Origin of the sequence: Bacillus sp. FSL R10-2201 (genome assembly GCF_038008665.1) — a bacterium.
Taxonomy (GTDB): Bacteria; Bacillota; Bacilli; order Bacillales; family Bacillaceae_G; genus Bacillus_A; species Bacillus_A mycoides.
The window spans coordinates 5,061,172-5,118,842 of sequence record NZ_JBBOZP010000001.1; the positions used below are offsets into that span (position 1 = coordinate 5,061,172).

General features: G+C 37.3%; 44 protein-coding genes (2 of these 44 only partly in view). 12 read left to right on the forward strand and 32 right to left on the reverse strand.

The annotated features are described in order from the left end of the window. From NSQ69_RS26335 to spo0F, 7 genes are all read right to left on the reverse strand, one after another. Positions 1–185, reverse strand: the 5' portion of a protein-coding gene (locus NSQ69_RS26335; protein WP_002016305.1) for a thymidine kinase. The gene continues 400 nt to the left of window position 1, outside the view; 185 of the gene's 585 nt are visible here — the first part of the coding sequence; the start codon lies at positions 183–185; its stop codon lies off the left edge, out of view. A 110-nt stretch (positions 186–295) separates the two neighbouring features. Continuing rightward, positions 296–541: a type B 50S ribosomal protein L31 gene (locus NSQ69_RS26340; protein WP_000643447.1), complete on the reverse strand. Its 246-nt coding sequence runs from the start codon at positions 539–541 to the stop codon at positions 296–298. A 442-nt stretch (positions 542–983) separates the two neighbouring features. Further along, complete coding sequence (rho, locus tag NSQ69_RS26345; RefSeq protein WP_002016308.1) at positions 984–2,255, reverse strand: transcription termination factor Rho; 1,272 nt, start codon at positions 2,253–2,255, stop codon at positions 984–986. A 503-nt stretch (positions 2,256–2,758) separates the two neighbouring features. Next, complete coding sequence (gene glpX, locus NSQ69_RS26350) at positions 2,759–3,724, reverse strand: class II fructose-bisphosphatase (protein WP_341099838.1); 966 nt, start codon at positions 3,722–3,724, stop codon at positions 2,759–2,761. A 183-nt stretch (positions 3,725–3,907) separates the two neighbouring features. Continuing rightward, entirely contained in the window at positions 3,908–5,197 is a 1,290-nt protein-coding gene (gene murA / locus NSQ69_RS26355; protein ID WP_002034893.1) for a UDP-N-acetylglucosamine 1-carboxyvinyltransferase, read from the reverse strand. A gap of 347 nt (positions 5,198–5,544) precedes the next feature. Beyond that, positions 5,545–6,402 (reverse strand): class II fructose-bisphosphate aldolase, encoded by an 858-nt coding sequence (locus NSQ69_RS26360; protein WP_002016312.1) that lies wholly within the window; start codon positions 6,400–6,402, stop codon positions 5,545–5,547. 211 nt (positions 6,403–6,613) lie between these two features. Beyond that, on the reverse strand, positions 6,614–6,982 hold the full coding sequence (gene spo0F / locus NSQ69_RS26365; RefSeq protein ID WP_000398592.1) for a sporulation initiation phosphotransferase Spo0F: 369 nt from the start codon (positions 6,980–6,982) through the stop codon (positions 6,614–6,616). Between the two features lie 202 nt (positions 6,983–7,184). Here spo0F and NSQ69_RS26370 point away from each other — a divergent pair, with 202 nt between their 5' ends. Further along, a complete protein-coding gene (locus tag NSQ69_RS26370; RefSeq protein ID WP_002034892.1) occupies positions 7,185–7,709 on the forward strand; it encodes a DUF2529 domain-containing protein in 525 nt (174 codons plus the stop codon). 32 nt (positions 7,710–7,741) lie between these two features. Here the strand turns inward: NSQ69_RS26370 and pyrG are convergent, their stop codons facing one another. The 8 genes from pyrG to NSQ69_RS26410 all read right to left on the reverse strand — a co-directional run bounded on the left by pyrG (position 7,742) and on the right by NSQ69_RS26410 (position 17,667). Continuing rightward, the gene (pyrG, locus tag NSQ69_RS26375; RefSeq protein WP_002016314.1) at positions 7,742–9,349 is read right to left on the reverse strand and encodes a CTP synthase; all 1,608 of its coding nucleotides are present in this window, start codon (positions 9,347–9,349) and stop codon (positions 7,742–7,744) included. A 257-nt stretch (positions 9,350–9,606) separates the two neighbouring features. Next, positions 9,607–10,137, reverse strand: a complete 531-nt coding sequence (rpoE, locus tag NSQ69_RS26380; RefSeq protein ID WP_002016316.1) for a DNA-directed RNA polymerase subunit delta — start codon at positions 10,135–10,137, stop codon at positions 9,607–9,609. Positions 10,138–10,302: 165 nt separating this feature from the next. Then, complete coding sequence (locus NSQ69_RS26385) at positions 10,303–10,932, reverse strand: TetR/AcrR family transcriptional regulator (RefSeq protein ID WP_002034889.1); 630 nt, start codon at positions 10,930–10,932, stop codon at positions 10,303–10,305. Positions 10,933–10,996: 64 nt separating this feature from the next. Beyond that, positions 10,997–12,136: an acyl-CoA dehydrogenase AcdA gene (gene acdA, locus NSQ69_RS26390; RefSeq protein WP_002016320.1), complete on the reverse strand. Its 1,140-nt coding sequence runs from the start codon at positions 12,134–12,136 to the stop codon at positions 10,997–10,999. A 22-nt stretch (positions 12,137–12,158) separates the two neighbouring features. Beyond that, positions 12,159–13,289 carry an acyl-CoA dehydrogenase gene (locus NSQ69_RS26395; RefSeq protein WP_341099839.1) on the reverse strand — a complete coding sequence of 377 codons (1,131 nt, stop codon included), beginning with the start codon at positions 13,287–13,289 and terminating at the stop codon, positions 12,159–12,161. A gap of 72 nt (positions 13,290–13,361) precedes the next feature. Next, positions 13,362–14,213 carry a 3-hydroxybutyryl-CoA dehydrogenase gene (locus NSQ69_RS26400; protein WP_002016322.1) on the reverse strand — a complete coding sequence of 284 codons (852 nt, stop codon included), beginning with the start codon at positions 14,211–14,213 and terminating at the stop codon, positions 13,362–13,364. A 49-nt stretch (positions 14,214–14,262) separates the two neighbouring features. Next, complete coding sequence (locus NSQ69_RS26405) at positions 14,263–15,546, reverse strand: acetyl-CoA C-acetyltransferase (RefSeq protein WP_078203580.1); 1,284 nt, start codon at positions 15,544–15,546, stop codon at positions 14,263–14,265. Between the two features lie 9 nt (positions 15,547–15,555). Continuing rightward, the gene (locus NSQ69_RS26410) at positions 15,556–17,667 is read right to left on the reverse strand and encodes a heterodisulfide reductase-related iron-sulfur binding cluster (protein WP_002130078.1); all 2,112 of its coding nucleotides are present in this window, start codon (positions 17,665–17,667) and stop codon (positions 15,556–15,558) included. A gap of 391 nt (positions 17,668–18,058) precedes the next feature. Here NSQ69_RS26410 and cls point away from each other — a divergent pair, with 391 nt between their 5' ends. The 3 genes from cls to NSQ69_RS26425 all read left to right on the forward strand — a co-directional run bounded on the left by cls (position 18,059) and on the right by NSQ69_RS26425 (position 23,044). Then, entirely contained in the window at positions 18,059–19,252 is a 1,194-nt protein-coding gene (cls, locus tag NSQ69_RS26415; protein ID WP_002089773.1) for a cardiolipin synthase, read from the forward strand. A 33-nt stretch (positions 19,253–19,285) separates the two neighbouring features. After that, complete coding sequence (gene uvsE / locus NSQ69_RS26420) at positions 19,286–20,239, forward strand: UV DNA damage repair endonuclease UvsE (protein WP_002130079.1); 954 nt, start codon at positions 19,286–19,288, stop codon at positions 20,237–20,239. 126 nt (positions 20,240–20,365) lie between these two features. Continuing rightward, the gene (locus tag NSQ69_RS26425) at positions 20,366–23,044 is read left to right on the forward strand and encodes a DUF4084 domain-containing protein (protein WP_016121121.1); all 2,679 of its coding nucleotides are present in this window, start codon (positions 20,366–20,368) and stop codon (positions 23,042–23,044) included. 17 nt (positions 23,045–23,061) lie between these two features. On the opposite strand, the gene papR is transcribed toward NSQ69_RS26425, so the two are convergent. Both papR and NSQ69_RS26435 read right to left on the reverse strand, forming a co-directional pair. Then, positions 23,062–23,208, reverse strand: coding sequence for a quorum-sensing peptide PapR (gene papR / locus NSQ69_RS26430; RefSeq protein WP_000734740.1), 147 nt, complete (start codon positions 23,206–23,208; stop codon positions 23,062–23,064). Between the two features lie 147 nt (positions 23,209–23,355). After that, entirely contained in the window at positions 23,356–24,219 is an 864-nt protein-coding gene (locus NSQ69_RS26435) for a helix-turn-helix domain-containing protein (protein WP_002130082.1), read from the reverse strand. Between the two features lie 171 nt (positions 24,220–24,390). Between NSQ69_RS26435 and NSQ69_RS26440 the strand changes: the two genes are divergently transcribed. Next, complete coding sequence (locus NSQ69_RS26440; RefSeq protein ID WP_012262054.1) at positions 24,391–26,151, forward strand: M4 family metallopeptidase; 1,761 nt, start codon at positions 24,391–24,393, stop codon at positions 26,149–26,151. Positions 26,152–26,190: 39 nt separating this feature from the next. Here NSQ69_RS26440 and NSQ69_RS26445 read toward each other — a convergent pair whose 3' ends face one another. From NSQ69_RS26445 to NSQ69_RS26460, 4 genes are read right to left on the reverse strand one after another with little or no spacing between them, the layout of a single operon-like run. Continuing rightward, positions 26,191–26,793: a response regulator transcription factor gene (locus tag NSQ69_RS26445; protein ID WP_002130086.1), complete on the reverse strand. Its 603-nt coding sequence runs from the start codon at positions 26,791–26,793 to the stop codon at positions 26,191–26,193. Next, on the reverse strand, positions 26,790–27,920 hold the full coding sequence (locus tag NSQ69_RS26450; protein ID WP_002130087.1) for a sensor histidine kinase: 1,131 nt from the start codon (positions 27,918–27,920) through the stop codon (positions 26,790–26,792). The genes NSQ69_RS26445 and NSQ69_RS26450 overlap by 4 nt, the downstream gene beginning before the upstream one ends. Continuing rightward, the gene (locus tag NSQ69_RS26455) at positions 27,921–28,655 is read right to left on the reverse strand and encodes an ABC transporter permease (protein WP_002184514.1); all 735 of its coding nucleotides are present in this window, start codon (positions 28,653–28,655) and stop codon (positions 27,921–27,923) included. It abuts the gene before it with no gap. After that, positions 28,652–29,554 carry an ABC transporter ATP-binding protein gene (locus NSQ69_RS26460; protein ID WP_002034877.1) on the reverse strand — a complete coding sequence of 301 codons (903 nt, stop codon included), beginning with the start codon at positions 29,552–29,554 and terminating at the stop codon, positions 28,652–28,654. The genes NSQ69_RS26455 and NSQ69_RS26460 overlap by 4 nt, the downstream gene beginning before the upstream one ends. A 157-nt stretch (positions 29,555–29,711) precedes the next feature. Here NSQ69_RS26460 and map point away from each other — a divergent pair, with 157 nt between their 5' ends. Then, the gene (gene map, locus NSQ69_RS26465; protein ID WP_078178200.1) at positions 29,712–30,506 is read left to right on the forward strand and encodes a type I methionyl aminopeptidase; all 795 of its coding nucleotides are present in this window, start codon (positions 29,712–29,714) and stop codon (positions 30,504–30,506) included. Positions 30,507–31,033: 527 nt separating this feature from the next. Further along, entirely contained in the window at positions 31,034–32,431 is a 1,398-nt protein-coding gene (locus NSQ69_RS26470; RefSeq protein ID WP_215599134.1) for a M28 family metallopeptidase, read from the forward strand. 523 nt (positions 32,432–32,954) lie between these two features. Here NSQ69_RS26470 and NSQ69_RS26475 read toward each other — a convergent pair. The 3 genes from NSQ69_RS26475 to NSQ69_RS26485 all read right to left on the reverse strand — a co-directional run bounded on the left by NSQ69_RS26475 (position 32,955) and on the right by NSQ69_RS26485 (position 45,340). Continuing rightward, positions 32,955–41,609: a Cna B-type domain-containing protein gene (locus tag NSQ69_RS26475; RefSeq protein WP_341099840.1), complete on the reverse strand. Its 8,655-nt coding sequence runs from the start codon at positions 41,607–41,609 to the stop codon at positions 32,955–32,957. Positions 41,610–43,232: 1,623 nt separating this feature from the next. Beyond that, on the reverse strand, positions 43,233–44,903 hold the full coding sequence (gene argS / locus NSQ69_RS26480) for an arginine--tRNA ligase (RefSeq protein WP_002016342.1): 1,671 nt from the start codon (positions 44,901–44,903) through the stop codon (positions 43,233–43,235). After that, positions 44,903–45,340, reverse strand: coding sequence for a DUF1934 domain-containing protein (locus NSQ69_RS26485; RefSeq protein ID WP_002089794.1), 438 nt, complete (start codon positions 45,338–45,340; stop codon positions 44,903–44,905). Before NSQ69_RS26485 ends, argS begins: the two co-directional genes overlap by 1 nt. Positions 45,341–45,488: 148 nt before the next feature. Here NSQ69_RS26485 and NSQ69_RS26490 point away from each other — a divergent pair, with 148 nt between their 5' ends. Further along, entirely contained in the window at positions 45,489–46,529 is a 1,041-nt protein-coding gene (locus NSQ69_RS26490; RefSeq protein ID WP_078203737.1) for a S66 family peptidase, read from the forward strand. 25 nt (positions 46,530–46,554) lie between these two features. Here NSQ69_RS26490 and NSQ69_RS26495 read toward each other — a convergent pair whose 3' ends face one another. After that, positions 46,555–46,917, reverse strand: a complete 363-nt coding sequence (locus NSQ69_RS26495) for a YxeA family protein (RefSeq protein ID WP_002130097.1) — start codon at positions 46,915–46,917, stop codon at positions 46,555–46,557. 234 nt (positions 46,918–47,151) lie between these two features. On the opposite strand from NSQ69_RS26495, the gene NSQ69_RS26500 reads away from it, so the two are divergent. Next, positions 47,152–48,189, forward strand: a complete 1,038-nt coding sequence (locus NSQ69_RS26500; RefSeq protein WP_002130098.1) for a PTS sugar transporter subunit IIC — start codon at positions 47,152–47,154, stop codon at positions 48,187–48,189. 440 nt (positions 48,190–48,629) lie between these two features. On the opposite strand, the gene speB is transcribed toward NSQ69_RS26500, so the two are convergent. From speB to NSQ69_RS26520, 4 genes are all read right to left on the reverse strand, one after another. Beyond that, positions 48,630–49,502 carry an agmatinase gene (speB, locus tag NSQ69_RS26505; protein ID WP_002016350.1) on the reverse strand — a complete coding sequence of 291 codons (873 nt, stop codon included), beginning with the start codon at positions 49,500–49,502 and terminating at the stop codon, positions 48,630–48,632. A gap of 218 nt (positions 49,503–49,720) precedes the next feature. After that, positions 49,721–50,548 carry a polyamine aminopropyltransferase gene (gene speE / locus NSQ69_RS26510; RefSeq protein WP_000424693.1) on the reverse strand — a complete coding sequence of 276 codons (828 nt, stop codon included), beginning with the start codon at positions 50,546–50,548 and terminating at the stop codon, positions 49,721–49,723. Between the two features lie 186 nt (positions 50,549–50,734). Then, positions 50,735–51,898 carry an MFS transporter gene (locus tag NSQ69_RS26515; RefSeq protein ID WP_002016352.1) on the reverse strand — a complete coding sequence of 388 codons (1,164 nt, stop codon included), beginning with the start codon at positions 51,896–51,898 and terminating at the stop codon, positions 50,735–50,737. Positions 51,899–51,903: 5 nt separating this feature from the next. Next, a complete protein-coding gene (locus tag NSQ69_RS26520; protein ID WP_002016353.1) occupies positions 51,904–52,311 on the reverse strand; it encodes a MerR family transcriptional regulator in 408 nt (135 codons plus the stop codon). 150 nt (positions 52,312–52,461) lie between these two features. On the opposite strand from NSQ69_RS26520, the gene NSQ69_RS26525 reads away from it, so the two are divergent. Then, positions 52,462–53,187 carry a glycerophosphodiester phosphodiesterase gene (locus tag NSQ69_RS26525; protein WP_002068526.1) on the forward strand — a complete coding sequence of 242 codons (726 nt, stop codon included), beginning with the start codon at positions 52,462–52,464 and terminating at the stop codon, positions 53,185–53,187. 100 nt (positions 53,188–53,287) lie between these two features. Beyond that, entirely contained in the window at positions 53,288–55,339 is a 2,052-nt protein-coding gene (locus NSQ69_RS26530) for a transglycosylase domain-containing protein (RefSeq protein WP_002131360.1), read from the forward strand. A gap of 32 nt (positions 55,340–55,371) precedes the next feature. Here the strand turns inward: NSQ69_RS26530 and NSQ69_RS26535 are convergent, their stop codons facing one another. Both NSQ69_RS26535 and NSQ69_RS26540 read right to left on the reverse strand, forming a co-directional pair. Then, positions 55,372–55,881, reverse strand: coding sequence for a YwhD family protein (locus tag NSQ69_RS26535; RefSeq protein WP_002016357.1), 510 nt, complete (start codon positions 55,879–55,881; stop codon positions 55,372–55,374). Between the two features lie 25 nt (positions 55,882–55,906). Beyond that, positions 55,907–56,581: a site-2 protease family protein gene (locus NSQ69_RS26540; RefSeq protein ID WP_002016358.1), complete on the reverse strand. Its 675-nt coding sequence runs from the start codon at positions 56,579–56,581 to the stop codon at positions 55,907–55,909. 112 nt (positions 56,582–56,693) lie between these two features. Between NSQ69_RS26540 and NSQ69_RS26545 the strand changes: the two genes are divergently transcribed. Further along, positions 56,694–56,879 carry a 2-hydroxymuconate tautomerase gene (locus NSQ69_RS26545; protein ID WP_001147171.1) on the forward strand — a complete coding sequence of 62 codons (186 nt, stop codon included), beginning with the start codon at positions 56,694–56,696 and terminating at the stop codon, positions 56,877–56,879. Positions 56,880–56,918: 39 nt separating this feature from the next. Here the strand turns inward: NSQ69_RS26545 and NSQ69_RS26550 are convergent, their stop codons facing one another. Then, positions 56,919–57,671 carry the 3' portion of an HD domain-containing protein gene (locus NSQ69_RS26550; protein WP_002130105.1) on the reverse strand. Its footprint extends 552 nt past the window's final position, so only the last 753 of its 1,305 coding nucleotides appear in the window; its start codon lies beyond the right edge, outside the window; the stop codon is at positions 56,919–56,921.

Below are 57,671 nucleotides of genomic sequence, written 5' to 3' on the forward strand. Positions count from 1 at the left end.
TTTAATCCATTATGTGATACAACATCTTCTTCACTATAACGATTATCAATACATGGTTTAAATACAATCGCATGTTGTTTCGCAAATTGTGTACGGCGTATACGGCGGATGAGCTCTTCTGATTTCCCAGAAAACATACTCCCGCAAATCACTTCAATCCAACCATTTTGATTCATTAAGTACATTGAGCTCTCCTTTCATCTACTTTCCTAATCCAAAGTAGGGTAAAGGTTTAATATTTTCGCAAAAAAAACAGACAAGCGAATACATACACTTGCCTGTTTTATGTTCTTTATTACTTGATGCCGTATTTCTTATTGAAGCGGTCAACACGTCCGTCTGCAGTAGCAAACTTCTGACGTCCAGTGTAGAATGGGTGAGAATCAGAACTGATCTCAATTTTTAGTAATGGATAAGTGTTACCATCTTCCCACTCAACAGTTTCGCTAGAGCCTTTTGTAGACCCGCTTAAGAATTTGAAGCCAGTGTTCGTGTCCATAAATACAACTTTATTGTAATTTGGATGGATTCCTGCTTTCATTCTTTTCATCTCCTTCCGCCCTGAATCATTTTCGAAACAGAGTTTTTCATCTTCAGCTGCTTACACAACTATATTGATGAAACACATATGATGAAATTATAACAAGGCTAACTCCATTTTGCAACTACCTGTTTTTGTCTTTTTAAAATTAAAAGTGGAGGCGGCTCGCTCAGCTCTGACTGGCTAAGGTTCTCTCGCACAAAAGGTGCTTTTTACCTTGAGTAGCGGAGGTTCTTAGACACGAAGAGCTAGCCGCCGGAACTGGATATCAATTAAAAGCGCAAGCGGCTCGTTCAGAATCGCAGGACACTTCAAGCTCTCAATACAAATATGATTTCCACCTCAAAAAACAAATTTTTCCATATATTACTCTCTCTAATATTCCCTTAAAAACATAAAAAACTCGCTTACTACGAAATAAGCGAGTCCCCATCTTTTCCCTTTACTTAGTGGTTACATACCTTTTTGAGTCTGCAACAATGTTTTGTAAAAATTCTTCATTTGTCTTTGTTTGACGAAGTTTACGTAAGAAGCCTTCAACAAAGTCTGGTGTATCACGCATTGTTTTACGAATACCCCACAGCTTGTCTAAATGTTCTTTCGGAATTAATAGGTCTTCTTTACGCGTACCAGAGCGACGAATATCAATCGCTGGGAAGATACGGCGCTCAGCTAATGAGCGATCTAAGTGAAGTTCCATATTTCCAGTTCCTTTAAACTCCTCGTAAATTACATCATCCATACGAGACCCTGTATCAACAAGCGCTGTTGCTAAAATCGTTAGGCTACCGCCCTCTTCGATATTACGCGCAGCCCCAAAGAAACGCTTCGGTCTATGAAAAGCAGCAGGATCAATACCACCCGATAAGGTTCTACCACTTGGCGGAATAACAAGGTTGTAAGCACGCGCTAAACGGGTAATACTATCCATTAAAATGACAACGTCCCTTTTATGTTCTACAAGACGCATTGCACGCTCTAATACAAGCTCCGCTACTTTAATATGATTCTCTGGCACTTCATCAAAAGTAGAACTTACAACATCACCTTTAACAGAACGTTCAATATCTGTTACTTCCTCTGGACGCTCATCAATTAAAAGTACAATTAATTCTGCTTCCGGATGATTTGTTGTGACACTGTGTGCAATTTCTTTTAACAGACTTGTTTTACCAGCCTTTGGAGGCGCAACAATTAAACCACGTTGTCCAAATCCAACTGGTGCGATTAAATCCATGATGCGTGTCGGTAACTTTTTCGTTTCCGTCTCCAATTTCATTTGGCGATCTGGGTATAACGGTGTTAATGCAGGGAAATGTACACGCTCTTTTGCTGAGTCTGGATCATCTCCATTTACAGCTTCAACTTGTAACAATCCAAAATAGCGCTCATTTTCTTTCGGAGGTCGTACTTTACCAGAAACCTTATCTCCATTACGTAAATCGAAACGACGAATTTGCGAAGCCGAGATATAAATATCTTCTGAGCTTGGAGAATAATTGATAGGACGTAAGAATCCAAATCCTTCTGATTGAATAATTTCTAATACGCCTTCCATGAAAAAGAAACCTTCTTTTTCTGCTCGAGCTTTTAAGATAGAGAAGATTAGCTCTTTTTTCGTTAACTTGCTGTAATACGAAATCTTAAATTCCTTCGCAAGCTCGTATAACTCTTTTAATTTCATGTTTTCTAATGCTGCAATTGACAAATTCATTCAGACACCACACTTTAACTTTATTCTCTTTTCACATGGGTAAAGGGAAAAATACGGAAGGCAAATAAATAATAATGAAAGGCAATAAGTTCAAGTAGGATAATATTCACTATTGTAACCCTTTTATCTAGTTTTAATCAATACGTTGAAACACAAATACAAGAAGCGAAGACAAGAAAATTTGTCTTCGCCTTTTCATATTTCTTTCTTTTTTCTACTCACCTGATTTTAAGGCAGAATAGATAAGGCATTTCTGCTTTTATTTAATCCAGCTTCAGCAGCTAGAATGGTCGGTGGTTTCGCTTCTTCCTGCGAGGCAAAAAGCGCCTCTTCGTCAGGAGCTCCATCCCCCTCCCATTCTGAACGAGCCGCTTACGCTTTTTACTTAATCCAGTTCCAGCGGCTAGAATCTCCGGTCATTTCACTCTCTCACTCGAAGCAAAAAACGCTTCAAGGTCGAGAGTTCCAATGCCCTGCGATTCTAAACGAGCCGCTTACGCTTTTTATTTAATAACCAAATTCGGTTTTTTATTTAAGCTATGGCGGCCGTCTACGAAGCGTACTGTGCCTGATTTTGCACGCATAACAAGGGAGTGTGTTGTTCCGACGCTACCTTTAAATTGAACGCCTCGTAATAGTTCTCCGTCTGTTACACCTGTTGCTGCAAAGATTGCATCGTCACCTTTTACTAAGTCTTCCATACGAAGGATACGATTGATATCTTCAATACCCATTCTTTTACAACGAGCTAGTTCAGCTTCGTTTTGAGGTAAGAGCTTCCCGTGAATTTCTCCACCTAAGCATTTTAATGCGACCGCAGCTAATACACCTTCAGGTGCTCCACCAGAACCGAATAGAATATCTACACCAGTACGGTCAAATGCTGTATTGATTGCTCCAGCTACATCTCCATCGTTAATTAATTTAATACGAGCACCAGCTTTACGAATTTCTTCGATAATTGCTTGATGACGTGGACGGTTTAAAACTGTCGCTACAACATCTTCGATATCTTTATTTTTCGCTTTCGCAACTGCACGTAAGTTGTCGATAATAGGTGCGTCAATATCAACTGCACCAACTGCTTCTGGACCAACCGCTATTTTATCCATGTACATGTCAGGAGCATGTAACAAATTGCCGTGATCTGCAATTGCAATAACAGCAAGCGCATTCCAGCCGCCAGCCGCTACGATATTTGTCCCTTCTAAAGGATCAACTGCAACGTCTACGCGTGGTCCATATCCTGTACCCAATTTTTCTCCGATATATAGCATTGGCGCTTCATCCATTTCACCTTCGCCAATTACAACTGTACCTTTCATCGGAATTGTATCAAATACATCACGCATAGCTGATGTTGCTGCACCATCTGCCTCATCTTTTTTTCCGCGCCCCATCCAACGCGCTGATGATAATGCTGCAGCCTCTGTTACACGTACTAACTCCATAGATAAACTTCTTTCCACGATAATCCCTCTCCTTTAAGTCTTTATATTTCTGCCGTATTTTGTGAACCTTGTTTTTCTATAAAGTATACTTCCGTTAGTAGTGATTCTTCGCTCCCCATTAACGGAAGTATCACCACCTTATCCCGATTGGTGAGGGTTAATAATCGGCGTGGGATACCCCATACTGATTAAAGTTTCACTTTATGCATTCTTCATTTCTTCAATTTCTTGCTTTGTCATTTGTTCTCGCCAAATGTTTGCACCAAGCCCTTTAAGCTTGTCTACTATATTTTCGTAACCTCGATCAATATGATCAAGTCCCGTTACTTCTGTAATGCCATCTGCCATTAAACCCGCAATAACAAGGGACGCACCAGCTCGTAGGTCACTCGCTTTCACCTTCGCACCTTGCAATAAAACCGGTCCAGTCACAATTGCTGAACGGCCTTCTACTTTAATTTGCGCGTTCATACGGCGCAATTCATCAATATGCTTGAAACGTGCGCTGTAAATTGTATCAGTTACAACTCCTGTTCCATGCGCTTTTGTTAAAAGCGTTGTAAACGGCTGTTGTAAATCCGTTGGAAACCCTGGATATACAAGCGTTTTTACATCAACTACTTTTAACCTTCTATTGCCGTTCACTGTAATTTGGTCATCGTTCGTTTCAATTTGAACACCAGCTTCTCTTAGCTTCGCAGTAACGGATTCTAAATGCTGAGGAATAACATTATCAACTGTTACTTCTCCTCCTGACGCAGCCCCTAAAATCATATACGTACCAGCTTCAATACGGTCTGGAATAATAGTGTGGTGACAACCGTGCAGTGAATCCACACCATCAATTCGGATTACATCTGTACCAGCACCTTTAATACGTGCTCCCATACTCGTTAACAATGTAGCTACATCAATAATCTCTGGTTCTTTCGCTGCATTTTCAATAACAGTTCTACCTTTCGCTCGTACAGCCGCTAGCATAATATTAATCGTAGCTCCTACACTAACAACATCTAAATAAATACGTGCCCCACGTAGTTCGTCTGCTCTTAAATAAATGGCACCTTGTTCATTTGTAACATATGCCCCTAACGCTTCAAACCCTTTAATATGCTGATCAATCGGTCGTGGCCCTAAATGACATCCACCTGGAAGCCCAATAACAGCTTTTTTAAAACGGCCAAGCATTGCACCCATTAAATAATAAGAGGCGCGCAATTTTTTCACTTTTCCATTTGGTAAAGGCATCGCAACCATGTTAGAAGGATCGACTACCATCTCTTCTTCCTGCCCATAAGTTACTTTCCCTCCAATTTCCTCTAGTAAGTCTCCTAACATTTTCACGTCCGAAATATTAGGAACACCGCCAATAGTTACTGGAGTATCTGCTAAAATTGTCGCTGGAATTAGTGCAACAGCACTGTTCTTTGCACCACTCACACGAATCGTTCCATTTAAAGCTCTTCCGCCTTCAATTAGCAACTTTTCCATATTGAGCTCCCTTCTTGTGAATGTATTTATCTTCTACTTCTTTATAAGAAGTAGAAGATTCCCCCTTAAGAATCTCAATCACTCTTTCCATCCTGAAACTCAATAAGTAGAAAACCATCACCTGTAGCTCCCCTGCTGTACAAATAGATGAAGATTAACTATTCATCGAATCAAATTACTCAATTCAGATACTTACCACATTTATTAATAGGACTATGCACATTATTTTCTATATTTGCAAACCAAAAATTCACTTTATAAAATCTTTAGACTTGTTCGCGCTTTCATTATACAACGAAAGGAAACCGTCTAAAAGACTAGACGGTTTCCAAAACGGAATTTTATTCTTACGCTTTACCGTTAGAACCGAACTCACGCATTTTACCAGCAACAGTTGCTTTGATAGCGTCGCGGCCAGGTCCAATATATTTACGAGGATCGTAAACTTCTTGGTCTTTGTTTAATGCTTCACGAACAGCTTTTGTAAACTCAATTTGGTTCTCAGTGTTTACGTTAATTTTTGAAGTACCTAGAGAAATAGCTTTTACGATATCAGCAGTTGGGATACCAGTACCACCGTGTAATACTAAAGGTACGCCAGTGAAGTCACGAACTTGTTCCATTTCAGCGAATCCTAAGTTAGGCTCACCTTTGTAAGGACCGTGTACAGAACCTAGAGCTGGAGCTAGGCAATCGATACCTGTTGCTTCAACAAGGTGCTTACACTCTGCTGGATCAGCGTAAATTACGCCTTCAGCGATGATGTCGTCTTCTTGTCCGCCAACTGTTCCAAGCTCAGCTTCAACAGATACGTTACGAGCGTGTGCGTATTCTACCACTTTTTTAGTAGTTTCAACGTTTTCATCGAATGGGTGGTGAGAAGCGTCGATCATTACAGATGTGAAACCTGCATCAATTGCTTCTTTACATTTTTCGAAGCTTGAACCATGGTCAAGGTGAATCGCTACAGGAACAGAAATGTTCATTTCTTCGATTAAAGCTTTAACCATAGCTACAACTGTTTTGAAACCAGTCATATGACGAGCTGCACCCTCAGATACACCTAAGATTACAGGAGATTTTTCTTCTTCCGCAGCAGCTAAGATAGCTTGAGTCCACTCTAAGTTGTTCATGTTGAATTGACCAACTGCGTATTTTCCTTCTAGTGCTGTGTTTAGCATTTCTTTCATAGAAACTAAAGGCATGGTGAATCCTCCTAAAAAACGTTTTTTGTATCCGATAAATTCTTATCGCTGGTAGTATGACCAGAATAAGGTAAAATATGTATATTTACATACCGGACTTCTTTCTACACTCAATAGGATAACAACTTGTACTCAAAAACTCAACTGTATTCACCTGCTCAATAGTCCATGTAAACGCTTTTTTCCATATTTTTTATAAAAAATTCATTTTTTACGCCTCTACAGCAAGCTGATCTCTCACTGCTTGACGAATCTCATCAATATCAAACGGTTTAGCAAAGTGCATTAAAGCTCCTAAATCTTTCGCTTCTTGAATCATATCCAATTCTCCATAAGCAGTCATTAAAATCACTTTAATACTCTCATCAATTTCTTTTACATGTTTTAAAATCTCTATACCATCCATACCTGGGATTTTCATATCTAACACTACTAAATCCGGATTATCTTTTTTCACGATATCTAAAGCTTGAAATCCATTCGCTGCTTGGAACGTCTGATAACCTTCTTTTTGGAACACTTCATGCAATAAAACACGAATGCCATATTGATCATCAACGATTAAAATTTTCCCTTCCATAACTCCCAACCTTTCTGTGTAAGTACAAGATTTAAAGCTTCTTATATCTTATCGGTTTATTTTCGCTACTCTTTGCCAAATCCCTTCCTATTCTTTCTTATTTTACCGTTTCCTATTTTGTTATGCCACCCTACTATTTCCCCTTTCCAAAAAAAATAAGCTATAATGAGAACCAGCTAACACGAAAGAAAGGAGCAACAACATGTTAAAAATTTTCTCGACTCAATTAAGTGGATATTTCTCCAAAATTTCTCAAAAAGAGGAAATGAATATAGAAGATAGCGCTCGTCTACTTGCCCAGGCGTTAGTTGGCGATGGCTTCATTTACTTGCATGGTACAAACGAAATGGAAGGTATTGTTTCAGAAGCATTATTTGGCGCCGAACCAATGAAACAAGCAAAACGTTTAATAGAAAACGGTGAACCGGCGGCAGTGACTTCTGCGGACCGCGTACTTCTTATTAGTCGTTTTTCGACAGATGAAGAAATTATAAAAACCGCGAAAAAACTTCATGAAGAAGGCCAATCTATCGTTGGAATCTCGGCTATTCAAGAAGGTGTTGAATCACTGGAACAATATACAGATGTACATATTGATACAAAGCTGTTAAAAGGTCTTATTCCAGATGATGAAGGTAACCGCTATGGGTTCCCAAGTTTAATTATAGCTTTATTTGCTTATCACGGATTGAAATTTACAATTGATGAAATGTTAAACGAATATTAAAAAAAGCGCCCTATTTCAGGCGCTTTTTTTTATTACTTGCTCTCTTTATTCGTAATAGAAGCACTTACGAAGTCATGGAACAATGGTTGTGGACGGTTTGGACGAGATACAAGTTCTGGATGGAACTGTGCTGCCACGAACCAAGGGTGATCTTGTAATTCAATAATTTCCACTAGACGACCGTCTGGGCTTGTACCAGAGAATACAAATCCTGCTTTTTCCATATCTGGACGGAATTGATTGTTGAACTCATAACGATGACGATGACGCTCATATACAACCGGCTCATTGTAAGCATTGTAAGCATTTGTTTCTTCAGCAAGCTTACATGGGTATAGACCAAGACGAAGTGTACCACCTAAATCTTCTACATCTTTTTGTTCTGGTAATAAATCGATAATTGCATAAGGTGTGTCAGGATTAATTTCAGAAGAGTTAGCTCCTTCTAATCCTAATACGTTACGTGCAAATTCGATTGATGCAAGTTGCATACCTAGGCAAATTCCTAAGAATGGAACTTTGTTTTCACGAGCATATTGAATTGCAACGATTTTACCTTCTACACCACGATCGCCGAAGCCACCTGGTACAAGGATACCATCTGTGTCGCCAACTAATTCTTTTACGTTCTCTGCTGTTACGTGCTCAGCATTTACCCATTTCACTTCTACATCTGTGTCGAATGAATAACCTGCATGACGAAGCGCTTCTACAACAGAAATGTATGCATCTTGAAGCTCTACGTATTTACCAACAAGAGCGATTTTTGTTTTCTTAGAAAGGTTACGTACTTTATTAACTAGCGCAGTCCAATCTGTCATATCTGCAGCTGGATTGTCTAACTTCAAGTGATCACAAACGATTTGGTCCATGTTTTGTTCTTGAAGAGATAATGGAACCGCATATAAAGTATCTGCATCGCGTGCTTCGATAACTGCTTTTGTATCGATGTCACAGAATAATGCAAGCTTGTCTTTCATGTCCTGAGAAACAGGTAGCTCTGTACGAACAACGATAATATTTGGTTGAATACCTAAGCTGCGAAGCTCTTTAACGCTATGTTGCGTTGGTTTTGTTTTCATTTCACCCGCTGCTTTTAAGTACGGGATTAACGTACAGTGAATGTACATTACATTGTCACGACCGATGTCGCTCTTAATTTGACGAATTGCTTCTAAGAATGGTAAAGACTCGATATCACCAACAGTTCCACCGATTTCTGTAATAACAACGTCGGCATTTGTTTCGCGACCAGAACGATATACACGTTCTTTAATTTCGTTAGTAATGTGAGGAATAACTTGAACTGTTCCTCCTAAATATTCACCACGACGCTCTTTTTGAAGAACTGAAGAGTAAATTTTACCTGTTGTTACGTTGCTGTATTTGTTTAAGTTGATGTCGATAAAACGCTCATAGTGACCTAGGTCTAAGTCCGTTTCTGCACCATCATCTGTTACGAATACCTCACCGTGTTGGTAGGGGCTCATAGTCCCTGGGTCTACGTTAATGTATGGATCAAACTTTTGAATAGTTACGTTTAAACCACGATTCTTTAAAAGTCTTCCAAGAGATGCTGCTGTAATACCTTTACCTAAAGACGATACTACACCGCCTGTTACAAAAATATACTTAGTCATGAAAATACTCCCTTCTACTTCGTTGTTATATAATCACCGTTGCAAAGCGCAACGTATGTAGATAACACTGTATCTATCTTATTGTTAGGCTCTTTTTATTTTCTAAACAAAAAACAAAAAAGAAAATTGCTCCCCTCATCACATAAAGTAATAAGTAGGGAGCAATTTTCTTTTATATTTACACTTTAAAAGTATTATCGTCTTTTTTTAAAGAGCCCAAAAATGATTCTACATGGACGATAATGAAAAGTCAAGAACTACCGCTCTTCCTCTTCTTCTTCTTCAGTTTCATCATACTCAAGTTCTTCTTCTGCGAAGTCTTCATTATCTTCTTCTAAATCATCAAGATCATCATCTTCATCGTCTGCGTCTTCGTCTTCAAGAACTTTGTCCAAATCTACTACATCTTCTTCTACTTCTTCTGCTTCTTCTTCTTCTACATCATCTTCTTCAATGTAGTCGTCAAAACCGTCTTCTTCAACTTTGCGTTTCTTCTTCGGTTTTGGCTGAGGCAGAATTTCTTCATCAATTTGCTCATATGGGTACCAGCTACGTAGCCCCCAACGATTTTCTCCTAAATTAATGAAACGTCCATCGATGTTTAAATCTGTATAAAATTGTGCGAGTTTCGTATTAACTTGCCCTTGAGATAGTCCCAGCACTTGAGCGATTTCTTGAACCAACTCGTTGAATGTCGTTGCTTGTCTTTTATTCCCTAAAACACTATGTACAACTTCAATCATTGAACATTCTTTTAGCTCTTCTGGTGAATATTGCTTAAAACCCACTTATGCGGCACTTCCTTTCTTCAAATATAAGCTTATATATAACGGTCTGCTTAAAAAAATCCATACTATTCATTATAAACAAAAGTCGCACAAATATGCTACAAAAAAAACGGGAAACTTTTATCCCGCTATTTACGGGCAATAAAATTATAATTTGTCCATTCTTTATTTCGGAGACATATGTGCTCCTTGCAGTACATACCTAATTTGCATTTCTGTATATTCTTCGAGAGTATACAGTTTTTGCAGGGCCCAACGTCTAAATCCCCACATTTGTCCTTGTATGAAAATATTATGTGCAAGAAGCTGTATTTCCTTTTTATTTAGTGTAAATGTCCCATTTTCCGTACACTGCTCTAAAATATCCTCAAACATCCCGACCATTTGAAACTCTTTTTCTAATACATATGGGAGTGATTCTTTCGGTAAAAAACGTACCTCTTGATACATAATTAATACTTCTTCTTGCAATTCATCCATCACTTTAAAATAATTCATTATCGCTATCTTTAAGCTTTCTATACTTCCCTTCTCTGTACACACTACTTCCTCTAACCGCTCTTTTACATGTTCATAAATACTATCACAAACTAAATATAATACATCATCTTTTGTGCGAATATACTCATAAAGTGTTCCGATACTAAATCCAGCCGCTTTCGCAATTTCTCTCGTTGTTGTACGTGGGAATCCTTTTTGCTTAAACAGCTGCACCGCACCTTTAATCATTTGTTCACGTCTTAACGCAACTAATTTTTCATCTTTCACTGACGCATGTACATTATGTTTAACCATCCCTTCACCTCTCTCTATTATTTTTGGAAGTAAAAAGCGTAGGAAAATACCTACGCTTTTGTTCCTACTTCGTTAACATACGAGAAATTACAAGCCTTTGAATCTCTTGTGTTCCCTCATATATTTGTGTAATCTTTGCATCGCGCATATAACGCTCTACTGGATAATCTTTCGTATAACCATAACCACCAAATACTTGTACCGCTTCAGTCGTTACCTTCATCGCTGTATCACCTGCAAATACTTTTGACATCGCTGACTCTTTCCCATACGGAAGCCCTTCAGATTCAAGCCAAGCCGCTTGATATGTTAAAAGACGCGCTGCCTCTACATCCGTTGCCATATCCGCAAGTTTAAAGCCAATTCCTTGTTGCGCCGCAATTGGCTTCCCAAACTGATGACGTTCTCTTGCATATTCTACAGAAGCATCTAAAGCGGATTGTGCAATACCGACTGCTTGTGCCGCAATACCATTACGGCCACCATCTAATGTCTGCATCGCAACTTTAAATCCTTGGCCCTCTTCCCCTAGTAAATTCTCTACAGGAATACGGCAGTCTTCAAATATAATTTCAGTTGTTGGCGAAGAACGAATTCCTAGCTTGCTTTCCTTCTTCCCAACCGAAAATCCTAGCGTATCACTCTCCACAATAAATGCACTCGTGCCGCGCTGCTTCGAATCAGGATCTGTTAATGCAAAAACAACATAAATATCAGCAATACCGCCATTTGTAATAAAAATTTTCGAACCATTTAAAATGTAATGGTCTCCATCTCGTTTTGCAGTCGTCCTCATTCCACCAGCATCTGATCCAGAGCTTGGTTCTGTTAAGCCATATGCACCAATTTTCTTCCCTTCAGCCATTGGGCGCAAAAACTTTTGTTTTTGCTCTTCCGTTCCAAATTTAAAAATTGGCCATCCAGCAAGTGAAGTATGTGCAGACAACGTTACACCTGTAGAAGCACAAACGCGGGATAATTCTTCAACGGCAATTACATACGCCAAGTAATCGCTTCCAATTCCGCCGTATTCTTCAGGCCACGGAATACCGGTTAAACCAAGCTCTGCCATTTGATCGAATAAAGCGCGATCAAATCGCTCTTCCTCATCACGCTCTGCTGCTGTCGGTGCTACTTCATTCCTTGCAAAATCCCGAACCATTTTTCTTATCATTTCATGTTCTTCTGATAATTTAAAATGCATTCCCGTCTCCCCCTCTGCCTTTTTATAAAGCTCGACTAATTACAAGCTTTTGTATTTCGCTCGTTCCTTCATATATTTGCGTGATCTTCGCATCACGGAAAAATCTTTCTACTGGATAATCTTTCGTATAACCGTAACCGCCAAATACTTGCACCGCTTCAATCGCAACTTCAACGGCCGTCTTAGAAGCAAATAATTTCGCAATAGAAGCTTCTTTACCGCATGGTAACCCTTGTGCTCTTAGCGATGCCGCTCTGTATACAAGTAATCGCGCTGCTTCTACGCTAGTCGCCATATCTGCAAGTTTGAATCCGATTCCTTGCTGCGCCGCAATTGGCTTGCCGAATTGCTCGCGCTCTTTCGCATAATCAATCGCACATGCAAGCGCCGCTTCCGCGATTCCTAATGCCTGCGCTCCGATCCCAATTCGCCCAACATCTAAATTCGCCATTGCCACCTTAAATCCTTGTCCTTCTTCACCAAGTAAATTCTCGGCCGGCACTTTCATATCTTCAAACGTAAGTTGCACTGTACGAGAACCAAGAAGACCCATCTTATGCTCATCTTTTCCAATGATTAAGCCTGGTGTATCTTTCTCTACTATAAATGCTGAAATCCCGCTTTTCCCCGCATCTGGATTTGTAGACGCGAAGACGATATATGTACTTGCTTCACCACCATTTGTAATAAAGACTTTCGATCCATTAATGATGTAGTAATCGTCTTTCTTTACAGCTCTTGATTTCAAACTACCTGCATCTGATCCTGCATTCGGTTCTGTTAGAGCAAATGCGCCTAAATATTCACCCGTCGCCAATTTAGAAACATATTTCTGCTTCTGTTCTTCTGTTCCGAAGTATAAAATCGGATTCATTCCAACTGACGTATGTACAGCTAAAATTACACCAACCGTTGCACTTACCTTTGAAATTTCCTCAATTGCTAGAATGTAAGAAATAAAATCCATTTCTGCCCCGCCATATTTTGCAGGCGCTGGAATACCCATTAGTCCAAGCTCACCCATCTTTTGCAAAATCTCTTTCGGGAACACCCCTTGTTCCATACTAGGAACAAAGGGAGCTATTTCCTTCTGTGCAAAATCTCGAACCATTTTCCTCATCATTTGTTGCTCTTCAGTAAAGTGAAAATTCATGTACTTCGCCTCCGTTTGCTATATATCTTTTTAACAATCTGGTAAGACCACTACTTCAATAAAGGGAGGCCTTTATTCGTAAACGTAGAAACCACGACCCGTTTTACGTCCTAACCATCCTGCATTCACATACTTACGTAATAATGGACATGGGCGATATTTACTATCTCCTAATCCTTCATGCAACACTTCCATAATGTATAAACAAGTATCTAAACCGATAAAGTCAGCTAACGTAAGAGGTCCCATCGGATGATTCATACCGAGTTTCATTACTTCATCAATCGCTTCTTTCGTCGCTACTCCTTCGTATAACGTATAAATCGCTTCGTTAATCATCGGTAATAAAATACGGTTCGATACAAACCCTGGGAAATCATTTACTTCAACTGGCACTTTCCCGATTTTTTTCGTAATATCCTCAATCGTTTCGTACACTGCATCATCTGTAGCTAAACCACGAATAATTTCAACGAGTTTCATAACTGGAACTGGATTCATAAAGTGCATGCCGATTACTTTCTCAGGACGTTTCGTTACCGCTGCAATTTCCGTAATTGGTAACGATGACGTATTCGTCGCTAAAATTGCGTGTTCTGGAGCGATTTCATCTAAATTCGCAAAAATTTTCTTTTTAATATCCATTTTTTCAACAGCTGCTTCAATAATAAGATCAGCTTCTTTGACACTATTTAAATCGAGCGTCCATGTAAGACGATTTAAAGTCGCATCTTTCTCTTCTTCCTTCATACGGCCTTTTTCTACTTGGCGGGCTAAATTTTTTGAAATAACAGCTAGCCCTCTATCTAATTGCTCTTGCTTTAAATCTTGCACTTTCACATCATAGCCTGCCATTGCACACACTTGTGCGATACCTGAACCCATTTGCCCTGCACCAATTACAACAATCTTTTGTACACTCATTTTTTCTTCCCCCTTAATTGTTAATAAACTATATATCTTCTAATCTTAATTAGTGAACTTCAATCATCACTGCATCACCTTGACCGCCACCGCTACAAATAGAAGCAATTCCAATTCCGCCGCCGCGCTGCTTCAGTGCATGGATAAGTGTAACGATAATACGTGCTCCGCTCGCTCCAATTGGATGCCCCATTGCTACAGCACCGCCATTTACATTCAATTTTTCCGGATCGATCCCTGCGATTTCTGTACTTGCAATTGCTACAGCCGCAAATGCCTCATTGATTTCAAATAGATCTATGTCTTCAATTGTCTTACCTGTCTTTTTCAGCAATTCATTAATTGCATAACCTGGCGTTCTTGGGAAATCCTTCGATTCTACCGCAATCGCCGTATGCGCCAAAATTGTCGCTAATGGTTTTCTTCCTTCTTGCTTCGCTCTGTCCTCGCTCATTAATACAAGTGCAGCACCGCCATCATTTAGTCCCGGAGCATTACCTGCTGTCACCGCTGACGTCTTATCAAATACAGGCTTTAATTTCGCTAATTTTTCAATCGTTGTATCCGCGCGTGGTGCCTCATCCTTAGCCACGACGATAGGATCGCCTTTTCTTTGCTGAATTGTTACTGGTACAATCTCCTCTTCAAAACGCCCTTCTTTATGTGCCGAAACCGCACGTTGATGGCTACGATATGCCCATTCATCTTGTGCTTCGCGAGAGATTCCATCTTCCTTCGCAACTTCTCCGCCATAAACACCCATGTGTATACCTGAAAATGCGCATGTTAAACCGTCTGCAACGTTTAAATCGATAACTTCGTTGTTACCCATTCTGTATCCCCATCTTGCCCCTCGTAAAATGTAAGGGCTGTTACTCATCGATTCCATTCCCCCAGCTACAATCAGTGATTGATCACCAGTACGAATAATTTGATCTGCTAACGTAACTGCGCGAAGCCCTGATGCACAAACTTTATTTATTGTTTCTGTCTGCACTTCCCAAGGAATGCCGGCCGCTCTTGCTGCTTGGCGTGATGGAATTTGTCCTTGCCCTCCTTGGATAACCGTTCCAAATATAACTTCTTCAACATCACTAGCGGAAACATTCGCCCTTTCAAGCGCTGCCTTAATTGCGATTCCTCCAAGCTCTGTTGCTTTCACGTCTTTTAAAGTTCCTCCAAATTTTCCAACCGGTGTTCTTGCAGCACTTAAAATAACTGTTTTACTCATGTTTCTTTCCCCCATTTCTTTTTTTAGCACCGAGCGCTCGCTCGGTATCCTTGCGCCTAGAAGAGGTGCAATTATTGCACCTCTTTCTAAATTTGAATGCATTCCTACAAACTACATTGCTTCTTTCTTCTGTCCGATAACTGAGCGTTCTAAAATCTCTGTTACGTCCAAAGTTTGAACTGTTTCTTCAACTTCTTTCGCTTTCGTGCCATCACTAATCATCGTTAAGCAATACGGGCATCCTGTACCGATAATTGACGGCTGTACAGCTAGCGCTTGTTCTGTACGAGCAACGTTAATACGAGAACCTGTCGTTTCTTCCATCCACATTAGGCCGCCACCCGCACCACAGCACATTCCCGTTTCACGGTTACGCGCCATTTCTACAAGGTTTACACCTGGAATTGCTTTTAGAATATCGCGCGGCGCTTCGTATACTTCGTTGTATCTTCCTAAGTAACAGGAATCATGGTACGTAACTGTCTCTTCAATAGAATGGACAGGTTTTAAACGACCTTCCTTCACCCACTGGGCTAGTAATTCTGTATGATGATAGACTTCTGCTTGTAAGCCAAAGTCCGGGTACTCATTTTTAAAAGTGTTATAAGCATGAGGGTCAATCGTAACGATTTTCTTCACTCCTGCTTTTTCAAATTCTTCAATATTTTTAGTCGCCATTTCCTGGAATACAAATTCATTTCCAAGGCGGCGCGGTGTATCACCAGAGTTCTTTTCCTTATTACCAAGAATTGCGAATGAAATGCCTGCTTCGTTCATTAGCTTCGCAAATGATATCGCAATCTTCTGACTGCGATTGTCATACGAACCCATTGATCCAACCCAGAATAAGTATTCAAACTCTTCGCCAGCTTTTGATTTCTCCTTTACAGTTGGAACTGTTACTTCATCGTCACCTTGGCGCCATGTTTCACGCTCTTTACGGTTCAGTCCCCACGGATTACCTTGACGCTCAATGTTTGTCATTGCACGCTGCGCTTCCGCGTCCATTTTTCCTTCTGTTAAAACGAGATAGCGGCGTAAATCAATAATTTTGTCAACATGCTCATTCATAACTGGGCACTGGTCCTCACAGTTACGGCACGTTGTACATGCCCAAATCTCTTCTTCTGTAATAACGTCTCCGATTAAACTTGGGTCGTACGCTAGCGCTGTAGCCGCTGATTCTTGTTGTCCTTTTCCAGCTGCCATCATCGCTAACTGATTTCCTTGTGTATTATTAAAAGCAACAACTGGAACCCACGGTGCTTTTGATGTTACCGCTGCGCCTTTATCAGTTAAATGATCACGAAGTTTTAAAATTAAATCCATCGGTGATAACATTTTCCCTGTTCCTGTTGCCGGACACATATTTGTACAACGACCACATTCGACGCAGGAATATAAGTCGATAAGTTGATTTTGTCTAAAGTCTTCAATTTTACCAACACCGAATGTTTCTTGTGTTTCATCTTCAAAATCAATTTTTTCAAGTTTTCCCGGATTTGAAAGACGACCAAAAAACACGTTAACTGGTCCAGCAATTAAATGCGCATGTTTTGATTGTGGAACATAAACTAAAAACGTTAACAAAATTAGTAAATGCACCCACCAAGAGAAATAGAACACTGAAATGGCTACGGTTTCATTTAATCCCGAGAAAACGTAAGCGATTGCAGAAGCGATAGGTTCACTCCATGAAAGCTCCTCGCCGTGCCATATAATTCCCATCCCATTACCAAGTAGCACAGAAATCATTAAGCCACCAATAAAGATAAGAACAAGGCCTGATTTAAAATTACGTTTCAAACGAACAAGCTTTTCAATATAGCGTCTATGAAAAGCCCAAAAGACTGCAATTAAAATAACGAGTGTGACAATTTCCTGGAAGAATGTAAATGCAGGGTATAGTGGTCCAAGTGGAAGATGCGATCCTGGTGCAAGTCCTTTCCAAACGAAGTCAATTGCTCCAAATTGGACAAGAATAAATCCGTAAAAGAACATAACGTGAATGATGCCGCTCTTTTTATCTTTCAGCAGCTTTTTCTGACCGAAAACATTGACCTTAAGAAGATCCCAACGCTCTTTAAAACGACGGTCAAATTCAATCTTTTTTCCTAATTGTATGTAGGCCATCCTTGTTCGTATAAGATATACAAACAAATACCCCGCATAAGCAATAACAGCAATGGCAGCCAGCCAATTAATGATTAGTAAGCTATTCATTTTATGCTACCCCTCTCTTTGTAAGCTCTCTTTCTTTTTTAGAATCTTCGAAAATATATAATTTTCTGAATTATATCCCCTATTCCCATTATATAATGAGTGAGCATTCAGTCAACAGTTTTTTGTTATACAACAACACATTTTTTAATAAAGCTGTTTATTTCGGTGAAACTATAAAGTGAAACTTTAATCAGTAGGGAGCTGTTTATTCCCTACTGATTATTAGCCCTCACCAATCTGGATTTTACGGGCGGTCCGAATCCAAACCAACTTCTTTGCTTTAACCCAATTTCGAGGTGGGAGTCTTATTGCCCGCAAATAGCGGGATACAGTGAAATTTTGATTTGTAAAAAATTGATGGTGAAAAGACCGTGAAGGAGGGAATTTACTTATGTTTTTCTTATCTCTCTTGTTATTAGGCAGCGCTCTCTGGATTACAATCGACCTTTCATATGGGAGAATTGTTCATTTAAAGCGTGTACGTTCTCGTTCTTTCCCTTTACGTCAAAGTGATTTTCGCCTTTATACATACGGAAATGATCTATACGATGCTCTCTTTACTGATATAAAACAAGCTAAACACCATGTGCACGTTTTATTTTTTATTGTAAAAAACGATGATATAAGTCGTACGTTTTTAAAGTTACTTATCGATAAAGCACAAGAAGGAATTGAAGTAAGACTTTTACTCGACCGGTTTGGAAGTCATTATTTATCAAAAGAAGCGATTTACTCGCTACAAAAGCATGGTGTCTCTTTTTCATTTTGTCATAAAGTGAAATTTCCTTTTCCTTTCTTTTCTGCAAATCAAAGAAACCATAGAAAAATTACAGTTATTGACGGGAAAATTGGTTATATTGGTGGATTTAACATTGGCGAAGAATATTTAGGGCATAATCAAAGGTTAGGGTTATGGCGAGATTATCATTTACGTCTTACAGGAGAAGGGATACAAGATTTACAAAAACAATTTTTACATGATTGGCTCGACGATACAGACCAAAATTTATTAGATTCATCTCTTTATTTTCCTATGCAACAACCAGGGACCATTCTACATCGTTTCATCCCTACTGATGGTGCCTATTTACAAAATACATTTTTACATTTAATCGAAAGCGCGAAAAAAGAACTCTTTATCGGTACACCATATTTTATTCCTGGAAAAAAAATTATGAATGCATTATTAAAAGCGCGAAAACGTGGGGTTCAAATAACTATTCTCGTTCCACAAAAAGCTGATCACGCCCTCGTTCGAGAAGCAAAATTCCCATATTGCCGAAAGTTAATACAAGCTGGTTGTAATATTTACGCTTTTCAGCAAGGATTTTTCCACGCAAAAATTATTATAGTAGACGATCATACTTGTGATATCGGAACTGCTAATTTCGATATGAGAAGTATATATATTAACCATGAAATCAATTGCCTTTTATACGATAAACATTTCATACAAGAAGTAAAACGTAAATTCGAGGAAGATTTGGAACGCTCCTTATTACTTTCCTTTGAAGATGTCAATCCCCTCTCCATTATCGATAGAGGAAAGGAATGGATAGGAACGATACTCGCGTTCTTTTTATAGAGAAATTTCAAGGGCCAAGGAGGTGCATTACATATGATAATTCGATTTGGATATGTCTCACATGCTACGGCATTATGGGACTGTTCGCCTGCCAAAACAATGACATTTACAAGCTGGAAAAAGCTAAAAAAACAAGAGCGTGAAGATAAATTATATAATGTTACACTGCAAAATCTAGAACACACAATACGCATCCTTCATTACAATATTGCACACGAAATTCCATTATATCGTTTATCATCTTCTATCGTCCCGCTTGCAACACATCCTGAAGTTGAATTTGATTACATTCAAATATTTGCTCCACTATGGCGTAAAATAGGAGCATTAATTCAAGAACACAATTTACGCGTAAGTTTTCACCCAAACCAATTCACACTATTTACAAGCGACAAACCACATATTACAACTAATGCAATTACAGATATGACCTATCATTATAACGTGTTAAATGCTATGGGAATTGCAGATTCTTCCTACATTAATATCCATGTAGGTGGCGCGTATGGAAATAAGGAAAAGGCAATCGAACGTTTTCATGAAAACATACAAAAACTTCCATACCATGTAAAAAGACAAATGACTCTTGAAAATGACGATAAAACATATACAACTTCTGAAACTTTGGCTATTTGTCAAAAAGAGCAAATCCCTTTCGTGTTCGATTATCATCACCACATAGCGAACCTTTGTAATGAACCGCTAGAAGAATTACTTCCTATGATATTTAAAACTTGGTCACATACAAATGTCCTTCCTAAAGTTCATATTTCTTCTCCTAAATCCGTAAAAGAATTTAGGGCTCACGCAAATTATATTGATTTAGAGTTTATTAAACCCTTTTTACACATTACAAAAAAAATTGACCATGATTTCGATATTATGATTGAAAGTAAACAAAAGGATTTAGCACTTCTTCAGTTAATAGATGAAATCTCTTCTATAAGGGGAGTGAAAAGAATAAAAGGCGCAACAATACAATGGTAAATTGTAACGTTGCGCTATTTTTTTCAAAAAGTATTTCTTATAGTAAAAAAGCTCCTGTTTTATATGCTATTATTTAAATTAGCATTTTCCCCCTGTGATTCAACTTTATTGAAACGGAGCCATTATATGATCAATCAAAAAAAATATGTACAATTTGTCATGATGTATATTATTATATTTTCTCTTTGGATATTCCTTATCCCTAAGGACTTGAATATAAAAGAAATTGGAATTCTCTTCTTATTTTGTTTTGCTGCACTCTTTTCTTGCTATTGCTTATATAAAGCAATTAAGAAGATGAAGCACGGTGACAAACTATTTTGGGTTCTAGTACTATGCACTTGTATATGTGGATTAGCTATGGAGATAACTTTATTTCTTCATTCACTTTCTATATATGATCAAGTCATATTCTCATATAAGGCATTGCCTTTCTTCATCATACAATATATTTTGCTCTTTTCTGGCTTTGCTATAAAGTTTATAAAACATTACTCTATTAGAGGCCTTGCTCAATTTTCATTCGATAGCATCTTTATTGTCATTATGAATATTTACTTTACCTTAACCTTTATTTTAGACATTTCAAGCTTTCGTATGTTAACAACAGATACATGGGTTTTAATTGGATATTTCATTGCACAATCATTAGTAATTTACGCCGTTATTAGCTTATATAGAAGAGAACAGTATTCTTCTAGTAGAATCTCATTAATTGTCGGCTTCACTATCATACTTGTTTACGGATATATACACCTGTTCCAGTTAAGATCAGGAATGGAAACTTCTTCTGAAGTCTCTTATTTAATACATACTGCTTCAATTTTATTAATCGGTTTATCGTCCATACTATACATTTTAGATAAACCAATGCAACATGAAACTAAGACTAAATATTATCGATTCGATTATGTACGCTTTATATTACCTTATTTTAGTATAATCATTACTTTTTCCTTTATTGTCATTCAACCTTGGGATGATAAGTTCATGTTAATCGGTCTCGTATTATCACTTATCTTATTATTCCTACGACAACTTTACATGTGGAAAGATAATCAAGTATTAATCGATACGTACGAACAGTTGACTACACAACTAGAAGGTAAAGTTGAAGAAGGCGCATCTGCACTATCAAAAAGTGAACAACGTTATAAATCTTTATTCGAAGATCATCCTGATGCTGTTTTTTCTTTAAATATGAACGGGATTTTTCAACAATCTAATAAGGCTTGTGAAAGTTTATTTACAGCCTATTATTGTGAAGTAACAAGCTATTCTCTTCAACACTTCATTGATCCACAAGATCATGAATTATTGAAGAAATCTTTACAAATTACAAAAGAAGGTAGACCACAAACTCTAGAAATTCGTACAAAAGAAAAAGAAGGCTATTATTATCACCTTCACATTACATTCATCCCTATTTTTATAAATAAAGAAGTTGTTGGGATGTTTGGTATAGCACGTGATATTACAACTTTATATGAAAAACAAAAGCAAGTAGAGCATATGGCTTTCCATGATGCACTTACAGGACTACCGAATCGACGGAAATTCGAAAAAGATTTAAAAACGATTTTAAATCTAGCTCAAAACAACACTAATGACGTTGCGGTTATGTTCCTCGACCTAGATCGATTTAAAAAAATTAACGATCGACTCGGCCATGATGTCGGGGATTTATTATTAATTGAAGTAGCAAAAAGATTACGTGGATGTTTACGTTCAAAAGATATCGTTGCCCGCCAAGGCGGAGATGAATTTACGATTCTATTACCAGATATGTACTCTGAAAAAAGTGCTTCTTTTATAGCTGAACAAATTTTAACTATCTTAAATAAGCCTTACTTTATTAAAGATGAAGAACTTTCTGTTACACCGAGTATCGGAATTGCAATGTACCCTGACTATGGAACCGATGTAACCGAATTAATGAAAAATGCAGATATGGCTATGTATCGAGCAAAAGCAAATGGAAAAAACAGATTCGTTTTCTTCTCAAAAGAAATGAGTATTGCGCAAAATGAAATACACTTCCTAGAAGGTGAGCTTTCAAAAGCACTACAACAAAATGAATTTTTCCTTGAATACCAGCCACAAGTAAACACAAAAACAAAACAAATTATCGGTTTCGAGGCGTTAATTCGTTGGAAACACCCAAAACTCGGAATTGTATCACCTGCCCAATTCATCCCTCTAGCAGAGGAGACAGGATTTATTATTGAACTTGGTAATTGGATTTTACGTACAGCCTGCTTAGAAGCAAAGAAGTGGCATAACCAAGGGTTTTCTCACTTAAAGGTTGGTGTGAATTTATCTGTTGTTCAATTTAACCGTTCAGATTTAATCCCAACTATTTCAAAAGTCTTGGAAGAAACCGAACTAAAACCGGAAGCACTAGATATTGAGATTACGGAAAGTATCGCGATTAATCAAAATCATTCTGTAATTGCTAAACTAGAAGAACTTCAAAATCTCGGTATTCAAATTTCAATTGATGATTTTGGAACTGGTTATAGTTCTTTAGCTTATTTAACGAAATATCCAATCAATACATTAAAAATTGCTCGAGAATTTATTTGTGGAATTACAAATAGCCCTTTAGAAGAAGCCATTATCGCTTCCATTATTACGCTATCAAAAGAATTAAATTTAGAGGTTATTGCGGAAGGTGTAGAAACAGAAGAACAATGGAAGTTTTTACACGAGCAAAACTGTGACCACATTCAAGGATTCCTCTTTAGCAAACCTGTTTCTAGTAAAGACGTTTGGAGGTTACTCCACAAAAAAACAACCGTCTAAGTAAGACGGTTGTTTTTTTAATGTTCAAATGGTAAATCTGAAGCTAATTGTACCTCTTGATCATTATGAGAAATTACTTGGCTTTTCTCTAAAGCTGTATCTGTTAATGAAATACCCCATGCCATTGCTAACGTTAATAGACTACCAATAAGTAGTTTTTTCATATTCCATCACCCACATCGTTTTCTTTTAATATATCATGAAAATTTATCCACAACTTATGCAATTATGCATACCCATTTTTTGGATATTTAATTACTTTTTGTGGATGTAACTTACGAAATATACCACTATACATATTCCAAATCATTTTAATTTAAATACTTCTTTTTTTTTAATAACGTCTCTTTGTAAGAATGTAAATCTAATAAATCAAAGAAGAAAGACGCTTTTTTATACACTTCTTTAATATCATCTGATGAATACTCTAATTTCTCAAGACACTCGCCCTTTTGATAATACAATTGACCGATTAATTCCATACTTCCCATATACCGAGAAGCTTCAATCGCTTCATTTACTTGATACAATGCCTCTTCAAACTGATCACTCAAATATAAAGCTTTTGCATAATTGTATCGAACCTTAACTGTGAATGCCTCATTATTATGTAGCGATTCTAACCGTTCTAAAATAGCTCGAAATGAAGTTATTGCCCTATCTAATTGATTATTTTCTGCACAAATACTTGCAATAGAATTTTCAATATATAAATTTTGAAATACATCTATCCCTCCGTATGATTGATGTACAATTTTTTTTAACTCTAAAATGCAATATTCAAAATTAATTTTCTGTAAAACATATGCAGATAAGTAATAGTACCAAAGAAGAAACTGATTAAATTCTGGATGAAACTTTTCTTTTTTTAATTCATTTGAAACAATGCTATAAATTTCAGCATATTGTTTCTTCTTACTCAACATTTGAATTCTATCTTTAAATAGCTTTTTCCTCTCAATATCGGAATAAATGAGTACCTCATAAAAATGAATAATGGGAACTTGTAATTTTGCTGCTATACCTTGCAGTATATCCATACTTGGGTATACCGCGCCCGATTCAATTCGGCTCACTTCCGATTGATGACATACATTATCGGAGAGTTGTTTCTGTGTTAATCCTCTCATTACCCTAATTTTCTTTATTTCACTTCCTAATTTTTCTGCGTGCATACTTACTCACCATCCCATTATAACAATCTAATTTTTTTAAGTTGTCATACCACTACAATAATGTGAATTCGACAATTTTTGATATGAAATAATGCATAATATATATAAAATTCGGCAAATTCCTCATACAATTCATCTCACATACACAATACAAGATTAGGAGTGTTATAGATGAATTATAGAAAACTTGCTAGTGCTTTCGTTACATTCGGTCTTCTTTGTCCTTTATCAACAGAAGCTATTCACGCTCAAGAATTAGATAAAAATGAAGTGAAAGTTGAAATTGCTCAGCCTGGTTTAACAATCGGAAAATTAACACAACCTCAAAACGATACAAAAGAGAATATTGCTAAAAAGTATTTAAAAGGTGAGGTAAATGGGGCTAAAGCTCAACAAGAGCAAGTTACTACTGAAAAGAATGTCGATTTTCAACCTACAAATAAAGAAACAAAAGAAAATCAAACCGAATTACGCCTTGCACAAACATACAAAAATTATAAAGTATATGGTCAAGATCTCATTGTAAAAGTAGATAAAAATGGAGTAATTACAACTGTTAGTGGTAAAGTTGCCCAAAATTTAGACCAACAACTTAATCTTACTATAACAAATTTTTTGTCGAAAAATGAAGTAAAATCTAAATTACGCAATATACTTCAAATTCCAAGTGATGCGACAGAAACAGAATTTTCTAGCGAAACGGTAGTTTATAAGAAAAAAGATGGCTACTATACATACGCAACGGTCCTTACATTTACTTATGAAAACAATGAACAAGTTATAAACGGAAATGCAATCATGGACTTACAAACTGGTGAAGTACTTTTCCAAGAAAAGTTTATTAAAAATAAAGAGAATAAAACTATTAATCAAGTAACAGCACCTAAACTATCACCAGCGAAAGAACAAGGAACTGGGAAAAATGCGCTACAAGAAAATGTATTATTTAATATTGCGAAAGGCTCTGATGGAAAATTTTATTTAGCTGATTTATCCCGCGGAAATGGTATTTATATTTACAACGCAAACTACGCTGATTCCCTTGGTGGCGATAGCCAAGCTGGTTATCCAGGGACACTTATTTCAAGCGATAACTCTAACTTCTTAGATAAAGAAGCAGCTGGTGTTATGAAAAATATGAGTGATATTTACGACTATTTTAAGAAAGAACATAATCTGAAAAGTTACGATAATAAAGACTCAAAAGTTGTTGCTAGCGTCCACGGATTTGATTCTACTGAAGTTAGTGATGGTGTAAAAGAAAACTATGTAAATGCATTTTGGCATCCAGGTTGGAATCAAATGGTCTTTGGTGACGGGCTAAATGGAAAATTAACCTCTGCTCTTGACGTAACAGCTCATGAATTTGGACATGCTGTATTTAGTGGTACGACGAAAAATAAAATTGTGCGATATCCAAGTGCTGAAACATCTGCGCTAAATGAAGGTCTAGCAGATTTTTGGGGTACACAAATAGAATATTACGTAAAGAAAGATAAAGGAAATTGGATTATGGGTGATACGTTAGGTGGTCTAACAATTCGTGACATCCCAGGGGAAATTGGTGACGGCGGCAACAAACTATACACAAACTTAAAAGATTTCTATAATGATGGAAATGATCAAGAATCTCACGTGAATTCTGGAATTATCAGCCATGTATTATATCAATTAGCTGAAGGTAAAACGTATAACGGTATATCTGTTCAAAGACAAGGAAATGAAAAAGTAAGTAAAGTTGTTATGCGTGCATTGCAAAACTACGCAACTTCAGCAGAAGATTTTGAATCACTTCAATCTCACATTGTACAAGCTGCAAAAGACTTATATGGTAATATGACAGCAACAGAATTCGAAAAGGCTTTCCAAGCACATGGATATAAGGCTCTAGCAAAAATTAGTAAAGTAGTAGAAGTACAACAAGGAAAATAAGCAAAAAAGAAGTTTACCGATTATAGGTAAACTTCTTTTTCACATCCATCCCTTTTCTTCCGCAATTGTAATTGCCTCAATTCTATTTTTTGCATCGAGCTTCGTTAATACTTCAGAAATGTAATTACGAACTGTGCCAGGTGAAAGATAAAGTGCCTTCGCAATTTCATTTGCAGTCTTTCCTTCTTTCGCAAGTAACAGCACTTCTTTTTCGCGATCCGATAATGGATTTTGCTCTTGCCATAAGCCAAACATTAACTCTTGAGAAATCTCTCGTTTCCCTTTCATTACGTTACGAATTGCCGAAGCTAAATCCTCACTTGGACTATCTTTTAATAAATATCCGTGCACACCAGCTTTCATTGCCCTTTCAAAATAACCAGGACGCGCAAATGTTGTTAAAATCATTACTTTACAAGATGATTTTTCTTTCTTTAAAATTTCAGCAACATCTAAACCACTTTGGATTGGCATTTCAATATCCATAATACTTATATCGGGCTTTAGCGATTCAATTAATTTTAACGCCTCTTCACCATTCGCCGCTTGCCCAACCACTTCAATATCATCTTCTAGATCAAGCAGGGCTCCTAATGCACCACGAAGCATTCGTTGATCTTCTGCAATAATAATTCGAATCATGCCCTCACCTCATCTTTTCCTGTTCTAATTACAATTGGAACTTTCACTGTTAACAGTGTCCCTGGATTAACCGTATCTAGTTCCACTAGACCGTCAATTAAGGCAATTCGTTCCTTCATACCACGAATGCCGTTTCCATCATGATTTCGCTCCTCTAAACCGACGCCATTATCTTCTACTTTTAAAATCAATTCACCTTGTGATTCTAATATAGAAACTGTACATGCCTTTGCCTTACTATGTTTCACGACATTCGTAACAGCTTCACGTAAACACATACCTAAAATATTTTGTTCAATTGGTGATAACGAGCTAGAATTAGCCTCCTGTTTTACTTCTAATTCAATATTGGCAGCTTGCAAAATCGCTTTTATTTGCTCAAGTTCTTCTTCCACTGTAATCATACGCATATCAGAAATTAACTCTCGCAACTGTTTTAAAGCGGTACGAGATGTTTGTGTAATTTCCTTCGCTTCCATACTTGCACGATCTGGATTTTTCACAATTAACTTCTCCACGAGCTGACTTTTCAAAGTAATAAGAGATAATGTGTGTCCTAACGTGTCATGAAGATCTCTTGCAATTCGCTGGCGCTCTTCACGTTTTACTAAGTCTTTAATTTGCTCGTTCGCTTCATTTAATTGATTCTTTAACATCTTTTTTTGATTAAAATTACGCATTCCAAATGGCGTAAGAAGCATTAAAATAAACATCGGAACGATATTCACTAAACTCGGGATTGTTAGTTGATTAACATTTACAAATATAAAAGCTCCAAGCATTACAACTAATAAACATAACAACACACGAAATGCCTTCTTACTTGGCGCAAATCCCATCGCACTCGCCGTAAAATATCCGAACAATATCATGAAGGGATTATAAAATAAAGCAAATGAGAATGTGAGCACCATTTGAATACACGCCCACAAAATGAACGTTTTGTTAACAAAATAAAGTTGACGGTATGTGACGGTGAAGACTATCAACATACCGATCCCTATTACAAGCTTCCATCCTGATACTTGCGTTAAATTATAGATTGGAAATAATAAATACACGAGCCACATATATGGGAAGAAACCCATCTGTTTCGGAAAAACTTCAAACCTCTTCTTCTCTATCATTTATACCGCTTCCTGTCTTTTTCTTATATATATTGATACTACAACAAATATAAGGAAATAACCTCCTAGTACCGCGATATTTTCCCAACCAACTGATTTCCCAGCTACAATGTCCCATGCACCGCTTCCAAAGTGGTATGTTGGTGTCCATTCACCGATAGATCTTAATATTTTCGGGAACACTTCAATTGGCATCCATAACCCGCCAATTACAGCTAGACTCATATTTAAAATATTGGCTAAACCAGCTGCTGCATCCGCCTTCTTAATTGAACCTATTACTGTTCCAAGGGCTAAAAATGGTGTCACGCCTAGTAATAGCCATAATCCTGCACCAATCCATTGGCCTATCGTTAACTCAACATTATTAATTAATATTCCTGCCATAAAAATAACTAAGATTGAAAAAGCATTCACTACTGTTTGAGCAATAATTTTAGCTGCTAAATATGCTCCCTCTGGAAGCGGTGTAATTTTTAACAAATGTGTCCATCCTTGCCCTTTTTCCTGAGAAAGTCTCACACCGAAACTAAAAAGGGCAGTCCCTACAATACTGAAAGTCGCCATTGAAATTAAATAATGTGCTTTCCATGCATCTCCGTTTTGCGGGACTTGAACAACATTTGTAAAGATGTAGTAAAACATAACTGGCATTAATAATGAGAAAAAGATGAATAATTTATTGCGGAACGTACGTAAAACCTCTATTTTACATTGCATCCATAGTGCTCTCATGCGATTTCCCCCTTCTGATTTGCGACAAACTGTTCAAATGCTTCATCGAGACTTCCACGTTCAACTGAAATATCTGTTACAGGTAAGTTCTTTTGATAAATTGCTTGTAACGTGGCATCGGTATCCTCCGTTGTTAAAATAATCCGCCCCTCATTTGACTGTACTCCTGTTACATTCGGCAATTCCTTTAGCAGGCCCGTAGGGATACTTTCTTTTGAATAAAACGAGATCGTTTTTCGAGAAATCGTCGCTTTCATTTCATCCGGCGTACCATCTGCGATAATTTTTCCATTTGCGAATAATAAAATACGGTCCGCTAACGCATCTGCTTCTTCTAAATAGTGCGTCGTTAAAATAATCGTTTTCCCTTCACTTGCTAACTTTCGAATCGTTTCCCAAAACACTTTTCGAGACGTAATGTCCATCCCTACAGTTGGTTCATCTAAAAATAATAAATCTGGATTTCCCGCAAGTGCGAGTGCAAAATTCAACCTTCTCTTTTGACCACCTGATAACTTTTCACATCTTTGCTTTCGCTCTGATTCTAAATTCGATAGCTGAAGTAATGTTTCTTTCGCTACTGGATTCGTATAATAACTACGGAATAACTCAATTGCCTCTTCTACTGTGATGCTGTCAATAACGCTTACTTCTTGCAACATCGCACCGAGGCTATTACGAACATCTCTATGTTTCGGGCTCTTTCCAAATATCGAAACATTCCCTTCTGTCGGATCTTTTAATCCGAGCATCATTGAAATTGTCGTTGTTTTCCCCGCACCATTTGGGCCGAGTAATGCTACTATTTGCCCTTTATTTACATGAAATGAAACGTTATTTACTGCTTTTTTATGTTTAAATGTTTTAGAAACACCATTTACTTCAATAATCTTTTCCATCTCTCCACCCCCGCCGTTTCTTATATTTATATTTTATGCGTTGGAAAAGTTAGGAAACAGTATGATGCGTCATGACATCCGTATGACAATTGTCATGTATTCTTTATGAGAGGAATCAGCTTGCATACCGCATGCGAGTAGCAGTACAAAAACAAACATGATACAATCGGATAAGACATATATTCGAGGAAGGACAGTGGTTTTCATGATTATTCGTAATGAACAAGATTTAGAAGGTTTACGAAAAATCGGCCGCATCGTTGCACTTGCACGCGAAGAAATGAAAAAACAAGCGAAGCCAGGTATGACAACGAAAGAGCTTGATTTAATTGGTAAAAAAGTATTAGATGAGCACGGTGCTATTTCAGCGCCTGAAAAAGAATATAAATTCCCAGGTGTAACTTGCATTAGTGTAAACGAAGAAGTTGCTCACGGCATTCCAAGCGATCGCGTATTAAAAGAAGGCGATTTAGTAAACGTAGACGTATCAGCAGCACTTGACGGATATTATGCAGATACAGGTATCTCATTTGTTCTTGGCGACGATGAAGAAAAAGAAAAACTTTGCCAAGCAGCAGTAGACTCATTTTGGGAAGCAATGAAAAAAGTAAAAGCTGGCTCAAAACAAAATCAAATTGGTCGTGCTGTTTCTAACTTTGCACATAAAAATGGATATAATGTAATCCAAAACTTAACTGGTCACGGTATTGGTCTTAGCTTACACGAAGCTCCAAACCACATTTTAAGCTACTATGATCCAATGGATAATGCGCTTCTAAAAGACGGCCTTGTTATCGCTGTAGAACCATTCATCTCTATGAAAGCTGATCATATCATTGAGCGCGGTGATGATGGTTGGACATTCGTTACACCAGATAAAAGCCTTGTTGCACAATGTGAACATACAGTTGTCGTCACTCGTGGCGAGCCAATTATTTTAACTCAACTATAATCAAAAATAGCCGTTTTGTAGATTCCTTCTACTAAAGCGGCTGTTTTTGATTATGTAACATCCCCATAAACAGAAAGCTTATAAAAATAAAAAGGTGATACATCAAAGTATCACCTTTTTAACGGGGTGAGGCTGTTCAAAAGTACGGAAAACTCTTGAACAGCCTCGTATTTTCATATGGATGCCTTACATATATCACTGATGATAATTATGAAATGCGGAAACATAGTTATCATCACATGATTCAAACAAAAGAAAAGAAATCCTATAACGGATCTCTTTTCCCTACATAATCTAAAGTTTGGGTACACTAGATTCATGCAATGTAGGAGCCTTCCAAACAGAAAGCGATCCTTCATTTAAAATGATAGCATACATACATCCGCTAAAAATATGCAAATGTACATATAGCGTTTTTTATTTCTCAACATATATTTATTGAAAATTCAAATATATAAAGGTAAAATATAGTCGTTATCCGTCTTCTTTTGTCAGTCAGAGAGAATAGAAGAATGGGAGAGGAAAAAATGAGAAAATTACTGAAACAAAAAATAGTAAGCTCCTTGCTTGCTGTATCACTCGCCGTTAGCTTAGCTCCAATCGGGCAAGCAAAAGCTGATTCCACGTCAGAAATTACACAGACTCCACCTATTACAAAACAAGTTGATGCAAACCGCGCCATCGAGCATATCCGTTTCTTATCCGAAACAATCGGTCCCCGTCCGGGTGGTACAAAATCAGAAGAATGGGCTTCTCGCTATGTTGGTATGAAGCTTAAATCAATGGGATATGAAGTAGAGTATCAGCCCTTTCAAGTGCCGGATCAATACGTTGGATTTATCGAATCACCATTAGGGACAAAGCGTAATTGGCAAGCTGGTGCTGCTCCAAATGCACTAATTTCTACAGAAGCTGTTACAGCTCCACTTATCTTTGTTCAAGGTGGTACAAAATTAGACGATATTCCAAATGAGGTAAACGGAAAAATTGTTTTATTCGAAAGAGGTGCAACAGTAGCAGATTATAATAAACAGGTTGAAAATGCTGTTAGTAAAGGGGCAAAAGGTGTTCTTTTATACAGCTTAATTGGCGGACGCGGAAACTATGGACAAACTTTCAATCCTCGCTTAACTAAAAAACAGGCTATCCCTGTCTTCGGTCTTGCTTATGCTCAAGGAAATGCATTTAAAGAAGAAATCGCTAAAAAAGAGACAACAATTCTTTCCCTAAAAGCGAGACATGAATCTAATTTAACATCCTTAAATGTCATCGCTAAAAAGAAACCAAAAAATAGTACAGGTAATGAAAAGGCCGTCGTTGTAAGTTCACACTACGATAGTGTCGTTGGAGCACCTGGGGCAAATGATAATGCTTCTGGTACAGGATTAGTATTAGAACTGGCTCGTGCTTTTCAAAATGTAGAAACTGATAAAGAAATTCGTTTTATTGCTTTTGGTTCTGAGGAAACTGGCCTACTTGGCTCTGATTATTATGTTAATAGTCTGTCCCAAAAGGAACGTGATCGAATTTTAGGTGTCTTTAACGCAGACATGGTTGCAACAAATTATGATAAAGCAAAGAATTTATATGTAATGACTCCTGATGGCTCAACAAACCTTGTAACAGATGCTGCCTTACAAGCAGGTAAACAATTAAATAATAACCTCGTTCTTCAAGGAAAATTTGGCTCTAGTGATCACGTACCATTTGCTGAAGTGGGTATCCCTTCTGCACTATTTATTTGGATGGGCGTCGATAGTTGGAATCCATTAATCTATCATATCGAAAAGGTATATCACACGCCTCAAGATAACGTATTTGAGAACATTTCACCAGAACGTATGAAAATGGCATTAGAGGTCATTGGTACAGGTGTCTATAATAGCCTTCAACCTACCGTGAAAACAGGACAAAAAGCCGCTTAACACTATTTCAAACTACCGATTAATCGGTAGCTTTTTATTAAGGAAAAATAAATATGTAAAAAGGCATATTTATTACATGGCATTACCATATAGAATAAAAAATTCAAATATATGCATAATAACATATTTATTACACAACTTATCATGTATAATAAAAATTGAAATATACTCATAATAAAATATCCATTACATGGTACTACCATGTAGAATAAAAATTGTAATAATAGTGAGTACATCTAATAAAGAGGCTCTTCCATTATGAAAAAATTATTCTTGCAGTTTTATTATCGCTTTAGAGCCGCTTATCTCTATGAAAGCTGACCATATTATTGGGCCGCTGATTGAGTCCAACTTGAAACTGTTCTCTTTTTTCTATAAAAAAAACCCTTCAGGTTGCATTCTTCCCTTCACTTTATCGTGAAGTGTTTTTGAATACTTACCTAAAGGGAGCAATATCAATAGTAATTTTTTAATTTATCTGCTACTCAGATTACGATGTAATCAATAATCTAAAGCTTTTTTATTATTCTATTCGCTGACGAGCGAATAGAATTCCACCTAAAAGGAACAATACCATACCTCCAAGAATTGAAATCATTTCTGCTGATGTTCCTCCTGTGTTAGGAAGTAATGTTGGCTTATCATTTTCTTTATTAGGTGGAACTTTTGAATCGCTATTTTTGTCTGTATTTGTGCTTGGATCTTTTGGATCTGTGCTTGGATCTTTTGGATCTGTGCTTGGATCTTTTGGATCTGTGCTTGGATCTTTTGGATCTGTGCTTGGATCTTTTGGATCTGTGCTTGGATCTTTTGGATCTACACCTGGTTCGTCCTTGATTTTTGTATTCGTGATGTCATAACCATTTACTTCGGATTTGTATCCCGCTACTGGTTGTTCTTTCACTTCATACTTGTACGCCTTACCTTCAGCATCATATGCTGCTAAATCTTTAAATTCATATTTCCAATCACTTTCTGTACTCACTTCTTGTGTTGCGATTACTTGGCCACTTTGTAGTAAGTCTACTTTAATCATTGAAGGACGTTCTTTCGCATTATCGTCTTTCCACGTTTTCGTTCCTTCTACTTTTGTTTGACCAACCTTTGTATTCGTGATGTCATAACCATGTACTTCTGTTTGATATCCGTCTACTGCTTGTTCTTTCACTTCATACTTGTATGCTTTTCCGTCTGCATCATATGCTGCTAAATCTTTAAATTCATATTTCCAGCCTGTTGCTTTGCTTACTTCTTGCGTCGCAATCACTTTACCGCTTTGTAGTAAGTCTACTTTAATTGCTTTCGGACGATCTTTCGCATTATCGTCTTTCCACATTTTTGTTCCTTCTACTTTTGTTTGGCTTACTTTTGTATTCGTGATGTCATATCCTTTGACTTCGGATTGATATCCATCTACTGGTTGCTCTTTCACTTCATACTTATATGCTTTTCCTTCAGCATCATATGCCGCTAAATCTGTAAACACATATTTCCATTCGCTTGCTGCGCTCACTTCTTGTGTTGCGATTACTTGGCCATTTTGTAGTAAGTCTACTTTAATCATTGAAGGACGATCTTTCGCATTATCGTCTTTCCATGTCTTCGTTCCTTCTACTTTTGTTTGGCCTACTTTTGTATTTGTGATGTCATTACCTTTGACTTTTGATTGATATCCGTCTACTGCTTGTTCTTTCACTTCATACTTGTAAGCTACACCATTCTCATCATATGCTGCTAAATCTTTAAACGCATATTTCCATTCGCTTGCTGCGCTCACTTCTTGTGTTGCGATTACTTGGCCATTTTGTAGTAAGTCTACTTTGATCATTGAAGGACGATCTTTCGCATTATCGTCTTTCCATGTCTTCGTTCCTTCTACTTCTGTTTGGCCTACTTTTGTATTTGTGATGTCATTACCGTTTACCTTAGATTTGTATCCGTCTACCGGTTGTTCTTTCACTTTATACTCGTAAGCTACACCGTTTGTATCGTATGCTTGTAGGTTTTCAAATGTGTACTTCCAATTTGTTGCTGCTGTTACTTCTTTTGTGTTTACTACTTTACCATTTTGTAGTAAGTCTACTTTAATTGCTTTCGGACGATCTGTTGCGTTGTTATCGTTCCAAGTCTTTGTTCCTTCTACTTTCGTTTCGCCTACTTTTGTATTTGTGATGTCATATCCTTTGACTGCGGATTGATATCCATCTACTGCTTGTTCTTTCACTTCATACTTATATGCCTTACCTTCAGCATCGTATGCCGCTAAATCTTTGAATTCATATTTCCAGCCTGTCACTTCTGTTACTTCTTGTGTTGCGATTACTTGGCCATTTTGTAGTAAGTCTACTTTAATCATCGTCGGACGATCTTTCGCATTATCGTCTTTCCACGTTTTCGTTCCTTCTACTTTTGTTTGACCAACTTTAGTATTCGTGATGTCATAACCATGTACTCCTGTTTGATATCCGTCTACTGCTTGTTCTTTTACTTCATACTTGTATGCTACTCCGTTTGCATCGTATGCTTGTAGGTTTTCAAATGTGTACTTCCAATTTGTTGCTTTGCTTACTTCTTTTGTGTCTACTACTTTACCATTTTGTAGTAAATCTACTTTAATCATTGTTGGACGATCTTTCGCATTATCGTCTTTCCATGTTTTCGTTCCTTCTACTTTCGTCTTGCTTACTTTTGTATTCGTAATGTCATATCCTTTGACTGCGGATTGATATCCGTCTACTGGTTGTTCTTTTACTTCATACTTATATGCCTTACCTTCGGCATCGTATGCCACTAAATCTGTAAACGCATATTTCCATTCGCTTGCTGCGCTTACTTCTTTTGTATCGATTACCTTGCCATTTTGTAGTAGGTCGACTTTGATTGTTTCTGGACGCCCTTCACCGTTTCCGTCCTTCCATACCTTCGTTCCTTCTACTTTTGTTTGACCAATCTTTGTATTCGTGATGTCATAACCTTTCACTTCGGATTTGTATCCGTCGATTGGTTGTTCTTTCACTTCATACTTGTATGCCTTACCTTCGGCATCATATGCCGCTAAATCTTTGTATTCGTATTTCCAGCCTGTTGCTTTACTTACTTCTTGCGTCGCAATCACTGTACCATTTTGTAGTAGGTCTACTTTAATCATTTCCGGACGATCTTTCGCATTATCGTCTTTCCATGTTTTCGTTCCTTCTACTTTTGTTTTGCCAACCTTTGTATTCGTGATGTCATAACCTTTTACTTCTGTTTGATATCCGTCTACTGCTTGTTCTTTCACTTCATACTTATATGCCTTGCCTTCGGCATCGTATGCCGCTAAATCTGTAAACGCATATTTCCATTCGCTTGCTGCGCTTACTTCTTTTGTATCGATTACCTTGCCATTCTGTAGTAGGTCGACTTTGATTGTTTCTGGACGCCCTTCACCGTTTCCATCCTTCCACACCTTCGTTCCTTCTACTTTTGTTTGACCAACCTTTGTATTCGTGATGTCATAACCTTTTACTTCTGTTTGATATCCGTCTACTGCTTGTTCTTTCACTTCATACTTGTATGCCTTACCTTCGGCATCATATGCCGCTAAATCTTTGAATTCATATTTCCAACCGCTTGCTTCTGTTACTTCTTGTGTTGCGATTACTTGGCCATTTTGTAGTAAGTCTACTTTAATCATATTTGGACGATCTTTCGCATTATCGTCTTTCCACGTTTTCGTTCCTTCTACTTTTGTTTGACCAACTTTAGTATTCGTGATGTCATAACCATGTACTTCTGTTTGATATCCGTCTACTGCTTGTTCTTTCACTTCATACTTATATGCCTTGCCTTCGGCATCGTATGCCGCTAAATCTTTGAATTCATACTTCCAATCTTTTTCCGCTGTTACTTCTTGCGTTGCGATTACTTGGCCATTTTGTAGTAAGTCTACTTTAATCATATTCGGACGATTTTTCGCATTATCGTCTTTCCATGTTTTCGTTCCTTCTACTTTTGTTTGCGCCACTTTTGTATTTGTAATGTCATAACCTTTTACTTCGGATTGATATCCGTCTACTGGTTGCTCTTTTACTTCATACTTATATGCCTTACCTTCGGCATCATATGCCGCTAAATCTGTAAACGCATATTTCCATTCGCTTGCTGCGCTTACTTCTTTTGTATCGATTACCTTGCCATTTTGTAGTAAGTCTACTTTAATCATCGTCAGACGTTCTGATGAATTATCGTCTTTCCATGTTTTCGTTCCTTCTACTTTTGTTTTGCCAACCTTTGTATTCGTGATGTCATAACCTTTTACTTCGGATTGATATCCGTCTACTGCTTGTTCTTTTACTTCATACTTATATGCCTTACCTTCGGCATCATATGCCGCTAAATCTGTAAACGCATATTTCCATTCGCTTGCTGCGCTTACTTCTTGTGTTGCGATTACTTGGCCATTTTGTAGTAAGTCTACTTTAATCATATTTGGACGATCTTTCGCATTATCGTCTTTCCACGTTTTCGTTCCTTCTACTTTTGTTTGACCAACTTTAGTATTCGTGATGTCATAACCTTTTACTTCTGTTTGATATCCGTCTACTGCTTGTTCTTTTACTTCATACTTATATGCCTTACCTTCGGCATCATATGCCGCTAAATCTGTAAACGCATATTTCCATTCGCTTGCTGCGCTTACTTCTTTTGTATCGATTACCTTGCCATTTTGTAGTAAGTCTACTTTAATCATATTCGGACGATCTTTCGCATTATCGTCTTTCCATGTTTTCGTTCCTTCTACTTTTGTTTGACCTACTTTTGTATTTGTAATGTCATAACCTTTTACTTTGGATTGATATCCATCTATCCCTTGTTCTTTTACTTCATACTTATATGCCTTGCCTTCGGCATCGTATGCCGCTAAATCTTTGAATTCATACTTCCAACCGCTTGCTTCTGTTACTTCTTGTGTTGCGATTACTTGGCCATTTTGTAGTAAGTCTACTTTAATCATCGTCGGACGATCTTTCGCATTATCGTCTTTCCACGTTTTCGTTCCTTCTACTTTTGTTTGACCAACTTTAGTATTCGTGATGTCATAACCTTTTACTTCTGTTTGATATCCGTCTACTGCTTGTTCTTTCACTTCATACTTATATGCCTTACCTTCGGCATCGTATGCCGCTAAATCTTTGAATTCATACTTCCAACCTTTTTCCGCTGTTACTTCTTGCGTTGCGATTACTTGGCCATTTTGTAGTAAGTCTACTTTAATCATATTCGGACGATTTTTCGCATTATCGTCTTTCCATGTTTTCGTTCCTTCTACTTTTGTTTGCGCCACTTTTGTATTTGTAATGTCATAACCTTTTACTTCGGATTGATATCCGTCTACTGGTTGCTCTTTTACTTCATACTTATATGCCTTACCTTCGGCATCATATGCCGCTAAATCTGTAAACGCATATTTCCATTCGCTTGCTGCGCTCACTTCTTTTGTATCGATTAACTTGCCATTTTGTAGTAGGTCTACTTTGATTGTTTCTGGACGCCCTTCACCGTTTCCGTCCTTCCATACCTTCGTTCCTTCTACTTTTGTTTGACCAACCTTTGTATTCGTGATGTCATAACCTTTGACTTCTGTTCGATATCCGTCTACTGCTTGTTCTTTCACTTCATACTTGTATGCCTTACCTTCGGCATCATATGCCGCTAAATCTTTGAATTCATATTTCCAACCTTTTTCCGCTGTTACTTCTTGCGTTGCGATTACTTGGCCATTTTGTAGTAAGTCTACTTTAATCATCGTCGGACGATCTTTCGCATTATCATCCTTCCACGTTTTCGTTCCTTCTACTTTTGTTTTGCCTACTTTTGTATTCGTGATGTCATTACCGTTTACTTCCGATTGATATCCGTCTACTGCTTGTTCTTTCACTTTATACTCGTAAGCTACTCCGTTTGCATCGTATGCTTGTAGGTTTTCAAATGTGTACTTCCAATTTGTTACTTCTGTTACTTCTTTTGTGTCTACTACTTTACCATTTTGTAGTAAGTCTACTTTAATCATCGTCGGACGATCTTTCGCATTATCATCCTTCCACGTTTTCGTTCCTTCTACTTTCGTTTCGCCTACTTTTGTATTTGTGATGTCATTACCTTTGACTTCCGATTTATATCCATCTACTGTTTGTTCTTTCACTTTATACTCGTAAGCTACTCCGTTTGCATCGTATGCTTGTAGGTTTTCAAATGTGTACTTCCAATTTGTTGCTTCTGTTACTTCTTTTGTGTCTACTACTTTACCGTTTTGTAGTAAATCTACTTTAATCATCGTCGGACGATCTGTTGCGTTGTTATCGTTCCAAGTCTTTGTTCCTTCTACTTTCGTTTCGCCTACTTTTGTATTCGTGATGTCATAACTGCTTACGCTAGATTTATATCCCGCAATCGGTTGTTCTTTCACTTCATACTGATAAGCTACTCCATTCGCATCGTATGCTTCTAAATCTGCAAATATATATTTCCAACCCATTACTGCTAGTACATCTTGTGTTTTGATTACGTTACCGTTTTGTAGTAAGTCTACTTTGATCATTGCCGGACGGTCTATTGCATTTCCGTCTTTCCACGTCTTTGTTCCTTCTACTGTCAATTTTGCTACTTTTGTGTTTGTAATGTTGTAGCCATTTACTTCCGATTTGTATCCCGCTACTGGATGCTCTTTTACTGTGTACGTATAAGGAACACCATTTGCATCATATCGTGCTAAGTCTGCAAATGTATAATTCCAACTGGTTGCTTCTGTTACATCTTGTGTTTGAATTACATTGCCATTTTGCAATAAGTCTACTTTGATTGTTGTTGGTCGATCTGATGCATTGTTGTCATTCCAAGTTTTCGTTCCTGCTACTGTTGTTTTTGCATCTTTTGTATTCGTAATGTCATATCCTTTTACTTCGGATTGATATCCATCTACTGCTTGTTCTTTCACTTCATACTTGTACGCTTTTCCTTCGGCATCATATGCCGCTAAATCTTTGAATTCATACTTCCAACCGCTTGCTTCTGTTACTTCTTGCGTTGCGATTACTTTATCGTTTTGTAGTAAGTCTACTTTGATTGTTTTCGGACGATCCGGTGAATTGTTATCCTTCCACGTTTTCGTTCCTTCTACTTTTGTTTGACCTACTTTTGTATTTGTAATGTCATAACCTTTTACTTCGTATTGATATCCGTCTACTGCTTGTTCTTTCACTTCATACTTGTATGCCTTACCTTCGGCATCGTATGCCGCTAAATCTTTGAATTCATATTTCCAACCTGTTGCTTCTGTTACTTCTTGTGTTGCGATTACTTGGCCATTTTGTAGTAAGTCTACTTTAATCATCGTCGGACGATCTTTCGCATTATCATCCTTCCACGTTTTCGTTCCTTCTACTTTCGTCTTGCCTACTTTTGTATTCGTGATGTCATAACCTTTTACTTCTGTTTGATATCCATCTACTGCTTGTTCTTTCACTTCATACTTATATGCCTTACCTTCGGCATCATATGCCGCTAAATCTTTGAACTCATACTTCCAACCGCTTGCTTCTGTTACTTCTTGCGTTGCGATTACTTGGCCATTTTGTAGTAAGTCTACTTTAATCATATTCGGACGATTTTCCGCATTTCCGTCCTTCCATGTTTTCGTTCCTTCTACTTTGGTTGTTTGTACCACTTTTGTATTTGTAATGTCATAACCATTTACTTCTGTTGTGTATCCATCTATCGGTTGTTCTTTTACTTCATACTTGTACGCCACTCCATTTGCATCATAGACTGCTAGGTTGTCAAATTTGTATTTCCAACCATCTGCCGCTGTTACTTCTTTTGTGTCTACTATTTTCTCATTTTGTAGTAATTCTACTTTGATTGAACTTGGACGATCTTTCTCGTTATCGCCTTTCCACATCTTCGTTCCTGAAACAGATGTAGTTTTCACTTTATTTGGAATATCCAGTTCGACTCCATTTTCATCATCTGATTTTATTTCAAACTCTACTTTTTTCTGAGGATCGAAATCAATATAGTCTGGAGCTGAAACCTCTTGTACATAATATTTACCTGGTGATAATTGAGGAGTTTCAACTATCCCTTTTTCATTTGTTTTATATTCGCCCCCAACTTGTTCACCAGACTCTTTATACAACTTAAACGAAACATTCGGAATTACTTTTTCTTTATTTCCTTCAATATGTTTAACAATTTTCAGCTTTCCTTTTGGAACCTTGTTACCAGTAGCACCACCACCAGCTGTCATATTTTCGACTGGATGAGTACCCGATTCAGTAACTGGTTCTTTGTTTAGGACTTGGTAATCAATCGTATAATCATTCTTAAAAAACTCTTGCTTCTTCCCAGCTTCCGTTATAGTAGATGTATAACCAATCGTAAAGGCAGCAAGACGTGCTTTATCCTTATTAAGCATAACTTTAAATGATCTGTCTCCAGTAAAGGTAATCGTTCCGTAACCTTGCTTTTCAAACTCTTGTAGCGTTAAAGATCGACGACCTAGATAATCATCTACACTTATATAGAAACTATCCTTATTAAGTGTTTGACCTTCCTGTAAATTATCAGTCACAACAATATCACGACTTAACTCTTCTTTATTTAAATTTATATTCAAGAACCAACGTACTTCATTGTCCTTACCTGAGTTCATATCACCAGTTTTATAAAAAAACGGTGGCTTTCCAGGATCTGTGCCACCACCACTACTTGGACCGGTAATTGTTACAGACTGCTTATCTACAGTTGTACCAAAATTAGTTTCAATCTCTTTCTTTTGATCCGTTCCTACATTAGTAGCTTCCACGAAAAAGTTTAAATACCCTTGAATATTTTCATATGTATCCACTTTATCATTAAATGTACATACCACAGTACCTGCTGTAACTTTACAAGTACCATAGTCATTTAATAGAAACTCGCTATTTAATCCTTTTAACTCTGGAGGCAGTGTTAATGTTAGTGTGTCTCCAGGCTTCAGCCTAAGTCCATCTTTTTCACTGAAGTTTACAGTTACTTTAGTCCTTTCTGTGGTACTTAGATTTGTTTTACCAATCTGAAAACTATCCACAAGTCCTGCTGTGTTTAGCTCTTGTGCATTTGCTACTATAGGTAAAAGACTTTGACCTATAGTAAACATAAAAATCATTATAATCGAAAAAATCGAAGTAACTCTTTTTAAATACATATTTTATGTTATCCTCCTATAAAATTAAAAATAGATAGATCCTGGTACAAGCATACTATGACAAAGATTCTACTATTCAATGTCATTAAGCCACTTTACTAAAACTTGTTTGACAGCTATTATCATCTTTTTCTCTTTTTCAATCCTTCTACTACTTAAAAAATTGCAGTTTGACTTTTATATAGATTCATCTAATTTCTCCGACATTTTATTTATCGTATATACTGTTTAACAAAAACAGATACAGGACAAATTTTGATAAAGGAATTCAAATTACAAATACCCATGAACGAACAAACAACTTCAAAGTCAGAAGAAGACCACTCAACAAGCACTCACGATAAAACTCATGACGGTCATTGTCTTATTATGCTGTAGAGTTTCCGAAATTTCTCCATACCAACGCAAACGTTTGCTCTATAAATGCAAAAATTTCATTGTCGACAAGTATGGAAGAGCTACTTCACAGTAAATATGCATTTGGTCAACTTCCTTACTTATCCTCATAAATAATAACAAGAAGTACAATCTATAATCGAATTTAGCATATCAGCCGAAGAAGGTTACGACTGTGAAACATGCTAGGATACTCGTATTCTAAAAGATGTTATTGAAGATGCATTTTCTGCCATTATGAGTTGAGGTGAAATTGGCCATATGTTAAAACATTTTGTGTTTAGTTACACAGCCGACCTACACACCGAAACAAGTAGAACAAGAAGCGTTCCACCGCCAGCATTATATAATTAAAAACGCTCTGGATGAAGTATTGTTTGCCTATGCAAGATGATAGTCATATTCTCCAAATTTGAATACAGTGGACCGAATTTGGGGGTAACTAAAAAAGAGTATGATTGTCAACTGATTTCATGTAAATCGTATAGAAATACGAAATTCAGCCTTTTCATTTTTGGAGTATATAAATGAGTGTCGAGAAAAAACCCTTTTCCTAATGGGTTCCATGGCTATGTCGAAGAATTAAAATGAGCTTATATATGATGATAATATCAAAACCGAGAAATTTATATCCTTTCATTATTTTTGATCAAATCATGAAACCTTTAATTGTACTATATGTACTATTTTAAACATACCACCCCTAGTTTCTTGACTAAGTTGGAAGTTTTCAAGATTAATTACTAATTGTTTAAATACTTGGTTAGATGAATTGTTCTTTTAGTATTTGGCATAGCTGTAACAATGTTTTTTACAACAATCACACCATTTTCTAGTAACATTCCACCAACTAATAATACATATATGGATTTTTGATAATCTTACCCCCAACAGTCTATTATTCTAGAATCGTTCCTAAAAATCAATAGTTAATTGGTATTTTACTATTTTCACTCCATCACCATAACATATATTTGTCACATGTATTTAGATTAGAAAATTGGCACAGAAAAAGAGATAGCTTTGCCATCTCTTTTTCTGTTTCAACTTCCCCTTATCAAGCCACACGACTTTTCGGTGCTCTTCTTTCTTTGACTTCTGATCAGTCTATAGACTGATCAGAAGTTTATATATCAACTTGTATATCAATTCTAAACAAAAATAGACATCTTTTCTTTATTACATTTTTTCTGGTGCAGATACTCCTACGATTGCTAATGCATTTTGAAGTGTCGTGCGTACTGCTTTCATTAATTCGTAACGAGCTTTACTTAATTCTAAGTTATCTTGGTTTAATACTTTTTCTGCATTGTAGAAGCTGTGTAATGCTGCAGCTAATTCAAATGCATAGCTTGTAATGCGGTGTGGCAGACGTTTTTGCGCTGCATCCGCAACTACAGCTGGGAATTCACCAAGTTTTTTCAGTAACTCTACTTCTTTCTCAGAAGTAACAAGTTTGTAATTTACGTCTCCGCCTGTAGCTAATCCTAACTCTTCACCTTGACGAAGGATACTGCATACACGAGCATGTGCATATTGTGCATAGTATACTGGGTTTTCATTAGATTTTGATACAGCTAAGTCCATATCGAAGTCTAAATGAGAATCACCGCTACGCATTGCGAAGAAGTATCGCATTGCGTCCACGCCTACTTCTTCCATAAGCTCACGAAGTGTAACTGCTTTACCTGTACGCTTACTCATTTTCATTTTTTCACCATTTTGGTACAGTTGTACCATTTGGATGATTTCTACTTCAAGTGTTTCTTTATCGTAACCTAGTGCTTGAATAGCAGCTTTCATACGAGGAATGTAACCGTGGTGGTCAGCACCCCAAATGTTGATTAGCTTATCGAAACCACGCTCTAATTTATCACGGTGATAAGCGATATCTGGCGTTAAGTATGTGTAAGAACCGTCATTTTTAATTAATACACGGTTTTTGTCGTCACCGTAAGTCATTGAACGGAACCAAGTTGCTCCGCCTTCTTCAAAGATTTCGTCACGCTCTTTTAATACAGCAAGAGCCTGATCAATTTTTCCGTTTTTGTATAATGATGTTTCTGAGAACCACACATCGAAGTTAACACGGAAGCTTGCTAAATCTTTTTGAAGTTTTGCTAACTCATATTTTAAACCGTATGAACGATAGAATTCATAACTTTCTTCTGCATCAGCTTTTGCATAACGATCGCCAAACTCTTCAGCTAAGCGTTTACCAATTCCAATGATGTCCGCACCATGGTAACCGTCTTCTGGCATTTCTTTCTCTAAACCTAAAGCTTGCATGTAACGAGCTTCAACAGAAAGAGCTAAGTTATGAATTTGGTTACCAGCATCATTAATGTAGTACTCACGAGATACATCATATCCTGCTTTTGCTAATACGTTACATAAAGTGTCACCTACTGCCGCACCACGTGCATGTCCTAAGTGAAGATCGCCTGTTGGATTCGCAGATACGAACTCAATTTGTACTTTTTCACCTTTACCAGTATTCGTTTCACCGTATGCTTCACCAGCATTAACGATTGTTGGGATTAAGTCTGTTAAGTAGCTATTATCCATGTAGAAGTTAATGAAACCAGGACCAGCGATTTCAATTTTTTCAATAGAAGCTTTTGCTTTATCGAAGTTTGCAACTAATTCTTCTGCAATCATACGAGGTGCTTTTTTCGCAACGCGTGCAAGTTGCATTGCCATATTTGTAGAGAAGTCACCATTTGTTTTATCTTTTGGAGATTCTAATACAACGTTTGGAATTTGTTCTTCTGTCGCTAGTTCTGCCTTTAATACAGCAGCTTGAATTTCTTCTTTAATCAATCCTTTTACTTGTTCTAAAGAATTCATTATTTTGCCTCCTTCAAATTAAGTGTAATTGTATATCTGCCAGCTTCTTGTTCACTTAGAAGCAATGCGTACGTTAAGAAGAGTTGTCCTTTTTTCTTTTCATCCGACCATTTAAAAAGAACGTTATCAGTTTTCGTTTGCAATGCAAACGTACCAAGTTCACTCGTATACGTACCAGTTGTCCATTCACCTTTCACATGCGTCTGACGCATAGAAATAGCACCTGAACGCATAATGAGAACTTGTTCATCTTGAATTTTAATAATTGTTTTCACTTCGCCTTGTTCGTTCGGCTCTTGGAATGTTATATATGTACCTTGACCTTTTACATAGTATTGACCATTTGCTTCAAAAGCAACGGTTTCCTTCCTCGCCCCTTCACGGATTTCTGTTACGAAATGAACGTGTACCGGCAAGCCTGCAAGTTGTTTCTTCACGTCTTGCACACCCTTCAAATGTTATAGATATTAAATACTACTTATAATAAATCACTTTTCCTATCATATCAAAAAAAGACTCTGTCTGTCTGCTGAAAAATCAGGAAAACTCCTTTTCAAAAAATAATTCACCTTCACTTTATTTCATATGTTAAAATATTTTTTAAATCTAAATATTCTTTCATTTAAAGGGGGGAATTTGGTGCTACTAACAAAATTAAAAAAAGGTGATGAAATAAGGGTTATTTCACCATCTTGTAGTTTAAGTATTGTCTCAAATGAAAACAGAGACCTTGCTATAAAAAGATTAACCGACATAGGCTTTCAAGTTACATTCTCAAAATATGCTGATGAGATAGATCGATTCGCTTCCTCTTCTATTTCTTCACGAGTTCAAGACCTCCACGAAGCATTTAGAGATCCTAATGTAAAAGCCATTTTGACGACACTTGGCGGATACAACTCTAATGGTTTATTGAAACATCTCGATTATGATTTAATTCGAGAAAATCCGAAAATTTTCTGCGGTTATTCTGATATTACCGCTTTAAGTAACGCGATTTATGCTAAAACAGGCTTAGTTACATATTCAGGTCCTCACTTCTCTTCATTTGGAATGGAGAAAGGGCTCGATTATACGACCGATTACTTTTTAAAGTGCTTAACTTCTCATGAACCTATTGAAATACTACCAGCTGAAACTTGGAGCGATGACTCTTGGTATATGGATCAAGAAAATCGAGAATTTATTAAAAATGAAGGATATGTTTCGATTCAAGAAGGAGAAGCTACAGGGGATATTATCGGCGGAAATATGAGCACTTTGAATTTACTACAAGGTACACCATATATGCCAAGCTTAAGAAATAAAGTTTTATTTCTTGAAGAAGATAGTTTAACGGGAAAAGCTACACTTAAAACTTTCGATCGATATTTACATTCTCTTATGCAGCAAACTGATTTTGAATACGTAAAAGGCATCGTTATAGGAAGAATGCAAAAAGGAACAGAATGTATGATAGAGGACATTCAAGAAATGATTGCTTCAAAGCCTGAACTTGCTCATATCCCTATTATTGCGAATGCCAGTTTCGGACATACAACTCCAATCTTTACTTTCCCAATTGGCGGAAGGGCAAAAATCATTTCTAATAAAGAAAGTTCAGCTATCACCATTTTAACGCACTAAAAAAGGAGCGAACGATTCGCTCCTTTTATGGTTTTTCTATTTTTTGCAACGCTTTTTGCGGGATTGATTCTTTCGAGATTTCAGCCCATCCTTTTCCCTGCATACCTTTTGCATAAATTTTTATAAAAGCACCCGTATGCAATTCACGGTTCACCATTCTTTTAATAACTTGTAGCTTTCCATCTTCTGTATACCCTTTAAATGTATACAAATATTCATCGTCTTTTTTCTCACTTTTATCTATAACAGCATAATAATCTTGTATTTCTTTATTTGAAAAGAAGTTGTCTACAAAAGCATGCACACCTTCTGTTTTCGTGTTTAAATAATATGCTGTTCCACCTAAAATAATGGCGAACACAGCTAAAACTTTAATTACCAATTTCATAAATGCGCCTCCTGTTTGCACTGCTTTCTCACTAGCCGTATGTCTATACCTGTATTATACGAAAAAAGGCATACTATACTCTATCGAAATGCCTTACACTTTCCTTACATTATTGTAAGAGTTTTTCACCTTACAGCGATTTCCCAATAAAAAATTTTTCCGTTTAACAAACTTTTATATTATTATTGAATGATACAAATTTTTATTACAAAAATCAAAGGAGACAATTTTCAAATGGCTATCTTGCAAGGTTTAGCACTATTACTTGTTGTACTTTGTCTATTTACACTTTTCAGTTACCGTGCGCCTTACGGAATGAAAGCAATGGGCGCTTTAGCTAATGCAGCAATCGCAAGTTTTCTTATTGAAGCATTTCACCGTTATATTGGTGGAGAAATGTTTCATAATGACTTTTTACAATCAGTAGGAGTAGCTTCTGGTAGCATGAGCGGTGTCGCAGCGGCAATTTTAGTCGCATTAGCAATCGGTGTCTCACCCGTATACGCTGTTTTAATCGGTATCGCTACTAGCGGATTCGGTATTTTACCAGGATTTTTCGCTGGATACGTTTGTGCCTTCGTCGTGAAGTTTCTCGAAAAGAAATTACCAGCTGGTGTAGAGTTTTTAGCAATCCTATTTATCGCTGCACCAATTTCACGCGGAATGGCCATGCTTATGGATCCACTCGTTAACGCAACACTTGGTAAAATCGGTTCTATGATTTCAGTTGCAACTACAGAAAGTCCTATCATTATGGGTATTATGCTTGGTGGATTAATAACAGTTATTTCTACATCTCCATTAAGTTCTATGGCACTAACTGCAATGCTTGGATTAACTGGTTTACCAATGGCAATTGGTAGTCTTGCCGTAGCAGCTTCTGCCCCAATGAACTTCATTTTCTTTAAACGACTAAAAATCTGTTCAAAGAAAGATACAATCGCCGTGGCAATCGAGCCGTTAACACAGGCCGATGTTGTCTCAGCAAATCCAATTCCTATCTATATGACAAACTTTGTTGGCGGTGCGCTTGCCGGTATTATTACGTCGCTATTCCAGCTCGTTAATAATGCACCAGGGACAGCATCACCAATTCCAGGACTTCTCGTACTGTTCGGATTTAATGATGTAATAAAAGTAACGATTGCTGCCGTATTATGTGGAATCGTTACCACTATTGTTGGATACGTCGGTTCTATTGTGTTCCGCAAATATCCAATCCGTTCTGCTGATGAAATTCGCGGAATTACTTCGGAAGAGAAAGTTGCGTAAAGAAAGGGAGCTATTCTCATCGTTTGAGAATAGCTCTTTTTTATGTCGCGTGACGGTAAGTGAAATTATATTGAACACAACTCCGCATATATCGACGTTTCGACAAAGGATATCGACTTAACTACTAAATAAGACAATAATAACCTACCTATTAATAAAAGAAGCCGGCTCAAAATACTTTTTGAGTCGGCTTCACTTTTACTTTATCCAGCTACAGCGGCTAGAATGATCGGTGGCTTCGCTTCTTCCTTCGAGGCAAAAAACGCCTCTACGTCTGAAGCTCCATCCCCCTCACATTCTGAGCGAGCCGCTTGCGCTTTTATTTTATCCAGCTACAGCAGCTAGAATCTCCGGCCATTTCACACTCTCGTTCGAAGCCAAAAGCGCTTCTCGGTCGAGCGTTCCAATGACCTGCGATTCTGAGCGAGCTGCCTACGCTTTTATTTAACCCAACCGAGCAGCATTTCCCGCACGAATTTGCTTGCTGCGATTGGTGTTTGATCACTATGATCGTAGACTGGAGCTACTTCTACTAAGTCTGCTCCGACTACTTTTATATTTGAATTTGCAATTGCTACGATGGACTCTAATAGTTCTTTAGATGTGATACCTCCAGCTTCTAATGTTCCTGTTCCAGGAGCGTGAGCTGGGTCTAATACGTCGATGTCGATTGTGACATAGACTGGGCGTCCTGCAAGTTTCGGTAATACTTCCTTTAACGGTTCTAATACGTCAAATTTATATAAGTTCATACCTACTTCTTTTGCCCATTCGAATTCTTCCTTCATTCCAGAACGAATACCGAAAGAATATACGTTTTCCGGACCAATTAAATCGCACACTTTACGAATTGGTGTAGAGTGGGATAAAGGCTCTCCCTCATATGACTCACGTAAGTCAGTATGAGCATCCATATGGATGATTGCTAAATCCGGATATTTTTTTGCCATTGCCTTAAAAATTGGCCAAGACACTAAGTGCTCTCCGCCGAGACCTAGTGGAAACTTACCGGCATCTAATAGTTTTGTTACATATTCTTCAATCATGTCTATGCTGCGCTGTGGATTCCCAAATGGTAATGGGATATCACCCGCATCAAAATATTTTACCTCTTCTAGTTCACGATCTAAATACGGACTATATTCTTCAAGACCGATTGATACTTCACGAATACGTGCAGGGCCAAAGCGAGATCCTGGACGGAAACTTACTGTCCAATCCATAGGCATCCCGTAAATAACTGCCTCTGACTCTTCAAAACTTGGATGACTTTTAATAAATACTTTACCTGAATAAGCTTCATCAAAACGCATATTCTTTTCCTCCTTATGTGGAACTTAAGGTATCCCAACCTTTCACTATTTCTCAAATTTGGAGCGCATTGCTCCTCTTTCTCGATTTACCTGGGCCTTCTTGTTATCACAAGAAGACTACTTCATTTGTAGCAGTGTAAGTAACTAGCATGTTCAAGCCTTCTAGACAAACACCTTAAATGAGTTACTTACACTTTATTTATTTCAATTTAACGCTCTTACTTAATTAAATCGCCAACAAATTTCGGTAATGCGAATGCTGCATTGTGTAATTCTTTTGTGTAGTATTTCGTTTCGATTTCGTGGAAACGCTCTTCACTTACTTCTAATGGATCATGTTTTTTAGATCCGATTGTGAACGTCCAAAGTCCACTTGGATACGTCGGAATGTTTGCTGTGTATAGACGAGTAATTGGGAAAATCTCTTTTACGTCTTTAAACACAGTTGTAATTAGTTCTGGTGTAAACCAAGGGTTGTCCGTTTGGGCAACGAAAATACCATCTTCTTTTAACGCTTTTGAAATTCCAGCGTAGAAGCCTTTTGTAAATAGGTTTACTGCTGGACCTACTGGCTCAGTAGAATCTACCATAATTACGTCATATTCGTTTTCGCTTTCTGCGATGTGTAGGAAACCGTCTCCTACTTTTACTTCTACACGCTCATCATCTAATGCACCTGCAATTGATGGTAAGTACTGCTTAGAGTACTCAATTACTTTTCCATCGATTTCAACAAGAGTTGCTTTCTTCACGCTTGGGTGTTTTAACACTTCACGAATAACACCACCATCGCCACCACCAACAACTAATACGTTCTCAGGGTTTGGATGTGTAAATAAAGGTACGTGCGCTACCATTTCATGATAAACGAACTCGTCCTTTTCTGTCGTCATAACCATGCCGTCTAAAATAAGCATGTTTCCGAACTCTTCCGTTTCAACCATATCAAGTTTTTGGAATTCTGTTTGCTCCGTATGTAATGTGCGGTTAATACGCGCCGTAATTCCAAAATGCTTTGTTTGTTTTTCAGTGAACCATAGTTCCATCGTACAATCACGCCTTTCAATGCAAATTTATAATAGGGACATCATTAATGTCCCCTAACAAAAATAAAACAAAACATCCAAAAAGTATAGTTAAAAGTAAAAAAATACCGAAAATATATTTTAGTCAGAGGGTTCTAACATATATGTGAAAAGGGATTGCTCTGTAATAGGAAAGAAAACCCTTTCTTAAGAAAGGGTTTTTGTCTCTATTTCTACCGGTTTACGAATCGGAATTAAGATCATTACGCAACCAACTAACACAACAATTCCACCGACTAAAAACGGACTTTGTGGTGAAACTGTATGACCGATGACTCCTGATAAAATTGGAGCAATCGCACCCCCTAACCAACGAACGAAGTTATAAACACCTGATGTAACAGATCTTTCATAAGGTGAAATATCCATTACATAACTTGTAAATAACGCGTTATTTAAGCCTGATGCTAATCCTGATAGAACGATTAACACGATTTGTAACCACATGATTTTAACGAAGAATAGTGCAATTAAGAAAATCGCAAATACAAGTAAACTACCTTTTAACAATGTTTTTGGTTCATATTTACCTTCTAGCTTATGCGCTAAAATTGCTGATCCGTAAGCTAATGCTAATCCCCATCCGCAAAATACAAATCCTAATTGAATAGCAGATAAATGCATAATAAGTGGTGAATATGCTAACACGACGAAAAATCCGTAGTAATATAACATCCCGGAAATGGCACCTTGCATAAACGGTTTATACTTCACCAGGTTAAGTAATTCTCCTACGCCTGCTGCTTTACGCTTCACTTTTCGCTCCGGTTCTTTTACAAAAAAGAAAACTAAAATAAATGCTAAAGAAATTAAAATACTCGTCGCAAAAAATGGGTAACGCCAAGAATGTCCACCTAATATACCACCTAACAATGGGCCACCTGCCATCCCTAAACCGATAGCTGCTTCATATAATCCTACTGCTTCATGAACTTCTTTACTTAATGCAATTAATAATGTCATCGCCGTTGCAAAGAACATCGCATTTCCTAATCCCCACCCCGCGCGGAAAAGAGATAATTGAGCAATCGTTTGCGATATACCACATATAAATGCAAATACAGTTACAATCGCAAGACCGATCGTCATCATTCGTTTATCACCAAATCTTGATGCAAATATTCCAGCTGGTAACATCATAATTGCCATCGTTAAAATATATGCTGTAAATAACATCTCGACTTGCCAATGCGAAGCACCAATTTGTTCAGCAATACTTGGTAAAATTGGGTCGACTACTCCTATACCTGAAAAGGCAAGGAAGGTAGCCACCACTGTAATCAATCTCCCTAATTTTTGTTTGCTCTCCATTTTGATTACTCTCCTTTTGTATTCTCTAAAAATGTAACTGCACGGCTTAAACTATCCTCTAGCTCTGCCTTAACACGCTGCATTTGCTCCATTTTTTCGTCTAACGTTTGCACTTGTTTTTCAAGCATCTCTTTAATTTCTTGAATCACTTCACGGTCACGCGGATTCTCACTATTTCTTCTTTGTTCCATTCTTTCTTTTAACGATAAGAAATGTTGCATTTCTTGAAGCGTAATTCCTAGTACTTCTTTCGCTTCCACAATCCTTTTAATTCTCGCAATGTCCTCGTCTGTATACAGGCGAATATTCCCTTCACTGCGTTCTGGGGGATGAATTAAACCAATTTCCTCATAATAACGAAGTGTACGCTTTGTTAAACCAACTTGCTTTGTTACTTCATCGATTTTATACATGTGTATTCCTCCCTTCACCGATTATTACATTTTACGTTAACGTTAACTTTTGTGCAACTGTTATACTTTTGTAAATGTTTGTCATATGAATTGTATTTTTCTCAAAGCAGTTTCATAATAAAAGAAAAGAGATGATAAGGAGATTTCCACATGAATAAACCACTTATTTTCGCTCATCGCGGGGTAAAAGGAACACACCCAGAAAATACGATGATTGCCTTCCAAGAGGCTGAACGCATTGGGGCTCACGGAATTGAACTTGATGTTCATCTATCAAAAGATGGTGAACTAGTTGTTATTCATGATGAAACGGTGGACCGCACAACAAATGGCGTGGGACTTGTTTCTGAGAAAACTGTAGAGGAATTACAAGCTTTAGATGCTGGTAGCCATAAAGATCCTTCTTTCCATGAGGCGAAAATCCCAACATTACGAGAAGTATTTATTTGGCTCTCTACAACAAATTTACAACTTAACATTGAATTAAAAACAGATGTTCTTCATTATCCAAATATTGAAGAAAAAGTTGTTGCTCTTGTTCGTGAATATCATCTATCCAATCAAATTGTATTTTCATCATTTAACCACGATTCCGTTTCATTATTAGCAGAAATTGCTCCAGAAATTCCAAGAGCGATTTTGTACGATACACCACTTGCAGATCCTATTGCTGAAGCAAAAAGGCGCGAGGCGACTGGATTACATCCAAACTTTCAATTATTAACGAAAGAGTTTGTCCAATTAGCACAGGGGCAAGGATACGTTTTTCGTCCTTACACTATTAATGAATATAAAGATTTACAAACTATGATTGACTATGGTGTAGATGTCATCATTACCGATTGGCCAGCACGTGCCTTTGAGCTCCTTTCTTAATTGAAGGGGCTTTTTTGTTTTCAAAATTTCATTGTTTAAAATAAACGAAAACCCTCAATACTAATACAATAATGCTTGTATTAATGAGGGGCTGAAAAAGATGGATCAAACTATGAATCCAAAACTTAAAAAATATAAACGTCTTTTCTTCACCGTAATGTTTTCTTGTGTTCTTTTTTTCGTTTTTTCCTTTTTTATTATCATTATAGCTGCAAAAATTATGGGTCCTCCCCCTGTTGCAGTGCCGCAAACGAGTGTCTTTTACGCTAATGATGACACTGTTATAGGACAAAGTAATGAAACACAAAAGCGCTATAATGTATCTCTTGATGAAATTTCTCCTTATGTAAAAGAGGCAACACTATCTATTGAAGATCAACGATTCTACAAACATCATGGATTTGATATAAAGCGCATTGTTGGTGCCATTGTTGCCGATTTAAAAGCAATGGCAAAAGTACAAGGTGCTAGTACTATTACACAACAGTATGCTCGTAACCTATACTTAGATCATGATAAAACGTGGAAGCGTAAACTATTAGAGGCAATGTATACCGTTCGCCTTGAAGTGAACTATAATAAAAATCATATTTTAGAAGGATATTTAAATACAATTTATTACGGGCATGGTGCTTACGGCATCGAAGCTGCTTCTCGCCTGTATTTCGATAAAACTGCAAAAGAATTAACATTAGCAGAAGCTAGTATGCTCGCAGGTATTCCGAAAGGACCTAGCTTCTACTCTCCCTTTTTAAAAGAGGAGCGTGCTAAAGGGCGTCAATCTCTCATACTAGATGAAATGGTAGAACAAGGTTATATTACAAAACAGCAAGCTACCTCAGCAAAAAAGGAAACACTTACTTTTGCTTCATTGGATACGAAAAAAGTTGCAGAGGTCGCACCTTATTTCCAAGATGCTGTACAAGCTTCTCTTCTTCGGGATATCGGATTAGATGAGCAAGCCTTACAGCGAGGTGGCTTACGTATTTATACAACGCTAGACCCTAAATTACAATCTGTAGCAGAGCAAGCTGTAAAAAATCATATACCTGAAACAACAAACATCCAAACTGCCCTCGTCTCTATGAATCCAAAAACGGGTGAAGTGGCTGCCCTTGTTGGTGGAACTGATTATAATACGAGTCAATTTAACAGAGCTACACAAGCCGCTCGTCAGCCCGGCTCTACATTTAAGCCATTCCTATATTACGCAGCCTTAGAACGAGGATTCACCCCTGCTACGCGCTTAAAAAGCGAATATACTGTATTCACTTTAGGTGACGGTGTTTCCAAATATAAACCGAAAAATTATAAAAACTATTATGCAGACGACTTTGTGACAATGGCACAAGCACTCGCTGTTTCTGATAACGTATATGCTGTGAAGACAAATCTATTTTTAGGCGAAGACATTCTTACAAAAACAGCGAAGCAATTCGGTATTACTAGCGCATTAAAAGATGTTCCGTCTCTTGCTCTCGGCACATCTCCTGTAAAACCAATTGAAATGGTCAATGCTTATAGCATGTTTGCAAACGGCGGGAAAGAAGTAAAACCAATCTTTATAAGGCGCATCGTTGATCATGAAGGAAATATGCTATACGACGCTCATTTAGAAAGTAAACAAGTTCTAGATAAAAGCAAAGCCTTTGTGATGGAAGAAATGATGGCAGGTATGTTTAATAAAAAACTAAGCAGTTATGCCGCTGTGACCGGTCAATCGATGTTATCAAAACTATCAAGAACATATGCTGGAAAGTCTGGTTCTACAGAAACTGATAGTTGGATGATTGGATTTACCCCACAACTTGTAACAGGCGTTTGGATTGGATACGATCAACCTAAATCCATTTCAAACGTAGCAGAACAAGGATACGCAAAAAAAATATGGACCGATACAATGGAAAAAGGATTAGATGGACAGCCTAAACAAGAGTTTAAACAACCAGCAGATGTTGTTGCAGTCGATGTTAATCCTGAAAACGGTAAGATTGCTACAAAAAATTGTCCCATTTCTGTGAAAATGTATTTCGCAAAAGGTACAGAGCCAACAGAGTATTGTATGGATCACGTTGATGATAAGGAAGAGTTCGAAAAGGTTAGTGAAGAGAAGAAAAAGGCGGGTTGGTGGAAAAAATATCTCCCGTGGTAAAAAAATAGCTGACGGAAATCCGTCAGCTATTTTTATTCGCCTAATAATGCGTGGCGCAATTCTTCACTAGATTCGTTCCAAATTGCTTCATTATGCTCTTTTAAGAATGTACCAAGTACTTTTTTAGATGATTCATCCATATGATCAATCATGATGTGACGCTTTAGGGATTTATCCATTTTATTTACATGCTCTGGAAGTGATTTATATCCGCGGCGAATTTCACGATCAACTGTCATTTCACAGGCTGTTGCACCTGCGTAATAAGCACCGTTTGGTGTTCTTTCAATTGTTACCCAAACAAGCCAAAACGGTTTTCCGTTTGGAACTTCATCTTTATTTGTTAAAAACTTAATTCCTTTTTCTACTGTACTACGCGCATGCATCGCACCGATATCAACGAACGCAGTTTTCTCTAATACATCAACAAATACAGGAGAAATATTTTCTAAACTTAATGCCCCAACGCCAAAACCACCATGTCCATCTGTTGAATCATTTTTCACGATATTAAAACCGATTTTTTTCTTTTTCTCTGTCATATGTAAACTCCTCCTCGCTTAATGATTAAAAAAGCCTGAAAATAGGCGCAATGATATTTTGTAAAAATACTAATACATATGGAATAACAACATTGAAAATAGGTTGAATTGTGTAATTGCTAAGCGGTGTAATAACAAGAATTAATAACGCAATTGATCCATACTTTTCATACTGTGTCATTTTCGCACGAATATTTGCTGGTGCTAAATCTTCCACAACGCGATACCCATCAAGTGGCGGGATTGGTAATAAATTAAATACAAGTAAAACAATATTAAGCATAATAAAAATTTGGAAAAATTGATCCAGCGTATCTGCTACTGCAAGTGGCATCGCATCTAACACACCAAACGTTATTAAGCTATACCAAATAATTAAACCTATTGCACTTAAGATAAGATTACTTATCGGTCCCGCAATAGAAACTAATATTCCCGCAAGACGCGGTCTTTTAAAGTTATACGGATTAACAGGTACTGGTCTTGCCCAACCGAATCCAAGAATTAGTACAGCAATCATACCGATAGGATCTAAATGAGCCATCGGTGATAATGTTAAACGTCCTTGCTTTTTCGCTGTATCGTCTCCAAATTTATATGCAACATACGCATGTGCAAATTCATGCACAGATAGCGCAATAATAATCGCCATTGCTACCAATGGAATTTGTTGCAATGGGTATCTAAATAACTGATCCATAACTCATCTCCTCTTCCATATGTCAAAAAAAGAAATTATTTATTTTTCCGATTGTTCTTCCTCATAATCCGCTATAATAAGAGTGTAACTTACATAAAAGGAGCGATTATACATGCCATACGTAACAGTGAAAATGCTAGAAGGACGCACAGAAGAACAAAAGAAAGCTCTTGCTGAGAAAGTAACAGCAGCAGTAAGCGAAACAACTGGTGCTCCTGAAGAAAACATCGTTGTTTTCATCGAAGAAATGTCTAAAAACCATTATGCAGTTGGCGGAAAACGCTTAAGCGACAAATAATTTCAAGTTTTTTCATAAGAAGCAGCTCTTTGCTGCTTCTTATTTCTTTCCTTCTAACAACTCGATAATTCTCTCTTTATATTTTCCTTTTCTTCCATCTTCATAGATTAAATCATGCGGATAGAATAGCTTTTGATCCGTTCGCTTCTTACCTGTAATCGCCTCAACAATATCCGATTCACGCGAAAGCTCTCTAAGTTCCCCGTTCGGCATAAGAAGTAAGATTGGCAGACGCTCTTCTTCTTCTCCTGCGCGGTAAAAGTCATACGGTAAATCCGATGTTGAATCCACAACTAAGTAATACTCTGGATCGAGTCCAATCTTTTTAAATAAGCTACTTAGCTCCATCCAATTATCTAAACCGTGCTTATCTGTAAACTCCACATATTTAAATAGATTTCGATTCATAAAACGACGGCATAAGTCACTTAAAATCGGATCTTCTTCCTCTTGCCATACTTGGAAGTAATAATACATTACGTTCTCGTCTAACTTTAAATAATCCTCTACTGTCACTTCTTCTTCAAATAAAGAATAGAAATGAACAGGATGATTTTTAAACGCATAATACTTCTCATGCAGTGATTTAGCTCGGTGTAAAATCTTCGTTAAAATTACTTCTGCACTACGTGTTACCGGATGAAAATATACTTGCCAATACATTTGATAACGGCTCATAATATAATGCTCTACAGCATGCATACCACTATTTTTAATGACAACTTGATTACCGTACGGGCGCATGACACGCAGTATACGTTCCATATCAAAGTTCCCATACTTTACACCAGT

Excerpts from the sequence above, each read along its gene's own strand:
- NSQ69_RS26340 (WP_000643447.1), bottom strand. The coding sequence starts at position 541 with ATGAAAGCAGGAATCCATCCAAATTACAATAAAGTTGTATTTATGGAC.
- rho (WP_002016308.1), bottom strand. The coding sequence starts at position 2,255 with ATGAATTTGTCAATTGCAGCATTAGAAAACATGAAATTAAAAGAGTTA.
- murA (WP_002034893.1), bottom strand. The coding sequence starts at position 5,197 with ATGGAAAAGTTGCTAATTGAAGGCGGAAGAGCTTTAAATGGAACGATT.
- NSQ69_RS26360 (WP_002016312.1), bottom strand. The coding sequence starts at position 6,402 with ATGCCTTTAGTTTCTATGAAAGAAATGCTAAACACAGCACTAGAAGGA.
- spo0F (WP_000398592.1), bottom strand. The coding sequence starts at position 6,982 with ATGGAAGGGAAAATTTTAATCGTTGATGATCAATATGGCATTCGTGTT.
- NSQ69_RS26370 (WP_002034892.1), top strand. The coding sequence starts at position 7,185 with ATGTTAAAAATTTTCTCGACTCAATTAAGTGGATATTTCTCCAAAATT.
- pyrG (WP_002016314.1), bottom strand. The coding sequence starts at position 9,349 with ATGACTAAGTATATTTTTGTAACAGGCGGTGTAGTATCGTCTTTAGGT.
- NSQ69_RS26385 (WP_002034889.1), bottom strand. The coding sequence starts at position 10,932 with ATGGTTAAACATAATGTACATGCGTCAGTGAAAGATGAAAAATTAGTT.
- acdA (WP_002016320.1), bottom strand. The coding sequence starts at position 12,136 with ATGCATTTTAAATTATCAGAAGAACATGAAATGATAAGAAAAATGGTT.
- NSQ69_RS26395 (WP_341099839.1), bottom strand. The coding sequence starts at position 13,289 with ATGAATTTTCACTTTACTGAAGAGCAACAAATGATGAGGAAAATGGTT.
- NSQ69_RS26400 (WP_002016322.1), bottom strand. The coding sequence starts at position 14,213 with ATGAGTGTACAAAAGATTGTTGTAATTGGTGCAGGGCAAATGGGTTCA.
- NSQ69_RS26405 (WP_078203580.1), bottom strand. The coding sequence starts at position 15,546 with ATGCATTCAAATTTAGAAAGAGGTGCAATAATTGCACCTCTTCTAGGC.
- NSQ69_RS26410 (WP_002130078.1), bottom strand. The coding sequence starts at position 17,667 with ATGAATAGCTTACTAATCATTAATTGGCTGGCTGCCATTGCTGTTATT.
- cls (WP_002089773.1), top strand. The coding sequence starts at position 18,059 with ATGTTTTTCTTATCTCTCTTGTTATTAGGCAGCGCTCTCTGGATTACA.
- uvsE (WP_002130079.1), top strand. The coding sequence starts at position 19,286 with ATGATAATTCGATTTGGATATGTCTCACATGCTACGGCATTATGGGAC.
- NSQ69_RS26425 (WP_016121121.1), top strand. The coding sequence starts at position 20,366 with ATGATCAATCAAAAAAAATATGTACAATTTGTCATGATGTATATTATT.
- papR (WP_000734740.1), bottom strand. The coding sequence starts at position 23,208 with ATGAAAAAACTACTTATTGGTAGTCTATTAACGTTAGCAATGGCATGG.
- NSQ69_RS26435 (WP_002130082.1), bottom strand. The coding sequence starts at position 24,219 with ATGCACGCAGAAAAATTAGGAAGTGAAATAAAGAAAATTAGGGTAATG.
- NSQ69_RS26440 (WP_012262054.1), top strand. The coding sequence starts at position 24,391 with ATGAATTATAGAAAACTTGCTAGTGCTTTCGTTACATTCGGTCTTCTT.
- NSQ69_RS26445 (WP_002130086.1), bottom strand. The coding sequence starts at position 26,793 with ATGATTCGAATTATTATTGCAGAAGATCAACGAATGCTTCGTGGTGCA.
- NSQ69_RS26450 (WP_002130087.1), bottom strand. The coding sequence starts at position 27,920 with ATGATAGAGAAGAAGAGGTTTGAAGTTTTTCCGAAACAGATGGGTTTC.
- NSQ69_RS26455 (WP_002184514.1), bottom strand. The coding sequence starts at position 28,655 with ATGAGAGCACTATGGATGCAATGTAAAATAGAGGTTTTACGTACGTTC.
- NSQ69_RS26460 (WP_002034877.1), bottom strand. The coding sequence starts at position 29,554 with ATGGAAAAGATTATTGAAGTAAATGGTGTTTCTAAAACATTTAAACAT.
- map (WP_078178200.1), top strand. The coding sequence starts at position 29,712 with ATGATACAATCGGATAAGACATATATTCGAGGAAGGACAGTGGTTTTC.
- NSQ69_RS26470 (WP_215599134.1), top strand. The coding sequence starts at position 31,034 with ATGAGAAAATTACTGAAACAAAAAATAGTAAGCTCCTTGCTTGCTGTA.
- NSQ69_RS26475 (WP_341099840.1), bottom strand. The coding sequence starts at position 41,609 with ATGTTTACTATAGGTCAAAGTCTTTTACCTATAGTAGCAAATGCACAA.
- argS (WP_002016342.1), bottom strand. The coding sequence starts at position 44,903 with ATGAATTCTTTAGAACAAGTAAAAGGATTGATTAAAGAAGAAATTCAA.
- NSQ69_RS26490 (WP_078203737.1), top strand. The coding sequence starts at position 45,489 with ATGTTAAAATATTTTTTAAATCTAAATATTCTTTCATTTAAAGGGGGG.
- NSQ69_RS26495 (WP_002130097.1), bottom strand. The coding sequence starts at position 46,917 with ATGAAATTGGTAATTAAAGTTTTAGCTGTGTTCGCCATTATTTTAGGT.
- NSQ69_RS26500 (WP_002130098.1), top strand. The coding sequence starts at position 47,152 with ATGGCTATCTTGCAAGGTTTAGCACTATTACTTGTTGTACTTTGTCTA.
- speB (WP_002016350.1), bottom strand. The coding sequence starts at position 49,502 with ATGCGTTTTGATGAAGCTTATTCAGGTAAAGTATTTATTAAAAGTCAT.
- speE (WP_000424693.1), bottom strand. The coding sequence starts at position 50,548 with ATGGAACTATGGTTCACTGAAAAACAAACAAAGCATTTTGGAATTACG.
- NSQ69_RS26515 (WP_002016352.1), bottom strand. The coding sequence starts at position 51,898 with ATGGAGAGCAAACAAAAATTAGGGAGATTGATTACAGTGGTGGCTACC.
- NSQ69_RS26520 (WP_002016353.1), bottom strand. The coding sequence starts at position 52,311 with ATGTATAAAATCGATGAAGTAACAAAGCAAGTTGGTTTAACAAAGCGT.
- NSQ69_RS26525 (WP_002068526.1), top strand. The coding sequence starts at position 52,462 with ATGAATAAACCACTTATTTTCGCTCATCGCGGGGTAAAAGGAACACAC.
- NSQ69_RS26530 (WP_002131360.1), top strand. The coding sequence starts at position 53,288 with ATGGATCAAACTATGAATCCAAAACTTAAAAAATATAAACGTCTTTTC.
- NSQ69_RS26535 (WP_002016357.1), bottom strand. The coding sequence starts at position 55,881 with ATGACAGAGAAAAAGAAAAAAATCGGTTTTAATATCGTGAAAAATGAT.
- NSQ69_RS26540 (WP_002016358.1), bottom strand. The coding sequence starts at position 56,581 with ATGGATCAGTTATTTAGATACCCATTGCAACAAATTCCATTGGTAGCA.
- NSQ69_RS26545 (WP_001147171.1), top strand. The coding sequence starts at position 56,694 with ATGCCATACGTAACAGTGAAAATGCTAGAAGGACGCACAGAAGAACAA.